This window comes from Sphingobium phenoxybenzoativorans (assembly GCF_018286635.1).
In the GTDB taxonomy this organism is placed as follows: domain Bacteria; phylum Pseudomonadota; class Alphaproteobacteria; order Sphingomonadales; family Sphingomonadaceae; genus Sphingobium; species Sphingobium phenoxybenzoativorans.
Genome location: NZ_CP073910.1, coordinates 2,211,139 through 2,268,809, shown reverse-complemented (window position 1 = coordinate 2,268,809; position 57,671 = coordinate 2,211,139). Strand labels below are relative to the sequence as shown.

The 57,671-nt window shown below is 57.9% G+C and carries 51 protein-coding genes and 1 pseudogene (2 of these 52 only partly in view); 16 read left to right on the top strand and 36 right to left on the bottom strand.

Going from position 1 to position 57,671, the window contains the following annotated elements; genetic code table 11:
* The 8 genes from KFK14_RS10950 to KFK14_RS10915 all read left to right on the top strand — a co-directional run.
* Nucleotides 1-307, top strand: the 3' portion of a protein-coding gene (locus tag KFK14_RS10950; protein ID WP_070154531.1) for a carboxymuconolactone decarboxylase family protein. The gene continues 71 nt to the left of window position 1, outside the view; the window shows 307 of its 378 coding nt (coding positions 72-378); its start codon lies off the left edge, out of view; the stop codon is at nucleotides 305-307.
* 39 nt (nucleotides 308-346) lie between these two features.
* The gene (locus KFK14_RS10945) at nucleotides 347-1,471 is read left to right on the top strand and encodes an LLM class flavin-dependent oxidoreductase (protein ID WP_212610808.1); all 1,125 of its coding nucleotides are present in this window, start codon (nucleotides 347-349) and stop codon (nucleotides 1,469-1,471) included.
* A gap of 92 nt (nucleotides 1,472-1,563) precedes the next feature.
* Nucleotides 1,564-2,475, top strand: coding sequence for an NAD(P)-dependent oxidoreductase (locus tag KFK14_RS10940; RefSeq protein ID WP_070154527.1), 912 nt, complete (start codon nucleotides 1,564-1,566; stop codon nucleotides 2,473-2,475).
* Between the two features lie 17 nt (nucleotides 2,476-2,492).
* Nucleotides 2,493-3,410, top strand: coding sequence for an SMP-30/gluconolactonase/LRE family protein (locus tag KFK14_RS10935; protein ID WP_212610807.1), 918 nt, complete (start codon nucleotides 2,493-2,495; stop codon nucleotides 3,408-3,410).
* Between the two features lie 8 nt (nucleotides 3,411-3,418).
* The gene (locus KFK14_RS10930) at nucleotides 3,419-4,894 is read left to right on the top strand and encodes an aldehyde dehydrogenase (protein WP_246524992.1); all 1,476 of its coding nucleotides are present in this window, start codon (nucleotides 3,419-3,421) and stop codon (nucleotides 4,892-4,894) included.
* Between the two features lie 47 nt (nucleotides 4,895-4,941).
* Complete coding sequence (locus tag KFK14_RS10925; RefSeq protein WP_212610806.1) at nucleotides 4,942-5,802, top strand: fumarylacetoacetate hydrolase family protein; 861 nt, start codon at nucleotides 4,942-4,944, stop codon at nucleotides 5,800-5,802.
* Between the two features lie 61 nt (nucleotides 5,803-5,863).
* Nucleotides 5,864-6,652 carry an SDR family NAD(P)-dependent oxidoreductase gene (locus KFK14_RS10920; protein ID WP_212610805.1) on the top strand — a complete coding sequence of 263 codons (789 nt, stop codon included), beginning with the start codon at nucleotides 5,864-5,866 and terminating at the stop codon, nucleotides 6,650-6,652.
* Nucleotides 6,653-6,716: 64 nt separating this feature from the next.
* Nucleotides 6,717-7,343 carry a chromate resistance protein ChrB domain-containing protein gene (locus tag KFK14_RS10915; RefSeq protein WP_212610804.1) on the top strand — a complete coding sequence of 209 codons (627 nt, stop codon included), beginning with the start codon at nucleotides 6,717-6,719 and terminating at the stop codon, nucleotides 7,341-7,343.
* A gap of 30 nt (nucleotides 7,344-7,373) precedes the next feature.
* Here KFK14_RS10915 and KFK14_RS10910 read toward each other — a convergent pair whose 3' ends face one another.
* The 11 genes from KFK14_RS10910 to KFK14_RS10860 all read right to left on the bottom strand — a co-directional run bounded on the left by KFK14_RS10910 (nucleotide 7,374) and on the right by KFK14_RS10860 (nucleotide 20,504).
* Nucleotides 7,374-8,144 carry a GntR family transcriptional regulator gene (locus tag KFK14_RS10910; protein WP_212610803.1) on the bottom strand — a complete coding sequence of 257 codons (771 nt, stop codon included), beginning with the start codon at nucleotides 8,142-8,144 and terminating at the stop codon, nucleotides 7,374-7,376.
* Between the two features lie 15 nt (nucleotides 8,145-8,159).
* A complete protein-coding gene (locus KFK14_RS10905; RefSeq protein WP_212610802.1) occupies nucleotides 8,160-9,293 on the bottom strand; it encodes an ABC transporter substrate-binding protein in 1,134 nt (377 codons plus the stop codon).
* Between the two features lie 22 nt (nucleotides 9,294-9,315).
* Entirely contained in the window at nucleotides 9,316-9,663 is a 348-nt protein-coding gene (locus KFK14_RS10900; RefSeq protein ID WP_212610801.1) for a nitrilotriacetate monooxygenase, read from the bottom strand.
* A gap of 167 nt (nucleotides 9,664-9,830) precedes the next feature.
* Nucleotides 9,831-10,958 (bottom strand): 3,4-dihydroxy-2-butanone-4-phosphate synthase, encoded by a 1,128-nt coding sequence (locus tag KFK14_RS10895; protein ID WP_212610800.1) that lies wholly within the window; start codon nucleotides 10,956-10,958, stop codon nucleotides 9,831-9,833.
* Between the two features lie 38 nt (nucleotides 10,959-10,996).
* Nucleotides 10,997-12,664: a GMC family oxidoreductase gene (locus KFK14_RS10890; RefSeq protein WP_212610799.1), complete on the bottom strand. Its 1,668-nt coding sequence runs from the start codon at nucleotides 12,662-12,664 to the stop codon at nucleotides 10,997-10,999.
* A 213-nt stretch (nucleotides 12,665-12,877) separates the two neighbouring features.
* Complete coding sequence (locus tag KFK14_RS10885) at nucleotides 12,878-13,720, bottom strand: HpcH/HpaI aldolase/citrate lyase family protein (protein WP_212610798.1); 843 nt, start codon at nucleotides 13,718-13,720, stop codon at nucleotides 12,878-12,880.
* 14 nt (nucleotides 13,721-13,734) lie between these two features.
* The gene (locus tag KFK14_RS10880; protein ID WP_070154501.1) at nucleotides 13,735-14,187 is read right to left on the bottom strand and encodes a MaoC family dehydratase; all 453 of its coding nucleotides are present in this window, start codon (nucleotides 14,185-14,187) and stop codon (nucleotides 13,735-13,737) included.
* On the bottom strand, nucleotides 14,187-16,058 hold the full coding sequence (locus KFK14_RS10875; protein WP_212610797.1) for an acetyl-CoA carboxylase biotin carboxylase subunit: 1,872 nt from the start codon (nucleotides 16,056-16,058) through the stop codon (nucleotides 14,187-14,189). Before KFK14_RS10875 ends, KFK14_RS10880 begins: the two co-directional genes overlap by 1 nt.
* Nucleotides 16,059-16,063: 5 nt before the next feature.
* Nucleotides 16,064-17,665 carry a carboxyl transferase domain-containing protein gene (locus tag KFK14_RS10870; protein WP_212610796.1) on the bottom strand — a complete coding sequence of 534 codons (1,602 nt, stop codon included), beginning with the start codon at nucleotides 17,663-17,665 and terminating at the stop codon, nucleotides 16,064-16,066.
* Nucleotides 17,666-17,772: 107 nt separating this feature from the next.
* Entirely contained in the window at nucleotides 17,773-18,918 is a 1,146-nt protein-coding gene (locus KFK14_RS10865) for an FAS1-like dehydratase domain-containing protein (RefSeq protein ID WP_070154497.1), read from the bottom strand.
* A gap of 20 nt (nucleotides 18,919-18,938) precedes the next feature.
* Nucleotides 18,939-20,504 (bottom strand): acetate--CoA ligase, encoded by a 1,566-nt coding sequence (locus tag KFK14_RS10860; RefSeq protein WP_212610795.1) that lies wholly within the window; start codon nucleotides 20,502-20,504, stop codon nucleotides 18,939-18,941.
* 144 nt (nucleotides 20,505-20,648) lie between these two features.
* Between KFK14_RS10860 and KFK14_RS10855 the strand changes: the two genes are divergently transcribed.
* Nucleotides 20,649-21,473 carry an IclR family transcriptional regulator gene (locus KFK14_RS10855; RefSeq protein WP_212610794.1) on the top strand — a complete coding sequence of 275 codons (825 nt, stop codon included), beginning with the start codon at nucleotides 20,649-20,651 and terminating at the stop codon, nucleotides 21,471-21,473.
* Nucleotides 21,474-21,575: 102 nt separating this feature from the next.
* Nucleotides 21,576-21,869: a putative quinol monooxygenase gene (locus tag KFK14_RS10850; protein ID WP_070154493.1), complete on the top strand. Its 294-nt coding sequence runs from the start codon at nucleotides 21,576-21,578 to the stop codon at nucleotides 21,867-21,869.
* Nucleotides 21,870-21,983: 114 nt separating this feature from the next.
* On the opposite strand, the gene KFK14_RS10845 is transcribed toward KFK14_RS10850, so the two are convergent.
* The 4 genes from KFK14_RS10845 to KFK14_RS10830 form a co-directional block, all read right to left on the bottom strand.
* Nucleotides 21,984-22,751, bottom strand: a complete 768-nt coding sequence (locus KFK14_RS10845; RefSeq protein ID WP_070154491.1) for an SDR family NAD(P)-dependent oxidoreductase — start codon at nucleotides 22,749-22,751, stop codon at nucleotides 21,984-21,986.
* Nucleotides 22,752-22,838: 87 nt separating this feature from the next.
* Nucleotides 22,839-23,756 (bottom strand): SDR family NAD(P)-dependent oxidoreductase, encoded by a 918-nt coding sequence (locus KFK14_RS10840; RefSeq protein WP_070154489.1) that lies wholly within the window; start codon nucleotides 23,754-23,756, stop codon nucleotides 22,839-22,841.
* A gap of 46 nt (nucleotides 23,757-23,802) precedes the next feature.
* On the bottom strand, nucleotides 23,803-24,603 hold the full coding sequence (locus KFK14_RS10835; RefSeq protein WP_212610793.1) for an enoyl-CoA hydratase-related protein: 801 nt from the start codon (nucleotides 24,601-24,603) through the stop codon (nucleotides 23,803-23,805).
* Nucleotides 24,604-24,702: 99 nt separating this feature from the next.
* Nucleotides 24,703-26,223 (bottom strand): aldehyde dehydrogenase family protein, encoded by a 1,521-nt coding sequence (locus KFK14_RS10830; protein ID WP_212610792.1) that lies wholly within the window; start codon nucleotides 26,221-26,223, stop codon nucleotides 24,703-24,705.
* A gap of 583 nt (nucleotides 26,224-26,806) precedes the next feature.
* Between KFK14_RS10830 and KFK14_RS10825 the strand changes: the two genes are divergently transcribed.
* Nucleotides 26,807-27,790: an Ldh family oxidoreductase gene (locus KFK14_RS10825; RefSeq protein ID WP_070154485.1), complete on the top strand. Its 984-nt coding sequence runs from the start codon at nucleotides 26,807-26,809 to the stop codon at nucleotides 27,788-27,790.
* Nucleotides 27,791-27,927: 137 nt separating this feature from the next.
* Here KFK14_RS10825 and KFK14_RS10820 read toward each other — a convergent pair whose 3' ends face one another.
* The 12 genes from KFK14_RS10820 to KFK14_RS10765 all read right to left on the bottom strand — a co-directional run bounded on the left by KFK14_RS10820 (nucleotide 27,928) and on the right by KFK14_RS10765 (nucleotide 42,330).
* Entirely contained in the window at nucleotides 27,928-28,779 is an 852-nt protein-coding gene (locus tag KFK14_RS10820) for a MaoC/PaaZ C-terminal domain-containing protein (RefSeq protein ID WP_246524991.1), read from the bottom strand.
* Nucleotides 28,780-28,866: 87 nt separating this feature from the next.
* Nucleotides 28,867-29,658: an enoyl-CoA hydratase/isomerase family protein gene (locus KFK14_RS10815; RefSeq protein WP_212610791.1), complete on the bottom strand. Its 792-nt coding sequence runs from the start codon at nucleotides 29,656-29,658 to the stop codon at nucleotides 28,867-28,869.
* On the bottom strand, nucleotides 29,659-30,846 hold the full coding sequence (locus tag KFK14_RS10810) for a CaiB/BaiF CoA transferase family protein (protein WP_212610790.1): 1,188 nt from the start codon (nucleotides 30,844-30,846) through the stop codon (nucleotides 29,659-29,661).
* Between the two features lie 23 nt (nucleotides 30,847-30,869).
* Complete coding sequence (locus KFK14_RS10805; protein ID WP_212610789.1) at nucleotides 30,870-31,937, bottom strand: LLM class flavin-dependent oxidoreductase; 1,068 nt, start codon at nucleotides 31,935-31,937, stop codon at nucleotides 30,870-30,872.
* A 288-nt stretch (nucleotides 31,938-32,225) separates the two neighbouring features.
* Nucleotides 32,226-33,047 (bottom strand): SDR family NAD(P)-dependent oxidoreductase, encoded by an 822-nt coding sequence (locus KFK14_RS10800; RefSeq protein ID WP_212610788.1) that lies wholly within the window; start codon nucleotides 33,045-33,047, stop codon nucleotides 32,226-32,228.
* A 111-nt stretch (nucleotides 33,048-33,158) separates the two neighbouring features.
* Nucleotides 33,159-34,052 (bottom strand): LysR family transcriptional regulator, encoded by an 894-nt coding sequence (locus KFK14_RS10795; protein ID WP_212610787.1) that lies wholly within the window; start codon nucleotides 34,050-34,052, stop codon nucleotides 33,159-33,161.
* A gap of 324 nt (nucleotides 34,053-34,376) precedes the next feature.
* Complete coding sequence (locus KFK14_RS10790) at nucleotides 34,377-36,638, bottom strand: TonB-dependent receptor (RefSeq protein ID WP_212610786.1); 2,262 nt, start codon at nucleotides 36,636-36,638, stop codon at nucleotides 34,377-34,379.
* A 496-nt stretch (nucleotides 36,639-37,134) separates the two neighbouring features.
* On the bottom strand, nucleotides 37,135-37,662 hold the full coding sequence (locus KFK14_RS10785) for a cupin domain-containing protein (RefSeq protein ID WP_212610785.1): 528 nt from the start codon (nucleotides 37,660-37,662) through the stop codon (nucleotides 37,135-37,137).
* 124 nt (nucleotides 37,663-37,786) lie between these two features.
* Complete coding sequence (locus KFK14_RS10780) at nucleotides 37,787-38,722, bottom strand: LysR family transcriptional regulator (RefSeq protein WP_070154468.1); 936 nt, start codon at nucleotides 38,720-38,722, stop codon at nucleotides 37,787-37,789.
* Between the two features lie 203 nt (nucleotides 38,723-38,925).
* Nucleotides 38,926-39,849: a hydroxymethylglutaryl-CoA lyase gene (locus KFK14_RS10775; RefSeq protein ID WP_212610784.1), complete on the bottom strand. Its 924-nt coding sequence runs from the start codon at nucleotides 39,847-39,849 to the stop codon at nucleotides 38,926-38,928.
* On the bottom strand, nucleotides 39,846-41,072 hold the full coding sequence (locus KFK14_RS10770; protein ID WP_212610783.1) for a CaiB/BaiF CoA transferase family protein: 1,227 nt from the start codon (nucleotides 41,070-41,072) through the stop codon (nucleotides 39,846-39,848). Before KFK14_RS10770 ends, KFK14_RS10775 begins: the two co-directional genes overlap by 4 nt.
* Nucleotides 41,073-41,271: 199 nt before the next feature.
* Nucleotides 41,272-42,330: an aromatic ring-hydroxylating oxygenase subunit alpha gene (locus tag KFK14_RS10765; protein ID WP_212610782.1), complete on the bottom strand. Its 1,059-nt coding sequence runs from the start codon at nucleotides 42,328-42,330 to the stop codon at nucleotides 41,272-41,274.
* 68 nt (nucleotides 42,331-42,398) lie between these two features.
* On the opposite strand from KFK14_RS10765, the gene KFK14_RS10760 reads away from it, so the two are divergent.
* A complete protein-coding gene (locus KFK14_RS10760; protein ID WP_212610781.1) occupies nucleotides 42,399-42,773 on the top strand; it encodes a hypothetical protein in 375 nt (124 codons plus the stop codon).
* 70 nt (nucleotides 42,774-42,843) lie between these two features.
* Here KFK14_RS10760 and KFK14_RS10755 read toward each other — a convergent pair whose 3' ends face one another.
* From KFK14_RS10755 to KFK14_RS10745, 3 genes are all read right to left on the bottom strand, one after another.
* Entirely contained in the window at nucleotides 42,844-43,467 is a 624-nt protein-coding gene (locus tag KFK14_RS10755) for a VOC family protein (protein WP_212610780.1), read from the bottom strand.
* Between the two features lie 272 nt (nucleotides 43,468-43,739).
* Nucleotides 43,740-44,345, bottom strand: coding sequence for a YceI family protein (locus KFK14_RS10750; RefSeq protein ID WP_070158134.1), 606 nt, complete (start codon nucleotides 44,343-44,345; stop codon nucleotides 43,740-43,742).
* Nucleotides 44,346-44,465: 120 nt separating this feature from the next.
* Nucleotides 44,466-44,840 (bottom strand): glutathione S-transferase N-terminal domain-containing protein, encoded by a 375-nt coding sequence (locus KFK14_RS10745; protein ID WP_070158135.1) that lies wholly within the window; start codon nucleotides 44,838-44,840, stop codon nucleotides 44,466-44,468.
* A 364-nt stretch (nucleotides 44,841-45,204) separates the two neighbouring features.
* Between KFK14_RS10745 and KFK14_RS10740 the strand changes: the two genes are divergently transcribed.
* On the top strand, nucleotides 45,205-46,023 hold the full coding sequence (locus KFK14_RS10740; protein WP_212610779.1) for a thioesterase family protein: 819 nt from the start codon (nucleotides 45,205-45,207) through the stop codon (nucleotides 46,021-46,023).
* A gap of 51 nt (nucleotides 46,024-46,074) precedes the next feature.
* Here the strand turns inward: KFK14_RS10740 and KFK14_RS10735 are convergent, their stop codons facing one another.
* Nucleotides 46,075-47,262 (bottom strand): acetyl-CoA C-acyltransferase, encoded by a 1,188-nt coding sequence (locus KFK14_RS10735; RefSeq protein WP_212610778.1) that lies wholly within the window; start codon nucleotides 47,260-47,262, stop codon nucleotides 46,075-46,077.
* Between the two features lie 355 nt (nucleotides 47,263-47,617).
* On the opposite strand from KFK14_RS10735, the gene KFK14_RS10730 reads away from it, so the two are divergent.
* Nucleotides 47,618-48,913: an MFS transporter gene (locus KFK14_RS10730; protein ID WP_212610777.1), complete on the top strand. Its 1,296-nt coding sequence runs from the start codon at nucleotides 47,618-47,620 to the stop codon at nucleotides 48,911-48,913.
* A 202-nt stretch (nucleotides 48,914-49,115) separates the two neighbouring features.
* Here KFK14_RS10730 and KFK14_RS10725 read toward each other — a convergent pair whose 3' ends face one another.
* From KFK14_RS10725 to KFK14_RS10715, 3 genes are all read right to left on the bottom strand, one after another.
* Nucleotides 49,116-50,249, bottom strand: coding sequence for an alpha/beta fold hydrolase domain-containing protein (locus KFK14_RS10725; protein WP_070158139.1), 1,134 nt, complete (start codon nucleotides 50,247-50,249; stop codon nucleotides 49,116-49,118).
* Nucleotides 50,250-50,825: 576 nt separating this feature from the next.
* Nucleotides 50,826-51,449 carry a VOC family protein gene (locus KFK14_RS10720; RefSeq protein WP_212610776.1) on the bottom strand — a complete coding sequence of 208 codons (624 nt, stop codon included), beginning with the start codon at nucleotides 51,447-51,449 and terminating at the stop codon, nucleotides 50,826-50,828.
* Between the two features lie 553 nt (nucleotides 51,450-52,002).
* Complete coding sequence (locus KFK14_RS10715; protein ID WP_212610775.1) at nucleotides 52,003-52,575, bottom strand: PepSY-associated TM helix domain-containing protein; 573 nt, start codon at nucleotides 52,573-52,575, stop codon at nucleotides 52,003-52,005.
* A gap of 470 nt (nucleotides 52,576-53,045) precedes the next feature.
* Between KFK14_RS10715 and KFK14_RS10710 the strand changes: the two genes are divergently transcribed.
* Together KFK14_RS10710 and KFK14_RS10705 are read left to right on the top strand one after the other, a co-directional pair.
* Nucleotides 53,046-55,304, top strand: a complete 2,259-nt coding sequence (locus KFK14_RS10710) for a TonB-dependent receptor (protein ID WP_212610774.1) — start codon at nucleotides 53,046-53,048, stop codon at nucleotides 55,302-55,304.
* Between the two features lie 216 nt (nucleotides 55,305-55,520).
* Nucleotides 55,521-56,342 (top strand): hypothetical protein, encoded by an 822-nt coding sequence (locus KFK14_RS10705; protein ID WP_212610773.1) that lies wholly within the window; start codon nucleotides 55,521-55,523, stop codon nucleotides 56,340-56,342.
* Here KFK14_RS10705 and KFK14_RS10700 read toward each other — a convergent pair.
* Both KFK14_RS10700 and KFK14_RS10695 read right to left on the bottom strand, forming a co-directional pair.
* Nucleotides 56,308-57,433, bottom strand: a pseudogene (locus tag KFK14_RS10700) (IS3 family transposase). The gene KFK14_RS10705 and the pseudogene KFK14_RS10700 overlap by 35 nt on opposite strands.
* A gap of 32 nt (nucleotides 57,434-57,465) precedes the next feature.
* Nucleotides 57,466-57,671: the final stretch of a tyrosine-type recombinase/integrase gene (locus tag KFK14_RS10695; protein ID WP_212610772.1), read on the bottom strand. It continues 349 nt past the right edge of the window; only the last 206 of its 555 coding nucleotides appear in the window; the start codon falls outside the window, past its right edge — the gene reads right to left on this strand; its stop codon occupies nucleotides 57,466-57,468.

Here is a 57,671-nt window from a genome sequence, read left to right as displayed (position 1 = left end):
CGTCAACTCGACCAACGACTTCAATCGCCCGGTCCGCGAATTTTCGGATGAAATCTGCTTCGGCGATGTTTGGGCCAGGCCAGGTCTTGACCGCAAGACGCGCAGCCTTCTCGTAATCGCCATCCTCACTGCCCTCAATCGCGCGCCAGAACTGAAGCTGCACGTTCAGGGCGGGATCAATAATGGTGCGAGCGTCCAGGAAATCCAGGAAGTCCTGTACCAGTGCATTGTTTACTGCGGACTTCCCGCAGGCGTCGGAGCATTCAAGGTCGCTGAGGAAGCACTTAGCGAGCTCGGCAAAATCTGAATTCATCTTGATATAAAATATTGGACAAAGGAGATAAAAATGCGTTGGGGAATTTTCAGCCTTAGCCAGACTCCCGATCAGGACGTGGTTGTCCAGACGATCGACGAGCATATGGAACAATATAAGCTTGCCGAAGATCTTGGTTATGACTCGATCTGGCTCGCGGAGCATCTGTTCTCGACCTATGGCATCGTCACCTCGACGCAGGTGCTGCTTGCCGCCGTCGCACGGGCAACCAAGAAAATCCGTATCGGCAGCGCGATCTCCGTCCTCCCGTTCAACCATCCTCTTCGCACCGCAGGCGATTTCGGCTTCGTCGATGTTCTGTCGAACGGCCGTCTCGATTTCGGTGTCGGCCGCGCGTATCAGCCGCACGAATTTACTGCGCTTGGCCTCGACATGTCGAAGAGCCGCGAGATGTATACCGAGGCGCTCGACATCATCCTGCGGTCTTGGACCGAGGAGAAGATCGACAATCCCAATGGTGAGTTCTGGAAAATTCCGGTGGAAGTCGAAGTGCTGCCGAAGCCAGTGCAGAAGCCTCATCCGCCAATCTGGTCGGCCACCGTTTCGCCCGAAAGCTTCATCGCTGTCGCGGAATCCGGCTATAATCTGATCATGGGTGCACCCTTTGCCTATCGCATCTATCGCGAGGAATGGGTCGACAAGATGGCGGAGTCGATCGGCACCTATGAAGCCCATTGCGTCGAGATCGGCCGCGATCCGAAGGCCGCCAAGCGCCTGATGCTGGTGCCGTTCTATTGCGACACGGACGCCGAGCGCGCCCGCTCCACCTTCGGCGCCTATGTCACATGGTTCTATCGCAAGGTCAGCGGCCATCAGCTCGGCGCGAAGAAAGAGGAAGTCATCGTCAAGGGCTATGAAACCGCGATGAGCGGCAACCTCAAGTCCATGAAGGAAGGCTATCTCGAATATGACATGCTGCACAAATATGGTGCGATCTGCGCGTCTGACCCGGACGGCTGTGCCGACTTCCTGATCAACCTGCAGAAGAAGCTGGGCATTGACGAATTCGTGTTGTGGACCAGCGTCGGCGGCCTGCCCCACGAAAATTGCGTCAACTCGATGAAGCTGGTGATGGAGCGCGTCGTCCCGAAGGTCGAAGCCGCTTGCGGCATCAAGGCGAGCACCGCTGCCGCCTGATGCCAAACGGGAGGGGCCGCCGCGATGCGAGGCGCGGCGGCCCCGACCATTATTTTGAGCCGGCGAATGAGGCCGGCGTATGGGAGAGATGAATGAAGCTGGGTTATGTCGGTGTCGGCAGCATGGGCGGAGCATTGGCAACGCGCCTGTGCAGCAGCCATCAGGTTGATGTGTTCGATCTGTCCGCAACGGCTGTTGCGAAGCTGGAGGCCGAAGGCGCCAAAGGATTGCCTAGCGCCCGCGACGTTGGCGCGGCCAATGATATCGTGTTCATCTGCCTCCAGACGTCCGATCAGGTTCGCAAGGCAATCTTCGGTGAGAATGGCATTGCCGCCGGTATGAAGCCGGGCGGGATGATCGTCGACCAGACAACCGGCGATGCGTTTCAGACGCGCGCCATGGCTGCAGAACTTGAAGCCATGGGCATCGACCTCATCGACGTGCCGGTCAGCGGCGGCCCCCAATATGCGATCGCGGGCACCATAGCGCTGATGGCCGGCGGGTCCGATGCGCAGTTCGCGCGGATCAAGCCGGTGCTTGAAACAATCAGCCCCAATATCTTCCATTGCGGTCCTGTGGGCAGCGGCCATGTAATGAAAGTCACCAACAACCTGCTGGCTGCAAGCCAGCGGCTGCTGACATTCGAGGTCGTGGCGCTCGCCGTGAAGAACGGGCTCAACCCCAAGACGGTGGTCGAAGCTATGCTGAAGGGGTCGGGCCGCAACTATGTGCTCGACGTCACCTTCCAGCGCCACATTCTGCCGGGCAAGCTGCATCAGGGCTTTACGCTCGGACTGATGCACAAGGATGTGAAGCTCGCCACGAAGCTTGCAGCCGATTCCGAAGTGCCGCTGCTTATCGGCGGCCTGGTCGATGAATATTATGGCGCGATCATCAATGATCTGGGCGCTGACGCGGAAGTCAACATGGCGTTGCGCTATATTGAGGACGCCGCAGGCGCGCATGTCTGCCCGGAGGGCGCAAGCGCCGATCCCGACGCCTGATTGCCGGAGACGCCCGCATGTATCCCCCTCCCCAAATCATCGAAGCGGAAATCTTCACCACCCTGCCCGCCAGTTTCGCGCGATCCGAATCTCCGGCGGAATGGGTCAACGTCAACATGCGCGGGCGGAAGATTTCGAGCTTCCTTGAAGGCCCTTCGTTCGACCGGGATGGCAATCTCTTTGTTGTCGATATTCCGTTCGGCCGCGTATTCAAAATCACGCCGGACAGGGAATGGAGCCTCGTCGCAGAATATGATGGCTGGCCGAATGGGACGGCCATTCATCGCGACGGCACGATCTATATCGCCGATCAGAAAAACGGAATCGTCACGCTGAACCCCGCGACCGGCAAGGTCGAAAAGTTCCTGGCGCATGACCATCTGGAAGGCTTTCGCGGCTGCAATGACCTGGTCTTTGCAACGAATGGCGATCTGTATTTTACGGATCAGGGACAGACGGGACTTCAGGACCCCACTGGCCGCGTATTCCGGCACCGCACGGACGGACGGCTCGAAAAGATCGTTGATTTCGCCCCCAGCCCGAATGGCCTGGGCCTCAGCCCTGATGAGAATGCGCTGTATCTCTGCGTCACCCGCGGCAATTCGATATGGCGGGTGCCGCTGCTGGCGGATGGTCATGTGACCAAGGTCGGCAATTATATCCAGCTTTCGGGCGGTATGGGGCCGGACGGGATGGCCGTGGACCAGGATGGCGGCATAGCGGTTGCGCATTATGGCGGCGGATCGGTCTGGGTGTTCAGCCGCATAGGCGAACCGCTGTACCGGATACAGTCCCCCACCAAGGGGCTGTCCTTCACCAATGTCGCCTTTGGCGGTCCGGAAAACCGGCACCTCTTTATCGTGGATTCAGATAATGCCGCAATCCTGCGTGCCGAATTGCCGACACCGGGCCTTCCCCTTTACTCCCACCAATAGGCAGGCTGATGACCGAGCGATTTGAAAAGCTTTATATTGGCGGCGAATGGATCGACCCGATCGAGGGTGAGATTGTCGATACCATCGACCCGTCGACCGGGCAGCCATGGGCCAAGGTCGCCTATGGCGGTGCAGCCGATGTCGACAAGGCCGTGGCGGCGGCGCGAGCCGCCTTGGAAGGCCCTTGGTCCAAACTCAGCGCATTTGAGCGGGCGGCGATGCTGCGGCGTTTCGCCACCATCTATGACACGCATGTAGAGCAGTTGATCCAGTGGGAATCGCGGGACAATGGCCGCCCTGTCCGTGAGACCGGGCCTGACATCCGCAATCATTGGCAATGGTATAATTATTATGCCGGTTTTGCCGATAAGATAGATGGCCGGACAATCCCGACCGATCCCGGCATGCTCGTCTATACGCAGCGGTTGCCGGTGGGCGTGGTCGGTGCAATCCTGCCATGGAACGCGCCATTGCTGCTGACTGCATGGAAGATGGCTCCTGCACTGGCGGCCGGTTGCACCATTGTCATCAAGCCAGCCGAGACAACTTCGGTCACTGCGCTTCAACTCGGCAAGATCGCCGAGGAAGCGGGCATACCGCCAGGCGTGATCAACATCGTGCCGGGTTATGGCGCTACGGTCGGCGCGCGACTGGTTGAACATCCCGATGTCGACAAGATCAGCTTCACTGGCGAGCACCGCACCGCCCAGCGGATCATGGCGGCGGCGGCAGGTACGCTCAAACGGTTCAGTTGTGAAAATGGCGGCAAGTCCGCACATATCCTGTTCGCCGACGCCGATCTCGACAATGCCCTGAACGCCGCCACCCATGCCGCCTTCATGGCGACCGGACAAAGCTGCGCGCTTGGCTCCCGCCTGTTGGTCGAACGATCCATCTATAAAAAGGTGGTTGAGGAAGTCGCACGGCGTTCGGCCCAGATTCGTGCGGGTTCACCGCTCGACATTGGAACGCAAATTGGTCCGCATGCCAATGCGCAGCAGCTCGAAAAGACGCTGGGTTATGTGGATATCGGCAAGGGCGAAGGCGCACGGCTGGTCGCTGGCGGTCACCGCCTAGCGCCAGACGGAATGAAAGACGGCTATTTTATCGCGCCAACCGTGTTCGCCGATGTCGATCCGGCGATGCGGATTGCTCAGGAAGAAATATTCGGGCCGGTCTGTTCAATAATTCCGTTCGACACGGAGGAAGAAGCAGTCGCCATCGCCAACGGCACCATTTACGGCCTCACTGCCGGCTTATGGACGCAGAATGTCGGCCGCGCTCATCGCGTTGCCAATGCCATACGGGCGGGCACTGTCTGGGTGAACAGCTACCGCTATCTGCGGACCGCCATACCTTATGGCGGTTTCGGAAGAAGCGGACTCGGACGGGAAAATGGGCCGGAAGGACTGGACGCCTTCCTGGAACCGCGGGCCGTTATCATGAACCTGAGCGGCGCCTACCCCAATCCCTATGCAAGCTGATCGCCCTTCAAGGGATATTCTGGATAGCAACCGAATAAGGTGACGTCATGAAGCTGGTCACATTTTCAACCTCCGGTGAACCCATGGTCGGCCTGTCCGATGGGAAAGGCGTCGCTCCGCTGACGGGCCGCCTGTCCGAGCCGGTGACGGACATGATTTCCCTGATGAATGCATGGGACAGGGTACAGCCGGAAATCCGCGCCATCGGAAATTTCGAAATTCCTTTGCAGGATGTCACTCTCCATGCGCCGGTGACGCGGCCTGGCAAGATACTCGCGATCGGGCTGAACTATGCCGACCATGCGGCGGAGGGCGGCAAGGCGCCGCCCGAATATCCGATGTGGTTCTCCAAGGCCGCGACATCAGTCAACGGCCCTTATGAACCGATTGATCGCCCAATCGTGTCGGAACATCTGGATTATGAGGCGGAACTGGTCATCGTGATCGGTAAGCGTTGCCGTCATGTTCCCAAGGATCGCGCGCTGGACATGATCTTCGGCTTCTGCGCGGGCAATGACGTCAGCGTGCGGGACTGGCAGTTGCGCACCACGCAGCATTTCATCGGCAAGTCATTCGACACTCATGCGCCCTACGGCCCCTGGATAGTGACGCCGGACGAAGTGTCCCCCGCCAATCTTGCCATCCGGTCCTATGTGAATGGCGAGTTGCGTCAGAACTCGCGCACCGATCAGTTGATCTTTGATTGTGCGCACCAGATTTCCTACCTGTCGCAGGTAATGACGCTGGAACCTGGCGACATATTATTCTCCGGCACGCCCAGTGGCGTCGGTGCGGCGAAGAGACCGCCGCTATGGCTCAAGGCAGGCGACGTGGTTCGCGTGGAAATAGAAGGCATTGGGGCCATCGAAAACCGGGTGGTCGACGAAAAGGCGCCGCTTCCTGCCTGATGAGGCATGATCCGGGCGATGGAGCCTGAGAAAAAGCATAAATAGCGAGAGGGACAACCACATGCCACCTTCTTCCCAGATGCAGGTCGATTTGACCGGTCAATCGGCGATCGTAACCGGCGCGGGTTCAGGCATCGGCCGCTCGATTGCCGAGACGCTTGCACAGAATGGGGCTAAAGTCGTCGTGCATGACATAGACGGCGCGCGCGCCGAAACCGTGGCCGATACGATCACGCAGCAGGGCGGTATTGCGCATCCCGTAGTCGCGGACATTGCAGACGAAGATGCCGTCACCGCGATGGTTGCGGAAACGATGGCGCGCTGGGGCCGCATCGACATCTGCTGCAACAATGCCGGCATCCTTGATGACCTGTTGCCGGTTCATCGCATGTCCACGGCGCTTTGGGATCGCGTCATCGCGGTGAACCTGACCGGTCCCTTCCTTCTGACGCGCGCCGTCCTTCCCATCATGCAAGCGCAACATCACGGCGTTATCGTGAACACATCGTCGGTTGCTGGATTGCGGGGCGGTATTTCCGGTTCCGCATACAGCACAGCCAAGACGGGCCTGATCGGCCTGACAAAAAGTGTCGCCTGGACATACAGCCCCGATGGCGTCCGGTGCAACGCGATCTGCCCAGGCTTGACGGATACCGACATCGCCAAGGGCAAGGATTTCAAGGAATTTGACCTGGCCGATGTCGGCAGGCTAGTGCCGATCATGTCCCTGCCCCAGCGCAAAGCCGCGCCGCAGGAAATCGCCAATCTTGTGCTATTTTTGGCTTCCGATGCCGCGTCATTCATCAATGGCACTATCATCCCGGTGGATGATGGGCTGTCGGCAGGATAGAAGCATGATCCGATCCGCCGCGCTATTACCCACCGGCAAATCCTCATCTCAAGGAGCATAGACCATGCGTTGGGCGACCCGCGAACATATTCATTTCGACCGGGCTATCTCGGCATGGCTCATCAAGCGCTTCGTTGATCCCGATGCCGAATTTCTGTTCCTGGGTCATAGTGGGGGTGCCGAACTGGACTCAGATGTTATCCAGTTCGGCCTTCCGGGTATCGAATTGTCGAGCCATGACCAGTCGGGATCGACCTTCGAGAAAATCCTGCGAAAATATTCTCTCTCCGATCCTCATCTGAAAACTGTGGGGGATATTGTCGCCTCCGGACTATCCTATCTGTTCAACCGAAACGAACCGGACAGTCATAACTTTCCTGGAGAGGTCGTGGTCGGCCTTCTTGCAATCGTTGAGGGTGTGGTGCTGTCGGCGGCCACAGATGAGGAAGCATTGGAAAAGAGCCTGATGCTTTATGATGCAGTATATGCGCTGGTGCAGGGGCGGTCACTGTCCAAGAATTATGAAGAAGACGCCGGCATCGCGAAAATGGGTGCCGGCATGTGGCGTACGGCGTTCTCCGTCACGCTGGCTAGCGACATCCGGGCGAGCGGCGCGAAACTTGGTCCCAATACTGAATTTGCCGTGTCAGAAGGTTTGGCCCCAGCGCTTCAGCGCCTGCGGGATCGATAATATTCGCGAAGGCGGCGTGCATAAACGACCCTATGACTTCACGCCCCAATTGTTGAAATAACGCGCCGCCTTTGTGTGAACGAGGCGGTTTCGAAGCTCGACGGGGATATTGCCGAACGAATAAGCGATCCGTTCGATGTGCAGCAGAGGTGCATGCGGCTTGATCTGCAACATCTCCGCCACAGAGGCCGTGGCGCCGATCGCCTCGATCCGGTCCTCGACACGTACGACATGACCGGAAGATTGTTTCATCAACAGGTCGAGCACTGTCGTTCCAGCGTCAGCTTCCCGGAAATCCCGCACTGTAAGATGCGGGAAGCGATTTTGCGGAACCTGGATATCATCGAACAGCAGCGGGATATTGTCGACCAGACGGATATTTTTCAGCCGGAATACCTTCTGGCCTGGACCGAGACGGAAAACCTCCGCGGCTTCCTCGCTGGGCGACGTCAGCCGCATTGATACAACGCGGAAAGTCGTATCAATGCGGCGATCCTTGCGATCAACGAAGCTGAATACCGAATCCAGAAATGTCTCGCGCGTTGCCCCCGTGACATAGGTCCCGCTGCCGTGGCGGCGCGTCAGAATGCGTTGCTCAGCTAAAGTATCGACCGCCTTGCGCACTGTCCCGACGCTGACATCGAACATCAACGCCAGTTCGGGTTCGGCGGGAAGCCGTTCGCCGCTTCGCCATTCGCCAGACTGCATCTTGCTCAAGATGCGACTGCGGACAATCTCATACAGCTTGCCCCCAGCGGCTACAGACCGGTCCAGTCGATCCGACACGTCTGATTTCACCATTCCTCCATTTGCCGCTCAGGTAGAGAGGTCAGCCGTTCCCGCGCCAATAAAATCCCCCTTATTGGCCTTCGCCGGCAATGTCAGCCCCGCATCGAGCCGCCGCCTTGCTTCCTCCAGGGGCCGGGGATCAATCCATTCCGCCAGATCGAAATCTCGTTCCAGGAAGCCATGGAGCCATAGCGCCTTCTTCTGCAGGGTAAGAAGTTCGACCCTCTCGGGCGACAATTCGGGCTGCAGAGAATGGTGGAATGCCTCGCCATAGCCATCAATCACCGCGCCGTCGGTTCCGCGTGTCTCCTGTGCGACGATGCGGCGTACGTCATCCGCATTCTCTCTCGCCCAATCCGCGGCGGCCAGCGTCTGCACGAAAAACCGCACCAGATAATCGAAATGCTCGTCGATAAAACGCCGGTGCACGGTAATCGGCCGCGGCGTTCCATTATTCACCCGGAAATGAGGGTGCGGGAGCTTGTCCAGATTGATACCGACAATCAGGCCCGCGGCATATGCGTCATCGAGAGAGGAAGCGCCCTTCACATAAAGCGCGTCGATCTTCCCTTTGGCCAATGCGTCATAGGCCCACATCTGGATCGGCCCATCCCCCAGCCGCGCACCCTGCACATTGCCTATCGTGCCATTCACTTCAACCAATTCGACATCGTCGAAGGTCAAACCCGCAGAAGCCAGCGCGCCCTTATATCCCATCAAGGACATGGCCCGTGTGATGCTCATGCCACGGACATGCTCCGGGATGGGATGCTCGGTAAAAGTGGGAAGGCCAAGCCGCTTTCCGGCCAAGTCGGCGGCTGTGGCGATGCCACTGTCCCGCCTGACCAATATCACCTGGCTGTCTTCTATCCAGGTCAACCCGACCAGCCGTGTATCCTCGCCCTGAGCACGCGCAGCAAGCGCCAGAAGGTTGCCCCCCTCACGGATCAGGGTTGGCATGCGGTGATCATAATGATGGCGCGCTAGCGCCTGCGGCGCGTCCTGAAGCGTTTTGAGCTGTATGCCGTCCCGCGCAAACTCCGCGTCCAGCCAACCGAGCTTATAGGCCAGCCCCGTCGCAGTCGGGACCGGGCACCGTGTGAACCATATTTCGGACAATGCGCCGTCGCGCACGACCGGTGCTTGTGAAATTACAGCCATGTCTTTGAGCTTTTCCTGTCGATCAATCTGCAGTGGCGACAGCGCGTTCCCGCGCAACATCATGTCGTACGACGTGACGGTTATCCGGACGCGGAAGTCCCAGATGCTCACGCAGGGTGCCGCCTTCATATTCGGTACGGAATACCCCCCGGCGCTGCAGTTCGGGCAATACATGCTCGACAAACTGCTCCATGCCGCCCGGCTGATAAGGGAACATGATATTATAACCGTCGGCGGCCTCCGCATGATACCATTCTTCAAGCTGGTCAGCGACGGTCTTGCCGGTGCCGATCAGCATGCGATGGCCGAACGATCCCGACACATGCTTATAGAGTTGCCGATCGCGCGTTACCTGCTGATTGGTCGCCAACCGGCAAAGCGAGCTGCTTCCTCGCAGCACCAATCCAATCCAGGATGCGTCTAACCAATATATGCCGATCAGGCAGCAAAAAGGCCGCCGGATGCCCGGCGGCCTCATATTTTGTCGAATGCAATGGATCTACGACGCAGCTATCTTGATTGGAATCCAGGCCAAGATCACTGCGGAAGGTCGATGGTGTTAACGCCAACAATTTTCAGCCCATATTCGACGAGGGCCATCGACGAAGTATGCCGGTTGGACAGCAGGATGATCTCCTTCAGCCCCAATTCGGCAAGGATTTGCGCACCCCCGCCATAATCGCGAAAATCGGTCGTCTCGATCGGCGCCCCACCCGCGACACGCGCCAGCATGGTATCGGAATAATAGGTGGAGGAATATTTGTTGATAAGGACGATGACGCCCTTGCCAGCCTCGGCAATCTGCACCATCGCCGCTTCCAGCAACCCTGCCCTGTTCCCGATCGCACCCAGCGAGTCCGCAAGGTAACTATGCTGATGCATGCGGACCAATATTGGTTCACTGGATGCTGCGATCGGCCCCTTGACCAGCACCAAGGTTTCACTGCCGCTGGCGCGGTTGCGATAGACCATCAGCCGCCAATGTCCGCCGAACCGGCTTTCAAAATCGGTTTCGGTGACTTTCTCCACGTCATGGTCATATTCCCGGCGGTACGATACGAGGTCGCGTATCGTACCGATTTTCAGCCCATGCTCTTTGGCAAGGTCGTATATGTCGGGCAAGCGCATCACATTGCCCTCAGCATCCAGTATCTCGCAAATCACGCCGGAGGCGTTGAAGCCCGCCAGCTTCGCGATGTCGACCGCAGCTTCCGCTCGCCGCGCTCTTTCCAAAACGCCGCCAGCGCTCGCGATGATCGGAAAGACATGGCCTGGCGTCGTCAGTCCATCACGCCCAGTCGTGAAGTCGATCGCGGCTGCGACCGTGCGCGCGCGGTCATTCGCCGAAATGCCGGTCGTAACGCCCTCCCGCGCCTCGATGGAAACGGTAAACCGTTCCTGCCCCGATGATGATCCCCGAGGATCGATCTGCGACAGCCCGAAAAAGTCGGCATGGGATGGTGTAATGGCCAAAGACACCAACCCTCTGCCTACCGTCGCCATGAAGTTGATCGACGCCGGTGTCGTCATCTGGGCAGGGATCATCAGATTGCCCACGCTGCCGTCATCCTCACTATCGACAAGGATGACCATACGGCCGTTCCGCGCCTCGGAAATGATATCCCTGATCGCAGTGATCGATGAAGCTGTCTTGCTGTCTGTCATGGTTCGGTTGTTCCGTAGAGTGTGATCACATGAAGCATTCAGGAGGATGAGGCAGCGATAGAAGCTGTGCCCCCGCGCCGCCCACTGGCGCCCATATCTTTTGCCGCCTTGTTCTCAGATAATATGATGTCCGCCGCGCGCCACCCGATCGCCATTGCCGGGGCGTTGGTGTTACCCGATGTCAGTTCAGGCATGATCGACGTGTCGGCTATCCGCAACCCGCTTACGCCCCTTACGCGCAGTTTTGGATCAACCACCGACTGATCGTCTGCGCCCATGCGGCAGGTGCAGGACACATGAAACCCGGTGGAGCCGGACCGACGGACGAAATCGAGTATCTGCTGATCATCATTTGCGACGTCTGGACCTGGGACCAGTTCTTCTACCACTAAGCGCCGCAACGCAGGCTGGCTCATCAGTTCGCGATTCAGCTTCAATATGGCGACGGCCGCCACCCGGTCGGCTTCGACATCCAGATAGTTGGGATCGATAGAGGGTGGCGCGTCTACATCGGCCGAGTTGATCCGGACGCTGCCACGGCTCTGCGGATGCATGAGATAGGAGACCAGCGAAATACCCGGCTCCCGCATCACGCCAACGCCATGCTCCGAAGGCAAGAGCGATTGCAGCCCCAGTCCAATCTGTACGTCCGGCCGTGTCAGCCGATCGTCCGTTTTTGCATAAGCCACCACATCCGCAACCGCGCTGGCCATTGGCCCGGAACCCGTCAGGGCATATTTCAGGACATTGACCAGCAGCCGAGCGCCACGGAAATCCTTGTTGAAGCTTCCCTCCGTCACGCGATAGACGTTGGGCAAAAGGAAATGCTCACGCAGATTTTCACCTACTTCTGACCGGTCGGCAATGACTGGAATATCTAAACCGCTGAGCAGTCCGGCAGGCCCCACGCCTGACAGTTGCAGCAGTTTGGGCGTTTCTATCGAACCGCCGGATAAAATGACCTCGCGTCCCGCATCGGCCAGATATTCCCCTTTCGGCCCTTTCAGCCAGACCCCAGTGGCCTTTGTGCCCTCAAAGGCGATGCGCAACGCGACGGTGTTCGTTGCGATATGCAGATTGGACCGCGAACGCACCGGATGTAGGAACGCCTTCGCCGCGCTTTGCCGCCGGCCGCGCCAGATACTTGCGGGCTGATAACCAACACCGCCATCAGACGCCTCATTATTGTTCAGGAAACGCGGCAGACCAATCGACTGCGCCGCCTGAATGAAGCCTTCGCTGAGCGAATTGCCGCTCTCCGCGCGCAACGTGACTTTCAACGGACCATTGCCGCTGCGCCTATCCGCCCGCTCCTCGAAAATACTTTCCATAGCCTCGAACACCGGCCTCATGCTGCTCCAGCCCCAGCCAGTGCAACCCGCCGCCTCCCAGCGATCATAGTCGCTTGGATGTCCCCGTACATAGAGCATTCCGTTGACCGAACTCGACCCACCCAGGGTTTTGCCCTTAAGCCATATCTCGGCTTTTTTATTACCGCTGTGCGCCGCCTCATAGGTCCAGACATGGGCGTTGCCAGGCGTCAGAAGTTTGCCAATTCCACGCGGCATATCGACAAGCCAGCTATTGTCGGACGGGCCGGCCTCGACCAGCAATATTGATAAGGAAGGGTCGGCGCTCAGGCGATTGGCAAGCACGCAGCCGGCAGAGCCGGCGCCGATAATGATATAATCGTAATTTTGGGTCACGTCTGCATTCCTCCGCGCCGTGCCCTTGCATGTGGGCAGCGTCGGGCTGGCAGGATCGCAAGCCTCTTGTGGCGCCGGGTGCAGCTAGGAACGCGCGGTATAGCCCACAAGTCGGCACAACTTTTATACTGAGAAACAACAACGTAACCGAATTTCGCATTCGCTTGGCGCATGATGAACCCGCTGCGGAAAAGTCCGCCGGGTTCGACACCGTCAGGCACGGGCAAGAAGCGCCTTGGCCTGCTTCAGATGCGGTGCATCAATCATCTTTCCGTCAAGCTGAAGCGCGCCGGCGCCGGGGTTGGCGGCAAACGCTTCAACGACTCCCCTGGCATGGGCGATCTGGCATTCCGATGGCGTGAATGCAGCGTTGATAATGGCTATCTGGCTGGGATGGATCGCCATCATGCCCGTAAAGCCATCGCGCGCCGCGCGCGCGGCATAGGCAGTCATTCCCTCGACATTGCGAAAGTCCGGATAAACCGTTTCTATCGCTGCTACGCCCGCGGCATGCGCCCCAAACAAGGTGAGGGAACGCGCCATCTCATAGGGTGGAAGCAATTGCCCCTGCTCATCCCGGCTGGTGGCGGCTCCTATGGCTGCGGGCAAGTCCTCTGCCCCCCAGGTCAGGCCGCAAAGCTGATCAGCGACCTCGCCATAGCTTCCCAGCATGAAAATAGCGGCCGGCGTTTCGGTTGCGATAGGCAGAATAGGAGCCGAACAGCCCTTGCCGGACAGGAGAGTCATCAGCTTTCTCACTGATGCGCCGCCCTCCGCCTTCGGCAATACCAGGGCATCCGGCTTCGCTATGGCAATTGCAGCAATGTCGGCCTCTGCATGGGGACCATCCAGCGGATTCACCCGGACAAGAATGGTGACGCCATGATCGCGGGGCTTGGCAAGAAATGCGCTGACATGATCCCGCGCGGCGCCTTTCGCGGACTCTGCGACGGAATCTTCCAGATCGAGGATCAGCGCATCAGCGCCCAGACCCAGCGCCTTTTCCATTCGCTCTGGACGATCTCCAGGGACGAAAAGCAGCGAGCGAAGTTTCATGAGGTGGGAAATCCTTAAGAGGGCTTTTTCCGCAGGAGGGCGGACCGCAGACACTGACAGACGATCTCATCACGCTGATTGAGCAAAACATGGCGGAAGGTCACGATGCCGGTTTCCGGACGGGATTTGGATTCCCGGATTTCTGCGACTTCCGTTTCTGCACGCATGGTGTCGCCGATAAAAACCGGCTTGGGCATCACCAGCTTGTCATACCCCAGATTGGCCAGGAGCGTGCCAAGAGTAGTGTCACCCACGGAAAGGCCGATCATCAGGGCGAAGGTGAAAGTGCCGTTGACCAGAATCTGGCCAAACTCACTGGCCTTTGCCGCCTCTACATCGATGTGCAATGGCTGTGGATTGTGCGTCATCGTCGAAAACAGCAGATTGTCCGTTTCGGTGACGGTGCGGCGTATCTCGTGGACGATCCTGTCGCCTACCTGCCATTCGTCAAACCAGCGCCCAGCCATCAGCCTTCTTCCTTCTCGATGCGCGCCAGCACAGTGCCTTCCGACACTTGTCCTCCAGCCCAGACCTGCAATTCGGCAACGACGCCATCAAACGGCGCAAGCATTGCCTGCTCCATTTTCATGGCCTCAAGCACCAAAAGTTTCTGCCCCTTGGTAACCTTGTCGCCCTGGGTCACCTCAACAGCGATCACCCTGCCGGGCATAGGCGCAAGTAGCGCACCGTCCGAAACGGCTCCGCCGCCTCCGGCATGATCAGCCTGTGGCGCGTTGATGGGCCATGCCTCACCGTCAATGAACAGCAGGGTTTCGTCCCGAATGTCGCAAATCGCACCGGAAGGTTCCGCACCATCCAGCTCAACCACATGCCCATGTCCGGCGATCTCCACCGCGACCCGGTTTTCCGGCGCGGCATTTGCGCGAAAACCGGCGATCGCTTTCCAGGGATCAAGTGGTTCCGCAGGAAGAAGCGCTTTGGCTGCCGCCTGTTGAACTTTCGCCGAAGGATCGGTCGCGGGGACCAGGCGATCAGCATGCCGCTCAATAAATCCGGTATCGATATGACCCGCGACAAAATCGGGATCGGCCGCCGCCCGCGCCAAAAAGGCCGCATTGGTGCGCACAGGCCATACCTCGACAGTCCCTGCCGCCTCGGTGAGCTTGGCGGCCGCCGTAGCACGGTTCGGCGCGGCAACGATCAGCTTGGCGATCATCGGATCATAATAAGGCGACACTTCACCGCCTTCTTCGACACCGCTGTCGACCCGGATATTTTCCGGAAGGCGCAGCCGGGTCAAAGGCCCGGTCGATGGGAGAAAGCCCGTCGAAGGGTTTTCTGCATAGAGGCGAGCTTCCATCGCCCAGCCATTGATCGAAAGCTGGTCCTGGCGCAGCGGCAACGGTTCGCCCGACGCGACCCGCAACTGCCATTCCACCAGATCCTGCCCGGTGATCGCCTCTGTGACCGGATGCTCAACCTGCAGACGGGTGTTCATCTCCATGAACCATATGCGGTCAGCGCGAAGCCCTTCCGATGCGTCGGCGATAAATTCGATGGTGCCAGCGCCAACATAATCGACCGCTTTCGCTGCCTTGATCGCGGCTTCACAAATGGCGGTACGTGTTGCCGCATCCATGCCCGGAGCCGGGGCTTCCTCGATCACCTTCTGGTGACGGCGCTGGAGCGAACAATCCCGTTCGAACAGGTGGACGACATTGCCAAGGCGATCGCCAAAGACCTGCACTTCGATATGCCGCGGACCGAGGATATATTTTTCGATCAATACGCGGTCGTCGCCGAAGGACGCGGAAGCCTCGCGCTGACAGGATAGCAGGGCGTCCGCGAACTGGTCGCTATCATCGACCTTGCGCATGCCTTTGCCGCCGCCGCCCGCGACCGCCTTGATCAGAACGGGATATCCGATCCGATCCGCTTCGGCCTTCAGATGGGCAGGGTCCTGGTTTTCGCCCATATAGCCGGGCGTGACCGGCACACCGGCCTCCACCATAAGCTTCTTCGCAGCATCCTTCAGACCCATTGCACGGATCGAATGAGCAGGCGCGCCAACCCAGATAATTCCGGCAGCCTCGACCGCTTCGGCGAACTCCGCATTTTCGGACAGGAAGCCATAACCAGGATGAATAGCCTCTGCCCCGGTTGCTTTCGCGGCGTCGAGTATCTTCGCCTGCACAAGATAGGATTCCCGCGCCAGTGCGGGGCCAATGCAAACCGCATCGTCCGCTTCGCGCACGAAGGGCATGTCAGCATCGACATCCGAATGCACTGCAATGGTCCGGATGCCCATATCTCGCGCGGTGCGGATGATACGGCGGGCGATCTCGCCACGATTGGCGATGAGGAGCGATTTGATCATGACCATTACATCCTGAACAGGCCGAACTGCGGCCGTTCGGGGATTGGGGCATTCAAAGAGGCGGCAAAAGCCAGCCCCAACACATCGCGCGTCTGGGCGGGATCGATAATACCATCATCCCACAACCGCGCAGTGGCGTAGTAGGGATTGCCTTCATCTTCATATTTCTGGCGGATCGGAGCTTTGAAAGCTTCCGTTTCGTCAGCACTCCATTTGTCGGCGTCGCGATGAACGGTGGCAAGGACGCTCGCCGCCTGCTCACCGCCCATCACGCTGATCCGCGCATTGGGCCAGGTGAACAGGAAGCGGGGCTGATAGGCGCGGCCGCACATGCCGTAATTGCCCGCGCCGAAGCTGCCGCCGATCAGTACGGTGATCTTAGGCACGCTGGCGGTGGCGACGGCGGTGACGAGCTTCGCGCCGTTCTTGGCGATGCCTTCCGCCTCATATTTGCCGCCGACCATGAAGCCGGAGATATTCTGCAGGAACAGCAGCGGAATACGGCGCTGACAGGCGAGTTCAATGAAGTGCGCGCCCTTGAGAGCGGACTCGCTGAACAGCACGCCATTATTCGCCAGGATCGCCACCGGCATGCCCCAGATATGCGCGAAGCCGCAAACAAGGGTCGTGCCGTACAGCGCCTTGAACTCATGAAATTCGCTGCCATCGACGATGCGCGAAATGACCTCATGGACATCATAAGGCGCACGGACGTCGGACGGCACAATGCCGTATAGCTCAGCCGGATCATATTTCGGCGCGCGCGGCTTGGCGGTGTTCACCGAGGCAGGAGACAGCGGTTGCAAGGTCGCCACGATGTCACGAACGATCAGCAGAGCATGCTCGTCATTTTCCGCGACATGATCGACGACGCCGGACCTGCGGCCATGCGTTTCCGCACCGCCCAATTCCTCGGCCGAGATCACCTCCCCGGTCGCCGCCTTCACCAGAGGTGGACCGGCCAGGAAAATCGTGCCCTGATTGCGGACGATCACCGTCTCATCCGACATGGCGGGAACATAGGCGCCACCAGCCGTACAGCTTCCCATCACGCAGGCGATCTGCGGAATGCCCTCAGCCGACATCTGCGCCTGATTGTAGAAGATGCGGCCAAAATGTTCGCGATCAGGAAACACCTCGGCCTGGTGCGGCAGGTTCGCGCCGCCACTGTCGACCAGGTAAATGCAGGGCAGCTTGTTTTCGCGCGCAATTTCCTGCGCACGAAGATGCTTCTTCACCGTCATCGGGAAATAGGCGCCACCCTTCACCGTCGGGTCGTTGGCCAGGATCATGCAATGACGGTCGCGTACCATGCCGATGCCAGCTATCACGCCAGCGCCTGGAGGACCGCCCTCCTCATCATACATGCCATTGGCGGCAAGCTGACCAATCTCCAGAAACGGAGAACCGGGATCAAGCAGGCGATGAATTCTGTCCCGCGGCAACAGCTTGCCACGTGCGACATGCCGGGCGCGATGCGCTTCCGACCCGCCTAGCGCCGCTGTCGCAACACGAGCCTGCAACTCATCGGCGAGCGCTCGATTGTGCGCAGCACGCGCCGCGCTCTCGTCTGAAGCCCCGTCAAAGAGGCTCTGCAAAACTGTCATCGCAAAAGAGGCCGTTCTTATTCTTATGGCACTGGAAGCCGCGTATCAGGCACCGCAGCATTGGCTGAGCGCCGCGCGGCCAAAGATTGGCCGCGCGGCTATCTCATTTAGCTGCGCGAGGGCAGCTCGACGATTGCAGAACCAATCGCGGATGTTTCGCCGCGATGGGTCGTCGCCAACTGGCTGAGTTCAACCAGGTTGCGTCCGTCCTGCTGGAACTTGCGGGTCACGGAGCCGTCGATAAACACCGCATCGCCGTCCGGATTGTGGCGCCGGATCTGGCACTTGCTCTGGCGCAGGAAGCCCTTGTCGCCAATCCAGTTGGTGAGGTGATGCGTCAGCCAGGAGCAACGCTCAGGGCCGTAATCGTACGCGCCGGGCGCGCCCACTTCGAGAGCGAACGGCTCATCCCAGTGCACGCGCTCAGGGCAATCGGGAACATTGAAACGGTTCCTGATGCCCAGGCCCGGATGCTTGGCGAACATCTTGTACGCGATCTTGTTGGTGCGGATGTAAAGGCCGCCCCAACCCTGCGCATAACCGATGAAGCCGGTGACCGTCATCGGCCCCTTCATCATGCGGGGCAGTGCCTCGCCTTCCTTGACGTCTTCCCAATAGCGCGGGGTAGAGCCGCGGATTTCTTCAGCTTCATACAGCTTATAGAATTCCTGGAGCTGCTCCTCAGTGAACGGCTCAACACGGCCGCGCGCCTCGGTATATTTGGTGCCGCGTTCGCGCGCTTCGTCACGATCGGTGCGGAACACCCAGCTATCGCACTCCGCAACCTTGTCGCCATGCTGGTTGAAGAAGTCGGTGTGATAGATCTGCTGGAAAGACCGTCCCGCGAAACGGGTCTGATGCTCGATTAGATCTTTCAGATACGCCTGAGTCGAGATGGTGTCGCCACGCAGAACCGGCTTATGCCAGGTCCAGTCAGCGCCCGCCCACATGGCGTGCACGCCAGCAAGGCCGCCGCAATATCCGGACACGATACGGCTGGTCGAGAACAGGAAGCTCGGCAGAGCAACGATTTCGCCATAAGGCGATTTCGCCGCATAGGCCGGGTCGCACCACAGGGGGTTATCATCGCCAATGCCGTGCGCATAATGGCGGATACCATCGCGGGTCGCTTCGTAGTTCCAGGGCTCGACCGTATCCGTGATCGCAATACCGATGCGCTTACGGAGATCGTCCAAGCCCGCCTCGGTGATCTTTGGAAACTTATTCGTGGATTCAGCAGCTATCGTTGCCATGTCGGCACTCCTTTTCGTTTTTAGTTTGCAGCAGCGGCCAGCTTTTCCTGTTCCTGGTCGCGAAGGATTTTGCGATTGACCTTGCCAGCCGGCGTCTTGGGCAGTTCTTCGACAATTTCCACATGACGCGGAAATTCGTGCTGGCTCAGCCTTTCGCGGGTAAAGACTTGCAGTTCCTTGACATATTCGTCGTCGCCCGGACGCGGCGTGACGATGAAGGCTTTGACCACCTGACCGCGCGTCGCGTCTGGCACGCCAATGACGGCCGCTTCCTTGACGTCGGGATGCTTGAGCAGCGTATTTTCGATTTCGACGGCGCTCATCGTCCAGCCCGCCGAGATGATCACGTCATCCGCGCGGCCCGCATGATAGAAATAGCCCTCGTCGTCGATCTTCGCCAAATCCTTGGTGGTTTCCCAACCCTCACGGCGCCAAAGCATCAGCTCGCCGATAACATCCGGGTCGGAAGGCGTACCGTCCGGCTTTTGCACTTCCAGCTTTTGGCCGGGAATGGGCTTCCCCAGTGAACCCGGCTTGACCTGAAAGTCAGGAGCGCCCGGATAGTTGACCAGCACCACGCCGATTTCCGTGGTGCCATACATGCTGCACGCCGGAACGTGGAATGTGGCATCGATGAAGTCGAGCGTCGCGGAATCGATCGGTTCGCCGGTATAAGACAGCTTCTTTATGGCGAATGTGAACTGGTCTGCCGTCCCCGCATTGCGCATCATGCGATAATGGGTCGATGCCGCGGACATGTTGGTGATGCCATAATCCTGCATGGCCTTCATCAGCCGGGTTGCGTCGAAACGTCCGGCAAATGTTCCCGTGGTCACGCCCAGCCCCAGCGGCGCAAGGGTGCCATGCCAGAGACCATGGCCCCAGGCCGGCGAGGACGGACAGAAGAACTGGTCTTCCGGCCGAATGCCCGTGCCATAGAGCGCGGCGAACATCAGCACGACAAGCGCACGGTGCGTGTGCTTGACGGCGGCCGGCAACAGGCGCGTCGTTCCCGAAGTATATTGGAAGATAGCAAGGTCATTGGCCTTGCTGGTCACTTCATAGGAATCGGGATACTGGGTCAGTTCGGCCAGCAGCGCGTCATCCGCAACGATGACCCGCACGCCCTCGACCTGCGAAGCCATCTCAAACTTTTCCGCATTGGTGATCAAGAGCTTCGGCTTGCAGTCGTCAACGCGAAGACGAAGCCCGTCGAGGCCGAACAGCGTGAACAGAGGAACGCTGATTGCGCCACGCTTGATCGCGCCGAACAGGCACAGATAGAATGGCAGCGACGGCTCCAGCATGAAGGCGACGCGCTCACCCGGCTCGATGCCGTTTTCCTGCAGCCAGTGCGCGAAACGCGAGGAACCACTCGATATCTGATCGAAGCTCAACGCTTCATCGCGGCCGTCGGAGTGGGCAATGCGCACGGCGATCCGGCCACTGCCATCCGCATGACGATCGATGCATTCATGGGCGATGTTCAGGCGGTCGAGATTTCCGTCGAACAGGTCCCAAAGCGCCGTTGATGAGGCGTACTGCTGCGCATCGGCATAACTCGTGTAGTCAGTCAGCTTGGCCATGTATGCGATCCATTTGTCCAGCGCCCGCGAGGGCATTGCGCATCGCCCCGCATGGGCGATCGCTCTCGGCTCGGAGCTATACCCGTACGAATGTTGTTGTAAATATAGAATGTTGTTGTATATATTGAACGATAGGATTTGCCCATGAAGACAAACACGCCATCCAACCCACCCCCGCCGCGGATAGATCGCGAACTCGCGCGCGCGGTTGAAAACAGTAAAGCTCCGGCAATTTCACGGGCTGCGGCGGTTTTGCGCCTGCTTGGCAAACATGATGCGCCGATTGGCGTTCATGCGATCGCCCGCGAACTTGGACTGGTGCCGAGCACCTGCCTGCACGTACTCAGGGCTCTGGTTGCAGAGGAGCTTGTCGCATTCGACGACAATACGAAACGCTATTCCCTTGATGCCGGCGTGCTGACCCTTGCCCGTCAGTGGTTGCGGCAGAATCATTTCACGGAAATGGCGCAGCCCCATCTCGACAGGATCGCCAACAACTTTGGCGTAACCCTGCTGGGTGTCAGAATTGTCGGGACCGAGCATATCATTGCAGTGGCGCTTTCACGATCCAGCTCCAATTTCCAGATCAGCACGCAGATCGGCAGCCGTTTCCCCGCTCTGGTTAGTGCCACAGGCCGATGCATTGCGGCCTTTGGCGGTCACGCACGCGAAGACCTGGAGGCAGGCTTCCGTTCTTTGCGCTGGGACGACGCGCCATCACTGGAACAATGGTGGGAGGAAGTCGACCGGACTCGCGAGCTTGGCTTTGCGGTAGATAGCGGAAATTACATGAGCGGCGTTACGGTAATGAGCGCGCCCGTCTGGGGAAATGGACGGCGACTCAACCATGCGCTGGTTGCCATCGGGATCAGCAGCACCATTCGCGACGAAAAGATGGAACGGTTGCAAGACGAAGTGCTTGCATCAGCGCAAGCGCTGTCAAAACAACTGTCTGGCGAAGAAATATGATGAGTGCGCAGGCCCATTTTCCTGAACGCGCAGTTTTGCGCTTCGCAGCCAAATTCCCGCATCAATGAAAACGCATTAAACGATTATAATCAGGAGTAAATTATGGCTATCAAGCGCTATTATATTCTTACGGCTTCCGAAGGGAACGAGGCTGCGCTGCAAACCGCATTGGTTTCCCTGTCCGAAATCGTTCGCCCGTTGAACGGGTGCGAGGGTATTGAATTGTTAAGCGACCTGGGAAACAGCAAGCGCTTCATCTTCATTGAAACATGGTCCAGCGCCGACGCGCAGAAGGAAAGCGGAGCGTCGATTCCCAAGAGCGCTTTCGGGCCAATCATGGCCGCACTCGACGGTCCGCCCGATGCAAGCTTCTTCGAAACGCTGATCGAAAATTGAGGCCGGACAAAATCTGAAAGTTGAACCGAATAAGGCCGCCCAACATGGAAGATCGCGATTGCGATCGCCTACTGGGCAGCCCCTATCCGGATATTCAATCGGCTTGCGCCGCGCTTAAATTGCCAACGCGCCACCATCGACGCAAATTGCCGCGCCGTGAATGTAGGACGCTGCATCGGACAGCAGCCACAATGCGGTTTCGGCAACCTCCTCAGGCTTGCCAAGCCGTCCCATCGGATGGCGGGCGCGATAACTGTCGAAGATTGGCAGAAACGCCGGATCATTCACGAGCCGGCTAACCATCGGCGTTTCAATAATGCCGGGCAGGATCGCATTGACCCGCACGCCCTGCTTTCCATAATCCACCGCTGCGGCGCGCGTGAGACCGATTACGCCATGCTTGGCGGCGACATATTCGGAGGCTTTGGGAATAGCGACTTGCCCCAATCCTGAGGCGGTATTGACGATAGAACCGCCGCCAGCCTTCAGCATGGGCGGAATCTGATATTTCATGCAGATAAATACGCCGGTCAGATCAACCCCGACCACCTTCTGCCATTCTTTCAGGGATATTTCGTGGAGCAGCTTGTCTGCCTGTTCCAATCCAGCGTTGTTGAACGCGCCGTCGATGCGACCGAAATGGCTCAGCGTACGATTGACCAGCGCCTCGACATCTTCCTCAGCCGTGATGTCGGTGCGAACGACGATCACGTTTCCGCCGTCCTTGGTGATCATCTGCGCCGTTTCTTCACTGCCTTCGACCATCAGGTCGGCAATGGCGATTTGCGCACCTGCACGCGCAAAGCGAATGGCCGCTTCCCGGCCAATCCCGCCAGCCGCACCCGTTACGATGATGACCTTATCTGCCAATTCTCCAGACATAGCCGCTTCTCCTTTCTACGATTGTTGCATTACGGATCAGAAGAATGAGGGGATTGCTCCCCGATCATTCTTCTTTGAGGTGACCGGTCAGATCGGATCCCAGGTAAAAACATCGCTGCTCCGGTCGAGCGGAACGGCGCTTCCCATCAACGCCTTGATGCCATGTTCCGCGATGCTTTCGGGAGTCCAGTTTTCGCGATGGACGCTCCGCACCGGCCGCACGCCACTCATCAGGAATATCTCGTTGTTGCGGGTGGCGAAAACCTGGCCCGTTATATCCTTGGCTTGGTCCGAACCGAGATAGGCCACCAGCGGCGCATTTTTCTCCGGTGTCATCTGCTTGAGCACAGCGACCCGCGCCTGCTGGTCGGGCGTCTCATTCGGCACGGCGTTTGTCATCCGGCTCCAGGCAAAGGGTGCAACGCAATTGGAACGTACATTATAGCGCTTCATGTCGAGCGCGATCGATTTGGACAGGGCAACGATACCGAGCTTCGCGGCGGAGTAGTTGGCTTGGCCGAAATTGCCGATCAGCCCGGACGTGCTCGTCATATGGATATATGCGCCGCTTTCCTGCGCCCGGAAATATTCCGCCGCGGCGCGGCTGACGAAGAAGCTGCCATTGAGATGGACATTGATGACGTCCACCCAGTCTTTCGGACTCATCTTGTGAAAGATGGTGTCACGGAGAATGCCTGCATTGTTGACGACAATGTCGATCCGTCCGAAGGTATCGACTGTATTCTTCACCATTTGCTGCGCAGCGTCGGGTTCTGCCACACTATTGGTGTCAATCGCCGCAGCGCCGCCACGCTGCTCAATCAGGCTGCGCGTTTCCTGAGCGGGCGTGTTCGATTGGCCATCACCGGACAGACTGGCGCCGACATCGTTGATCATCACCTTCGCACCAGCGGCAGCCATCGCAATTGCGATCTCGCGGCCGATGCCGCCACCCGCTCCCGTGACCAGCGCAACCTTGCCAGCCAAAATTCCATTCTGATCCATGATCAGTCTCCATTCGCAGTGCCGAACTGAGCCGGCGATTTCTGAATTAGTTTTCTTTTGGACGCCGCTTCTTCGCCTGCAGGGCGGCCAGGGCCGCCTCCACCGCCTGCTTGTGCTCATCGGATGAAGCGGCGATCGCCTGCGCCGTGGCCGTAAAGTTCAGCAGATCCTCAAGGCTCATCGCGCCGCTTTTGTGCAAAAGCTGCTTGGTCATCCTGACCGCAAATCCCGGATTGCTGGCGATCCGAGAAGCCATCGCCATGGCCACGTCCATAAGCTGTTCGTCGGGAACCACCTTTGTCACCAGGCCCCAGGTAAGCGCCTCATCCACATCTATCATGTCGCCGGTCAGGCTCATTTCCAGCGCCTTGGGAAGGCCAACGACCCGCGGAAGCAGCCAGGCGCCGCCGTCGCCGGGGACATATCCAATCTTGACGAAGCTCTCCGCAAATTTGGCGCTTTGCGCGGCTATACGGATGTCGCACATGCAGGCAAGATCAAGCCCCACGCCTACGGCCGGTCCGTTTACCGCTGCTATTACCGGCAATTCCAACCGCGACATGGCAAGCGGAATGCGTTGTATGCCGTTGATATAGTGCGAGCGAGAAACTGGCGGCGATGTCTTTCCAGCCGTTTCGGCAATCTTCTTTATGTCTCCGCCAGCCGAAAAGGCCGCGCCCGCGCCGGTCAGGATAGCAACCTTCACCACATGATCATTTGCCAGCCGCTCGATCGCCCCAAGTAACGCCGCCTGCATCTCATCAGATGACAGGATATTACGCTGCTCAGGGCGATTGAGCGTGATGATCGCTACAGCACCTTCCTGACGATAGAGGACATGGTCCAAATGGCATCTCCGGAATGACTGTTGTTACGGGCGGCGCTCAAGCGATGTGAGGAAAATCGCCGGGATCAGAGGCCTAGGAGGAAGGTATGACGCAGACCGTTAAGACCCGATCTTGATCTGCACACTCTTGGTCTGCTGGAATTCCTCCAGTCCCTTCTGACCCAGTTCGCGCCCGATTCCGCTTTCCTTGTATCCGCCGTGCGGAAGGTCATCCAAACCGGAATTATTGTAGCAGTTCACGAACATCTTGCCCGTGCGAATGGCCTTTGCCACACGAAGCGCCCGCCCAATGGAATTGGTCCAGACACCGCCTGCAAGCCCGTAGCGGCTATCATTGGCAATCCGTATCGCGTCCTCCTCGTCAGAGAACGGTATGACGGAAAGGACCGGCCCGAAAATTTCGTCCTGCGCTATGCGGGCGCTGTTATCGACACCATCAAAAATGGTCGGGGCGATGAAGAAACTATTGTCGAATGCGGCACCTTGCGGTGCGCCACCGCCAGCAACCAGTTTCCCTTCCGACCGGCCAGTGGCGATATGTCCGCTAACACGGCTGAACTGATCCGCGCTCACCAGTGGACCCATCATGGTCGCGCCATCATTGGGATCACCGATCACCTGTTTGCTGGTATTTTTCACCAGCGCTTCCACAAACCGGTCATGAATGCCTTTTTGCACCAGCAGGCGGGTGGCGGCCGAACATTGCTGACCGCTGTTGAAGCAGAACGCGTTGACGGAAACCGCTGCAGCTTCATCGAACGGCGCATCATCAAAAATGATATTTGCGGATTTGCCGCCAAGCTCGAGTGAAACCGGCTTGAAGGTGGATGCCGCCGAACGCATCACGATCCGGCCGGTCATATTCGATCCGGTGAACGCGACCTTGTCGACCATCTCCGATTCAGAGATCAACTGCCCCACGACAGCGCCGCCGCCAAGATCGCTTGTAACGACGTTGATTACACCGTCCGGCAGACCGGCTTCGGTAAGATACTGCGCAAGAAGCAAAGTAGGACCGGCGCACAGATGCGAGGGCTTGATAATGATCGTGCACCCCGCCGCGATCGCCGGCGCGATCTTCACCACGGGATTAAGCAGTGGAAAATTCCACGGAGTGATCAATCCGGCCACGCCGATCGGCTCATGCAGGATCATGCCCATCGCATCAGGGGCGCGATCACTGATCGCCGAACCATGCAGATCCAGCGCAAGGCCAGCATAATATTCGAACGTACGAATGGACGTCGCAAGTTCGCCAAGCGCAACAGACCTGGGCTTACCGGACTCAGCGATCATGCGCTCGACGACTGCCTCGCTGCGCTCACCCAAAATACGGGCCACGCGCGTAAGCACCTCGAAACGCGTCCGCGCCCTGCTGCTCGGCCACAGACCAGAATCGAATGCAGCGCGCGACGCCTTGAGCGCCAGCATGCCATCCTCAAAGTCGCCATTGGCGTAAACGCCCGCTATGGAACCGTCGAACGGATTGCTCCGCTCAAAAGTCGCTCCGGAGAGGGCCGGGAGGCTCTTGCCGTTGATCCATAGGCCGAATGTCGGTGGAGCGGCTGTCTCGGCGATGGTCAATTTTGATGCTACCGCCTGCGTGGACTCGGAACTCACCTATCTCTCCTTCGGCGCTGTCGCCCATGTGATAAACTCACCCGCTTTTTCGAAACGGGTTAGGATACGCCATGCAGCGCGCAGGACCATTTGGGACGATCCGCCGCCTCTCATGAAGCTCATCCACGGGGAAACTTACATCCGATGCGGCATTCCGCCTCGTGCTTTATCCGGAAAGCATCCTTCTCCGATCCGCAACAATCCTTTCAAGCCGTTTAGGCAGAGAAAGGAGGGGAAACGGAGCAAGTCGCGGCGATTATGCATGCCCCCGATGCTCAAACCGTGATCGGCATTTAACGCACATGCTGCAAAGGTCTTTGCCGATATTGCATATTTGGAACAATCATCATCCCCCTATAGTGCAGCGCTGGTGACATCCTGACAGAGGGTGATCGATCCCTTGCGTCGATTTCTTTGTCATGAGGCTGCAAGCCGAAATTGAGGGCGGGCTATGGCGTTATACGTGGCCTCCTCCTTTCAGCAATTGTGGACGCGATAGTCGGAATCTGCCGGACTTTGGAGGACAAATTCCGGCTCCTCCCGCAAATCGCGAATAGAAATGACCGACGTAGAGGATAACTGGATGGAAATCAGCGCAGACGAGATCAAGGAACTCGGCACTCGCGTTCTTACCCGGCATGGAATGAAGCCCGAACATGCGGACATGGTGCTCGATCATTTGATCGATGCCGCCATGAGCGGACACGCATTTGCCGGGCCTCCGCGCATCTTTTCGATCGTTGAAATGCTGCGCAAGGTTGGACCGGGCGAACCCATCAGGACGATCCGCGAGAGCGCGTCCTGCGCAGTCATCGATGGCGGCGGCGTTACTGGATATGTCACGTCTCTGATGGCGATAGACAAGGCGGTTGCCCTGGCGAAGGAAACCGGTGTCGGCATCGTCGGCGTTCATAATAGCTGGTTCAGTGGCCGCCTGTCCTACTATGTCGATCGCGCAGCGCGAGCGGGAATGGTCGCCATTCATACGGCCAGTTCGCGCGCGGTCGTCGCACCACATGGGAGCATCGACAAACTTCTGGGCACCAATCCTGTTTCGCTCAGCTTCCCGGCCGATGGCGACCCCCTGGTCATAGACTTCGGGACCAGCGCAGTCGCTTTGGGTGAGGTCCTGCTGCGGCAGAGATCGGGAAGGGAATTGCCGGAGGACACGGCGGTTGACGAAGAAGGCCTTCCGACCACGGATCCTTCCGGCGCCCTTGCGGGAGCCATGCTGGCCTGGGGCGGTCCTCGCGGTTCCGCTCTGTCCATAGCGGTCCAGATTTTCGGAGCATTGGCGGGCGGCGCTGCCCCCGCTGCGGATTTTCAGGATTCCGGCTTCTTCTTCCTCGTGTTCGACCCGGCCATGCTGATGCCAGCCGACAAGTTTAAAACTCAGGTTTCATCCTTCATCAACGACATCAAGACCTCGCGGCCAGCCCCTGGTCAGCCGCCCGTCCGGATTCCTGGCGAACATGGCCATAAGAACCGGCGTGAAGGCCGGGTCCGGGGTAAGATCGATCTCGATGATAAAGTCTATGCGGGGTTGTTGGCGCTGTTGGACGACTGAACGCCACCACCAACATTTCCCGTTCGATGAGCGACGCGTTCCGGATGCCGCCCTCTCTGCACATCCGGCAGTGATCTTTAGCGTCCGGAAAATGCCGGGACTGATCAGTCGGCCCCGCCTAACCCGTTAAATCCCGTCTAATTAAATACGGAGCGGCCGTTGCTAACTACGATGGCGTCGCGTTCCACAACACGCGCCTGGAATGATCCATCATTCCACATCTCAACGCTGATGGTTTCCCCCGGCAGTACCGGCGCAGAGAAACGCAGCTCCATTTCGCGCAATCTTTCCGGCTGAGAGTTGCCGAGCACCTTCACCAGCGCATGACAAACTATTCCGAACGTACACAGGCCATGCAATATCGGCCTGTCAAAACCAGCGGCAATGGCCGCAGCCGGATCGGAATGGAGAGGATTATAGTCGCCGTTCAACCGGTAAAGAAGCGCCTGCTCCGGCCGGGTCTCCAGCTTTAAATAGGTATCAGGCGCCCTTTCGGGGAGGCGATGCGCCGGCTTGACGGGGCCAGATGGCCCTCCGAAACCGCCGTCGCCACGTAGGAATATTGTGCTGGGTGCAGATGCCAGCAGTTCCCCTGTCGCAAAGTCGCGCAGTTCCTTATCTACGTAGAGCAACGCGCCCCTGCCCTCGCCCTTGTCGACGATCGCGGCCACTCTCGTCCTGCCGACGATCTTGCCCTCAACGGGCAGAGGCTTGTGGATGATTATCCCTTGTTCGCCATGAACTCGTTTCGCAGCATCCACGCCAGTCTCTGGGTCAAGAAGCCAGGCCCCCGGATACCCAAGCACGGTCGCTATGGATGGAAGCGCCTGCAGAGGTCCATGTTCCGTCACGAAACGCAGTTCATCGGCGTCCGTCGGATTCTGGCCAAGACCCACGGAAAGCGCGTACAAAATAGTATCTCGTTGAGTCAGATCCTGTTCGACATCGGGGATCTCAAAATTCATCAACTTGTCATAGTCGATCGCCATCGGAATCCTCGCCTAACTCAATTGCCGCGCCTGTCGCACGGGATCTTTGGTCAACTTTTCTAACGGAAAGCCACTTAGCGCCGTGCTTTACGACGATCCAGGCAACACCCACGCAGGCGGCCTTTTCTCCTGTCGCGCCTTGCGGCCTTCGGCAGCGCCTTCGCTTCGGACCGATTTTACCGCCCATTCCATGGCAGCATCCAGCGCTTGCGGAAGTGTCGCTGTATCAACCGCCTGCACCAGTTTTTTCAGGTGAGCGCAGGCTTCAGGACCTGCAAGGAGCAATCCGTCAATTAATGCGCCAACCGTGGAGTCAAACTCCTCTGGCGCGACGGCTCTGGAAACCAGACCGATCCGCTCCGCTTCCTGTCCGTCAAATCTCGAACCGGTCAACAACGCATATAGGGCCTTCTTCGGCCCAACATTACGCAACAGCATCGCTGCCGAGAGGGTTGGCGCTATACCAAAGCGCACTTCGGGGAAACTAAATGCCGCATCGGTTGCGGCAATCACCACATCAGATCCTGCCGCAATCGCCACGCCCAGGCCAATGGCATGCCCCTGAATAATGCTGACCAGAGGCTTGGGAAACGCTTCTATCGCCAGCATCAGCCGGCAGAGTATCGCATAGTCAGCGCGGACGGCATCATCATCGAGCACGTCCGCGCCCTGAAAGTCACTCAAATCGCGGCCGCTGCAGAAATTCCCATCGGCACCCCGGATGATTATCATCCGGCAGTCACTATCCAGCGCGAGATCCACGAAATGCTTTTCGAGCGACTCGATCATTGAGAGATTCATCGCATTGCGGCGATGCGGATTATCAATGATCAGGTGACAGTCGCCGCGAACGCCCCGTTCGATGGATATGCGTCCCACTCAGGCCTGCTCCCGCAGACCCGTCAGCCGTTCAATCTGCTCGTCGCTCAACTGCATATGCGCTCTCAAAATCTCGTCATTGTCGGCCCCAAGATGCGGCACAAGACGCTGCGAGAATAGCGTTTCCTTATTCAGCGTGAAAGGCGCGCCGATGAAGGACTTTGGCTCCTGGCCGCTTTCCGCGAGCGAAAGGAGAATATCATTCTCCTTGAGCTGGTCATGCGTAAGAACCTGATCAAGCGTATTGAGCGGGGAGATTGCGACACGGTTCTCTTCGAACTTTTCTACCCAATAAGCGGCATCGTTCGTCTCGAAAATCGCACTGACCAGAGCGATCAGTTCCGCTCTATTCTGCAACCGGTCATCATTGGTCGCGAAGCGCGGATCGACCCCCAGTTCCGGTCTGCCCAGAGCCGTGCTGAAACGCCGCCATGCAAGGTCATTCGTTGCCCCGGACAATATATAGCCGTCACGGCATTTGAACGCCTGATAGGGGACGAGATGCATCACCCCGGACCCTTGACGCTGCGGCAAACGCCCGGTCTGCAGCCAGTTCACGGCCTGATATCCAAGGATAGAAATGGCAGTGCGCAGGAGCGACACTTCCACATGGCACCCGCCATTGACGCCGCGGCTGTGCAAAGCCGTGAGAATGCCGCCATAGGCGATCAAGCCCGTCGACATGTCAATGAAGGAAACGCCGCACCTTACCGGCTCACCGTCTTCCGTACCGGTTCCCAGCATGACACTGGAAAAAGCCTGCATCATCAGATCATAGCCCGGCTTGTCCCGCATCGGACCGCGCGAGCCATACCCCGTAATAGAACAGAGGATGACGTCCGGCTTGATCTCTTTCAACGCTTCGAACGTGATGCCGAGGCGCTTGGATGATTCCGGGAGGAAGCTCTCGATAACAACATCGGATTCCCGGACAAGCTGCGCCAGCGCTTCCTTGGCCCCGGGAGCCTTGAAGTTCATGACAACGCTGCGCTTGCCGCGGTTCACGCTGCTGAAGTTGCAACTGAGGCCATCGGCTGTCCGATCGCCCCAGCCCCGGTTTTCATCGCCTTCAGGACTTTCGACCTTCAGAACGTCGGCGCCCATATCGGCAAGCAACTGGCCACAATATGGCCCGGCGAGAACCCTGCTCAGGTCCAGGACCTTTACGCCCTGCAATGGATACTGCATGTCTTTTAAGAACCTTCAGAGAGTTAAGCGGCTTCCTGCTCGAACTTCTTGAGTTCTTTCTGCACCGCCGGAACGACGTCCGTGATGAAGCGCTCCATGGATTTCGTGACGCTCTTATGCTCCATGTCGCCGACCTGCATGAGCAGTGCGACATGATGAGGCTGCAGACCACGCAGCAACGCCACCATCTTCTCGACGACCGTATCCACATCGCCGACCGGCAGATTGTGGCGGATGCGATCCATGTCCGGCTCGCCTTCAAACGGCACTTCGCCGATGATGTAATCTTCGCTCACATTCTCGCGACGGTTCTTGAAGCTCAACGCAAGCCGCTGTTGGTAGCGGGCGCAATCAAGGAAGTGATCCGCCTCCGCCTTGCTGTCGGTGACGAATACCATGCGGCTGCAGGCAACCTTGGCGTCAGCGGGATTGCGGCCTTCCGCAGCAACCAGCTTCTCATATTCCTTGCGTATGCCGATCAGTCGCGTCAGGCCACCAAGCGCGCCAGACATGAATACCGGATAGTCGTTACGGGCGCAGCGCCTCAGATGCGCCACCTCACCACCGGCATACCAGATTGGCGGCGTGGGCTTCTGCAGCGGCTTGCAGCTAATCGTGGAACGCGGAAGGTTGAAGTGCTTACCGTTATAATCGAAAGTCTTTTCAGACAGACCCATCTCGATCAGGTCAAACATCTCAGTGGTGATATCGGCAGAATCTTCCAGAGTGACGCCGAAACGCTCAAACTCATAACCCTGGTAACCCTTGCCGACACCCAGTTCGAGGCGACCTTCGGTGAGAATATCGGCCAGCCCGATTTCCGCCAACAACCTTGAGGGGTGATAGAGAGGCGCAATGACAACGCCGCTGCCAAGCTTGATGCGCTTCGTCTTTGCGGCTGTATGCGCCACCATCATCAGAGGAGAAGGGCACAGGCCGTAGTTGGAGAAGTGATGCTCGGCGAACCAAACATTGTCAAAGCCAAGCTCATCAGCGAGGACGACCTGTTCCACAGACTCCTTGAAGATTTGTTCGCGCGGCTTCACGGCGTCGCGCTGCTGCATCAAATTCAAAGTACCGAATGTGGTCATGTTTCGCCCTCTCGAATTTCCATGCCCCGCCGCGTTCGCGATGGTTGATCACCATCTGCTTGGAGCTGTTTGTTGCGATACGGGTGATTGTATCGGAGCGAGCATTATTGAGAACCATCGCAAATTGGCGAACACCGTCGCGATTCAAGCAACAATCCAATGCTTTTTTGGCTAGGCAAAAACAGCGTTCGCCCAGCAGTTCTTGGATTTATACCCGCCAAAGGCTCAGCGGAGACAGCCTCGCCTTTCAACAATATGCATCAATAGGGGTGACCAACCCGGAACATCTCAGTGCGCCGTATATCCGCCCTTTGTGGACCAGCCGCCATCTACGGCAAGGTTTGCACCGGTGATGAAGGACGCCTCGTCTGAAGCCAGGAACAGTCCCGCATAGGCGATATCCAGCGGTCGTCCGGTGCGCGACATCATTGGCCAGCCGTTGAAGTTTTTTGCAAACTCCTCGCTTTGCGCCAGCATCGCTTCCGTTGGCGGCGCGACAATCGGGCCAGGCGATATCGAATTGGCGCGGATCCAATGCGGAGCGCCTTCAAGCGCAAGCTGGCGCGTAAAGCCGATGACCCCGCTTTTGCCAGTGGCATGTGCGGCCGCCCCAATAAACTCCGTCGCGCGCATGCCAGAAACTGACGCAATGTTGATAATCGCCCCTCCGCCACGCGCCACAAGATGCCGCCAGATCGCCCTGGACGGAATAAACACAATATCCAGTTCGAGCCGCATCGTTTCGCGCCATTGATGCAGAGTCATTTCACCGAAGGGCGCAAAATGGGTGTTCGCCGCGTTATTGTAGAGAATGTCCAGGCCGCCATGCGCCTTTGCCGCATCATCGATCCATGGCCCCACGGAAGCTTCATCGGCAGCGTCGACGGCGCTCATGTAAATCTGCAACCCCCTCTCGCGCGCAATCCGCGTGGTCGCCTCCACGCCTGCCTGGTTCAAATCGCTTGCCACGACGATTGCGCCCGCTTGCGCAAAGAGAATAGCCGCGGCCTGCCCCTGCCCCCCGCCCGCCCCAGTCACGACGGCGATCTTGCCGGCAAGCCTTCCGGCTACCGGACCATTACTCGTACGATCACGGGATGATCCGGTCATTATAATACTCCTTGATTTCTCATTGGCAGACAGATGCACGCGCCGCCGCGGCGCTCAGCAATCAGGATATTTCCGGAAGGGCCGCAAAGGAGCCAGCCGGACAATGCCATGCTAAAAAAGCGAGACCAGAAAATCGATGAAGGCGCGCGCCTTTGGCGAGAGCTTTTTCGTCGGCGGCCATACGACATGGAGTGCCGTGTCATTGTCGTTCGACGGATTGATGATGTAATCGGTCAGCACGGGGCGCAACCGTCCGTCCCGCACGGGGCCGCGGAGCATCCATTCCTGCGCCACAAACAACCCTACGCCATTTATGCAACTGGTAAGCAGGATCGATCCATTTTCGGATTCCAGATTACCGGCGACATGCACTTCCAGCTTCTCGTCGCCCTTCTCAAAGCGCCACAGATTTCCGTAATTCACTGCGCGGTACAAAAGACAATTATGCTGTTGAAGATCCGAGGGATGCTTCGGCTCGCCATAGCGTTCAAAATAGGCGGGACTTCCGCAAAGTATCCGCTTGTTAGCGCTAAGGCGCCGCGCAATGAGGCCGGAGTCGTTGAGATGCCCCAGCCAGACGGCAACATCGAGGCCATTGGCGACGAGATCGACCTGCTCATCCGCAAGGACGAGATTGAGCTTGATATCCGGATATTGCTCCAAAAACCGGGGCAGTTCCGGCGCAATGATGGACAGAGCCGCAGAGGCGCGGATCTGGGCGCGCAAGACGCCCTTCAGCTCGCTCTGGTAGGCCGACACATCGCGCTGGAGATTGTCCAGGCTGGATAGAACTTTTATCGCGCCCTCATAGAAGGCGGCACCGCCGTCCGTCAGCCCTTGCTGTCGCGTCGTTCTGTGCAGAAGGCTGATCCCCAGCCGATCTTCAAGGGCGCTCACCTGGCGGGCGATTGAACTGGTGGATCTTCCAGTCTGCCTTGCCGTTTTTGAAAAACTGCCATTTTCCACAACGGCGACAAAGGTCCGCAGCTCGGCAAGTTCATTCATGTTACGCCCCCCCTACTCAACAGGCCATTGCGAAAACTGACCGGCATCCCCGAATTGTCCATGCTCTGGATCTATGCGGAAATTCTGTTTTCTTGATCGAGACCCGCGGCATTCTTGACGCCGTAAAAAACCGGGAATCATCATGGAACGAGGCCGCCCCGGAAGAACGGGGGCAAGCAAGCCCCTGGCCGCGGAATCTCACATCCAGCCGTTTCACACAGTTGCAGGTCTTGCAGGGAAATAAAGACGTAACCGCTATTCCTTCGCCGATTTAACCACTGCCGCCCGCCATGTCAGACCGGCGGCAGTGGTCATTTTCAAGAGTTAGAAGTGCTTCGTTACAGAAAGCCCATATGTCGCCGGAGCCGCCGGCATGCCGAGGATCGGCGCACCGGAGAAGGGCGCGGCAACCACCTGGGAAACATAATACAGCTTGTTGGTGACGTTGCGGCCATAGGCGCTGATCGTCCAATCGCCCTTGCGGACAACATCCAGATACAGGTTCAGCTCCCAGCGTGAGGGCTGCGACACGAAGTCAAAATTGAACTGGGAAAATTGCAGCTTGCTCGTCCAGCTCAGCTCCGCGCGAGGCGTAATGTCGGCGAAGTCCGGATGGAAGGTATAACCGATCTCGCTGACGACCTTATATTTAGGCGCGGATGTCAACTGGTTGCCGGCCAGATTGGTCAACTGTCCCGTGAACAGGTTCGTATCGAAAAGCTCGCGATATTCGCTTTTCAGCCAAGCAAGGTTGAACGACATCCGCAGATCATCGACGGGAACCGCCGTGATTTCCGCTTCCGCACCATAGAGCCGGGCCTTCGCCGCGTTGAGCGTTACAGGGCCGGGCGTTGGCGGCTGCAGGTTGAGGATGGTGATCTGCAGGTTGCTATAGTCATAATAGAAGCCGGACAGATTGACGCGAACGCTCCGGTCGAAAAGATCGGCCTTGATGCCCGCCTCATAATTGGTGAGCTTCTCAGGGTTATAGGCCGGGCTCAACTGAGTGAAGTCGAAACCGCCGCTCTTGAAACCGCGTGAATAGGTCGCATAGGCCATGACGCCGTCAGCCACCTGATAATGAACAGTAGCCTTCGGATCGAAGGACGACCAGGACGCGCTGCTCGGACCAGTCGCGCTGCAGCTCGTGGTTCCGGGGATGAAACCGGTAATCGGCGGAGCAACGCACCCAACGACCAAAGGCGTTGTGGGCTGATAGATATTGACGAAATCGAGCTGATTATAGCGATCGATGGCCCGCTTTTCATAGCTGTACCGCGCGCCGATATCGATGCCCAAAGCGTCAGTAACGTGAAGAGTAGCCTGGGCGAAAGCGGCATAGGCATTCGTCTTTTGCGTGCCGCCCTGGCCAAAGCCCTGATAGATGGGCTGCAGATTTCCGCCGAACAGAAGACCGGACGCGCCGAGATTCAGCCGGAAGCTATTCTTCTCATGGAAATAGAAGCCGCCGACGACCAGATCGACCGGCCCGCGCTTCAGCGACAAACGCAATTCCTGCGAAAACTGGTCCGCCTTGTTGGCGACATCAAGCGTGGTGGTCGAAGGATCGGCGTCATCACCGGTGCTGGTGCCTGCCTGGTTGACGTGGCGATAGCCGGTAACCGAAGTGAGATCGACATGGTCCGCAATTTCAAGCGTGGCGTTTGCCGACAGACCATAATTTTCCATGTAGAAGCGCTGATCAATACCGGCGCGATCACGCCGGCTCGCCGGATGCGCAAAGCCATTCACAGTGGCCACATCAGGGAAGAACGGATTATTGCGAACAAAGGCGTAGCCGCCTGCATTGTCCTTCTCCCAGCGATAGTCGCCGGTCAGGGTCAGATGGAACGTCTCTGACGGCTCGAAACGCAGCTTAGCGCGCGCCGCGCGGCTCCGCTCGCTGTCAACATCGTTGCCCGTGGTGATATTCTTTCCGAAGCCGTCACGATCATTGGTCTGGAAAGCGAAACGCGCAGAAACCGTGTCGGACAAAGGACCGCTGATCGCGCCTTCCGTGCGGATCAGGTTATAATTGCCAGCGGTGATCGCAGCATAACCATCCAAGGTATCCGTCGGGTCATTGGAGATGATGTTAACAGCGCCAGCCGTTGCGTTGCGGCCGTAAAGCGTACCCTGCGGCCCGCGAAGCACCTCGATGCGATTGATGTCAAAGAGCGACGTCAGCGCAGCCTGCGGGCGAGCGTTAACAACATCATCGGTGTAGACGGCGACGCGGCCGTCGGCGCCTGCGTCAACGCCCTCAAGACCGATACCGCGAATGAATATCCGCGCGTCTCCCCCAAGACGCGAGAAGTTCACATTCGGGATTGAGCGCGTCAACGCATCGAGATCGGCAATGCCGCGATCCTTCAGCATGTCGCCCCCGACAGCCGTGATCGCCAGAGGCGTCTGCTGAACGCTCGAAGTCTGCCGCTGTGCGGTTACGACGATGTCCTCGATCTTTGAGCCTTGGTCCGCTGCAGCATCCTGTGGAGCCGAACCTGTTTGCTGCGCATTGACTGCGGTCGCGCCAAGCATCGACACAGTCAAAATTGCAGATGAAGTCAGGAATTTGCGAAGCATTATTACCCCCTCCCAGAGTATCAGGCAAAGATATGCGCCCACATCCCCTGTTTCCGGAGAGTGGTGCGGTTGAAACTCGAAGCGGCATTTTCCCAAAGAAGGGGAGGCAACTCCATTCCCGGTTGGGCAAGTGAGCCTTTCCGAGATTGCGGAATTCATCACTTTTTGGGGGAAAGGAATAAGCGGGCACGACAGCCAGCGCTGAGCCATATCGAAAAATTATCTTTTAAATTCAAATATTTAAAAGACATACCTCGGACTAGCGAAGCTATTAATGCAATTTGCCGAGCGCCGCTGATTTCACACATTTTATCAAAAATCGCGATCATGCTTTGCGTTAGATGATTAGCTGATCAGCAAGTCAGTCCCTTTAACGCGGGTCTCAGCAACTGGGCCGCTCAGCTTAGAACAGAAAAAGGGCCAAGCCATTCTGTGGCTCGACCCTTCCTTCTAACGGTATGACGCCGCCTAGTGACGCCGCACATTGTTTGACGAATTAATGACCTTCAACAAGCGCATGCTTGGCACCAACGCTGACCGCAAATATGTGGCACGGTTCGTCAAAGGGATTGCTCCATGCATGGATGGTGCCGCCCTGAATAAATGTATCGCCCGCATGAAGCGTCATGGTCTCGCCATCGTCAAGCTCACATACCACGCTGCCGCTCACAATATATCCAGCATCAACGGTTGCGGACCGATGCATCCCAGGCTTGTCGGTCATTTCAGAGAGCGCGCTGGGCTTTCCATCATCCTCCCCAGGCTGCAGCTCCTCATGATTAGCCTCCGTATTGGCGTCCAGCACCAAATGCGTGCAGCGAAAACCGCCGACCGGAGGAAAGAACCACGGATATTCGCGCAACTCGCCATCATCAGGAAGTTGGATATCCGCAGCAGCCCACATGTCGCATATTGTGAAGCCTTTTACTCCCGGAATGGTTTCCATGGGAAGCTCGACATCGCTCGCAACGATCGCGCGGTTATTCTTATGTGCAGTAACCACACGTCTGCGTGTGACAAGCATGATCCATCTCCTAATTCTACGTCGATGCCGCCATGCGCGGCCGCGCGGACTTATTCCCTTGTCGTGGCCCGGCGAGTCTATTTCGCGTTTGGCAAAGGTGCGTTCGCGATTTGACGAAATGCGGTCACGCGCGCGCCATCAGGCGAGGAGCCTCACCTGTCAGATGCTGTACGAGCAATCGCGTCGCCGCGAGAAGTTGCGCCGGGTCGCGCACGCACAGCATCAAGGGGCGATGCGCCCAGGTTTCTTTCAACGGCCGGACATTGATGCCCAATTCCTCGACAAAGGGATGCGCAGCGACCGCAGGCAATATTGCTACGCCGAGGCCCACGGACACCATCTTGCGCACACTCTCAAAGCTGGTCGCATGCGCGCGCTCTTTGAGCGTCTTACCAAGAACCATCGCCTGATGCCGGTACAAACTCAGCAGCGCGCTGTCTCGCTGCATACCAACGAAATATTCGCCCAGCATGTCGGAAAGCTGGAGCGAACTGCGCTCCGCAAGCGCGTGGCCCGGCGGCAGGATCGCAACCAGTTCATCGATTTCCCAAGGTATCAGGTGGAGATCGCCGCCATCCACAGTGCCTGACACCAATCCGATATCGGCCGTGCCAGTGCGCACGGAGTGGATCACTTCGATGCTGGTAAATTCATCGAGCTCGACATCAACACCAGGATTGGCGGCGACAAATTCGGCAATTTTTCCCGGCAGCAGACCGGAAGTCGCCGACATGTGCGCATGAACGCGAATATGCCCGCGCGTCCCGCCCCGTATCGCCTCCATGTCCAGCACCATGCGCTGAAGCAGATCGAGGAGATCGCGGATCTGGTTTACCAGTATCTGGCCGGCCGCACTCGGAACGACGCCCCGGTCTCGCCTTTCCAGCAGCGTGACGCCGCAACGCCATTCCAAGTCAGAAATGCGCCGGCTGATTGCGGATATCGCGATATGCTCACGCTCCGCCGCGCGGGCCAGCGTGCCTTCCTCTACCGTCGCGGCAAACAACCTCAGCGAAGTGAGATCAATCTCTTTGATGGACCAGCTATGATTAGCCACCATGACAATTTGACCGCACGATCACCCCCAGAACAAACAAACGCAATGAGGTGCCCGCTCCTCCATGATGCCGAGCAAGCTGACTCAGCAATGATCACCCAATAGCAAAAAAGACCATCCTTTTGTTGATCATTTGAACAGTAAGTGTCAAGTGCGATCACAAACTCGTAAAATCCGGATTTTACAGAGAGCCGTTTTCCAGCCTGTCACGCTGCTCTGGCTCGATCAGCACGCTCGCGCGCTGCGACCGCATCGCGCACCCGTCCACCGATCAAGGCGCCAGGAATCTTCGCAAACGCATCTGCCGCTTCGACAAGGCGGGTGATATCGATTCCGGTTTTGATCCCGGCATTGTTGAACATCCAGGCGACGTCTTCGGTCGCGACATTTCCGGTGGCTCCGGGGGCGAATGGGCAGCCGCCCAGCCCGGCGATCGAGGAGTCGATAACATCGATCCCTGCATTCCATGCCGCCCAGACATTGGCTGCGCCCATTCCATAGGTGTCATGGCCATGGAACGCCCAACGAACCGAAGGCGCACATTCTTTCCGCACCAGTTCAAAGAGAGAGGAAATACGGTCCGGGCTTACGCGCCCCGTGGTATCACACAATGCGATTTCAGCTTCGGGGGCGATCTCCGCAAGCCTGCTGGCGATTGCCAACGTCTCCGACTGATCGAGTTCGCCAAGAAAGGGGCAATCAAATGCGGTGGCGACATTGACGCGCAGCTTGGTGCCCGCCGGCAGAAGATTTACGATATCCCGGCACTCGTCCACGGACTGCGCCGGAGACCGCCGCACATTATTCTGATTATGCGCTTCGGACACGGACAGAACAAAGGCGAGATGATTTGCGCCAGCGGCAAGCGCGCGTTCGGCCTGCCGGACGGTCGGAACAAGCACCTGCGCATCCAGATCAGGAAAATCCTTAGCCGCATCGAGTATTTGCGCTGCATCGGCAAGTTGCGGCACCGCCGTCGGGTTGACGAAAGATGTCACTTCCATCCGCCGGATACCGGCTTCGTACAGCTTATCCATCAGGGCGATTTTGGTTTCCGTCGGGATAAACGGCGCTATCGGCTGAAAGCCATCCCGCGTGCCAACCTCAACCAGCGTTACGTCGCGCATCATATCACTCCCTCGGCCCTGAGCTTCGCGACCTCCGTCGGATGCATGCCTAGCATTCCGACAAGAATTTCTTCGGTGTGAGCGCCAAGCGGCGGCCCCGGCCAGCGGATCGAACCCGCGGAACTGCCGACACGCGGCACAATGCCCGCTTGCAAAACGGGGTCGGCAAATTGCGGATCATCAACCGCGCGCACCATATCCCGATAGCGAAATTGGGGATCCGCCGCACAATCCGCCGCAGTATAGGCCTTACACGCGGGAATGTCAGCGGCGACGAGCTTATCCGCCAAATCCTCGGAATTAAAACCGCTGCTCCAGTCGCTGATGACGGCGTCAAGCTGCGCCGCATTCTCAACCCTGGTCTGGTTGGAGACATAGCGCGGATCGCCGATCAGTTCGGGCTTACCCATCAGCATGGCGAGCTTGGCAAATAGTGGTTCCGAATTTGCCGCAATCAGCATCCAGTTGCCGTCTGCGGTCGGATAAGCATTGGATGGCGCAGCCGTTGCGATGCCGCCGCCTGTCGGCTGCTTCACTTTCCCAAGCGCCCCATATTCGGGGAGCATGCCCTCCATCATACTGAAAACAGCCTCCGACAGCGCCACGTCAAGGCTGTGCGGCGAAGCCGCCCCGCTATCGCTGGGCCGGCCAGACCGGTCACGCTCCCAAAGCGCCGCCATAACGCCAAAAGCGGCATAGAGGCCGGCGAGCGAGTCCCCGATGCTGACGCCAACCCGCACAGGCGGAAGATCGCTCTCGCCCGGCCGATGATTGGTCAGATAACGAAGCCCTCCGACAGCTTCGCCCACGACGCCGAACGCCGCGCGGTCGCGATATGGGCCATCCTGCCCAAATCCCGAAATGTGCGCCATCACCAGATCGGGCCGCACGCCACGCAGCACGTCCGGTCCCAGCCCAAGCTTGGCAAGCTGACCCGGCCTGAAATTTTCGACAACAGCATCGCATGACGCAACCAGACCAAGGATAATCTCGCGCGCTTCGGGCTTCTTCAAATTGAGCGTAATGCTGCGCTTGTTCCGCCCATGCATCGACCACCACAGCGATTTGCCGTCGATTTGCGCGCCCCACTGACGCACCGGATCACCATCGAGCGGCTCTATCTTGATTATGTCCGCACCCAGATCGCCCAATAGGCGCGTGCAGAACGGCGCTGCTACGAAATGCCCAATCTCCAAAATCCGCAGTCCGTTTAACAAGGCCGCCATATATTATTCCGTCATTGTTGGAGTGACCGCGAGGTCATCGATCCCCTGCTATTGCCATGGCCCCGCAAGTCCATTTCGCGTTCGGCAAAGGCGGGTTCGCGGTTTGATATGATTGACAGGCATCCAGTGGTTTGCTGCGGCAAGGCCGAACCCATTGGGCTTCGGATTTTGGTCAATTCGACTGACCATTCGAACAATTTTACAGTTGAGCCATAACCTGTTTCGGCTCACCTTTCCTGTTCTGCTCAGCCCGAAGCAGTTTGCCGACTATCCTGCGTGCGCGGATCGCCGCCTGATCGGTTGGAAGAATTACCGGCCGCATGGCAATCAAATCGGTCTCGTCACCCATGTTCGCCTGCACCTCGGCGATCATGGCGCCATCCTCAAACCTAAAGACGTTGGCGATCGCATCGCCAAGCTGCTGACCGAACACGTCATCGTCCAGGCGAAAGTTGCGCGATGCAGACCAGAAATAGTGGCAACTGGTCTCAGTCTCCGGCGTCACAAGCTCCGCTCCCCAAATGCGCAATTCCCTGTCATCGCCTGGATCACGGGAGACGAAATGCAGCTTTAGAAGCATATTGGCGGGCGCGTCCCACCGGACGCCGCTCAGGCCGTCCAGCCTCTCCGGGGCATCTGGCCAGATCAATCCGGTGAAACCAAAGGGCCTGGTATTTCGCTGATTATATATGGTGGTGATCGTGTCGCCATCCTGCAGGATATCATGCTCAACCCTGGTTTCCGGGTCGTCCGGGACCACGAGTATCGGATGCAGAAATTGGGTATGGGAAAGGTCGAGCAGATTGTCGGCGACAAGCTGGTAGCTCCCCTTGACCGGAATCATGCCGCCGACGGTTTTATATCCGCCATCATCGTGTGCCGGAAATTCTGGGATAAGCGCCGGATCGGCTTCATCGGCCTCGCCCATCCATATCCAGACCATGGCGTATCTATCGATCACTGGATAGGATTTGAGGCGCAATCCCGGCGGGATCATCGAACCATGAGGATTGAGCGCACATGCGCCATCTGGAGAGAAACGAAGTCCATGATAGGGACATTCGATATCGTCCCCACGCAACCTGCCTTGATGCATTGGCGCGAAGCGATGAGGGCAGACATTGCTGAGAGCGACCGGATGCCCCTGCTCCGTTCGATATAAAACGACTTTTTCGTTCAGCAATGTGCGCGTGAAAGGATCTCGAACCACTTCATGGCCCCAGGCGGCGCAATACCAGCGGTTTTTTATGTAGCTCACCAAAACCTCTCCTAGTGATTTTGGACCGATCAATAGCCAGCGTATTTTTCCGCTTTGCGATCGACGGTATGTTCGCTCTCACCGGCTGGACGGATGATCTACAGCGCGCCGAGTGCCGACCTTATAAAGGCAAATCCAACACCGGCATCATCCCGAACCCTACCGCCAGCGAAACGGCTTACCCTTTGGAAGTTTTGCCTCGCGCAAACGCCTTACCGATAATGCGCGCGAGGTCAGGCGGCGTCCGTCTGCCTGATATTTCTGCGCCAACCGCCTGCCTGAAAATATATAAGGCATTACCAGCGCGATTTTTTTCCAAGCGCTTAGGTAAATTGCCGCGGCTGATCACCAAGAAGGTCCAACGAAACGCCTTCACGAAATTTCGCGGGCAATCGCCCAGGTTTCCGTTCCTGAAACAGCCCGTACTGGCCGCACCATTTTAACGTCGTGAAAGATGCTTGGCTCGTCCGCATCAGCACACGATCAAAGTGAACTGATGCGGCCGATCGGCTGTCAGGCGGTTACGGTCTCGCGTTCGCTGGTCCAGCTCGACGCATCATCGGCGGTCGCAGGCTCATAGGCGATGTCCGTCTCGTTGAACAGCCGCGTCCAGCCCGCAAACTCCACCTGAATGCCATCGGGATCCAGGAAATAGACCGAGCTGACCCAATTGCTCTCATGCACGTCCTTCAGCGCATTGGGACCCGTGCTTGGCGCCACATCATTATGATGCACGATCTGCGAGCAATTTACGCCCGCCGCCAGCAGCTTTTCCCGATATTCAGGCAGCGCGTCCGCATCCACGTCCAGCGCAATATGGTTCATCGAACCAATCGCGGTCAGCGACAGACCGCCCTGCCCCATCGGATTGGACACCACCGTCACGCCAGGCTGCGCCGGGCCAGCTTCGGGGAACCAGAAGAAAGCAAGCGAGGAACCGCCCATGTCGAAGAAGAAATGCTGGCCATATTTGCCGTTCGGACCCAGCATGCAGGTCTTGATCAGCGGCATGCCCAATATGCCTTCATAAAAGGCCACCGTCCGCTGCATGTCCGAACTCACAAGCGCAATATGGTTGATGCCACGGATATTGAACTTGCTGTTGACCTTGCCCGTCGTCGTCAGTCTGCGGTCCATCTCGCTCTCCATTCACCTCTACAAGCCAGAAAACCCATGCCTGACGCCCAGACAACGCTGCAGACAAAACCACCACGCCACCTTCAACACAAACGCCATCATCACTCTGGTCTAAGGCCGTAAATTACCAGCCGCCCGCCAGACGGCCAATTCGCCTTTCAGCAACTCAGTATTCCATTGCCGGCACAAAGACTGTCACAAGATCCGCCTCTTAGCGCCATGGACGGCGGCGCTCCGCTCAGGCCGGAGCGCCGCCATATAGCCAGGACCGATCAGTCAGCCTTTTCAAAAGCCGCCGTAATTGTAAGCGCCACATTGTCCCCCACCAGCGGCGCATATTTGCTCACGCCGAAATCCGTACGCTTGATCTGGGCCTTTGCATGAAAACCGATGGTGTTCGCCTTCGTCAGCGGATTTACACCCGCACCGCCGAACGTGGCGGCCAGCACAACCGGCTTCGTCACGCCATGCAGCGTCAAATTGCCGCTAATATCCGCCGTAGTCGCGCCAGTCTTGGTCACCCCAGTCGATACGAACCGGATCGTTGGATATTTTGCGGCATCAAACCATTCCGCACCCTTCAGTTCTGCATCTAGGATCGCGTTTGTGGTCGAAAGCGCGCTTACAGGCACGGACACATCCAATTTGGTCGCAGCCAACGACGCTGGATTGATTGCCATCGTGCCCGTCGCATTCGGGAACGTCCCGAAATAGTCATTGAAGCCCAGATGGTCCAAGGTGAACAGAACAAGCGTGTGATGGCTGTCCAGCTTGTAATTGCCCGCCTGAACCTTGCTGACGTCAGGCACCCCCTGGGCGGACAGAGGCGCAGAAGCGCCTGCGGCAAACAACAGGGCGGCAAGATAGATATTTTTCATGCGAAACTCCTGGATAACAGATATTTTCAGGGAAATTTTTGTTGGGTGAGGACGGCTTCTGGATCGCCATATGCGCCGGCTCAGATCCTGCCTGACCGGGCGCCTTGGGGGAGCGGCGAGTTAACCCAGCCTTGCCTTAAGCTCGATATTCTCCCGGTACAGCCGCACCAGATGCTCGAACACGCCTTCCGTATAATCCTGGAGAGTGCCGAACGTCCCCACATCAAGGCCCTGCCGCTTGGCGAAAAGGGCAATAATGTCGTCCGATCCGTTGATATATTCCCCTTCGGACAGCTTCACGGACGGATAGGTGATTTTCTCGAAATGCGGCGCCAGCTCCTCGCTGACAGAGCGCTCATCCGGCGTGTCCGGGTCAAAAGCTTTTATATCAACCTCAGGAAGAAGGCCCGCCTCCAGCAGAAAAAGGCGAACCTTCATACAGAATGGGCAGCCCCGTTTAAGATAGACGATAGGAGTTGGAGCGGATTCTTGCACAAAACTCTCCCAATATACGAAGCGTTGACCAAAACATGACCAAACATCCGCAAGAAAATTTACAACTTATCGGGATTGGTACCTAAATACCCTCTTGAAATGCGCAAGTCGGCACAATTTGAATACCAGGAAACATCTTTGTTACTCGGCGGAAAAGCGCCTTGCCCTTTCCATGGGAGTCAAATCTCTTTGCGGCCTGAACCCGTTTCTCGACAACGAGGCCCGCGCTTGAGCAAATCACCTTTCCAGAAATGACGCGATTTTCCCGTATCAACGGGCGAGTTAAATCGGCAATAGCTGACAACGCGCCAGCCAAAGCGCGTAGCGCGCCGCGATATATGCTAAGGATAGGATAATAAGAGCGATGCCTGAACCGGGGTTCGAAACGGAAACGCCTGCGATCAGCTTGAATGCGTTTTTAGCAGGGATTCAAGAGCATGATGGTTCTTATCAAGCGCAATCGATCCGCCAATGGTCACAGGGCCGCACCCTGTATGGCGGACTGACCACGACCACTTGCGTTGCAGTGGCGATGCGCGCTTTCCCTGATCTGCCTCCCCTGCGATCGGCGCAGATTGCCTTTTCCGGGCCAACCGCCGGATTGCTGGATTTGAAAGCCGTCTCGCTGCGTAGAGGCCGCAATAGTGCAGTCATCCGCGTGGACATGGTGGCTGACGACGTGATCGCAGCCTCCGCGCTTCTCACTTTTGCCGCAGCAAAGCCCTCCCATATCGCGCATTCCACGCTGGCGATGCCAGCCGTGCCTTCCCCGGACCAATGCGAACCATTTTTTGGCGCAAATGCCCGCGCACCCCGTTTCGCGTCCAATTTCGACATGCGATTGGCCGCCGGCCACCGGCCCATCAGCAGTTCGTCGGAAACGCGATGCGCGGCATGGATCAAATATATCGATTATCCAGCCGGGAATGATACTCAGGCGCTTGTTGCGCTCGCTGATGCGTTGCCGCCAGCGGTAATTGCGCAATATACCGGCCCATCGCGCATCAGCTCGATGACTTGGGGCCTGGATGTGCTGGCGACCTCCAGCAACAACGGATGGAAACTCCTGCAATCGACCAGCGAATGGGCGGCCGACGGCTATTCCAGCCAAGCCATGACATTATGGGACAGCGAAGGAACCGCGCTGGCGGTGGGCAGGCAGCTTATCGCATTGTTCGAATGATGCGCACCTCATGATGTCGATTGCTTTGCGCAATCGACATCATGAGGCCAACTAAGGCAAAATCTCGAAAAGGCCGGCGGCCCCCTGCCCACCGCCTATACACATCGTCACGACAGCGAATTTTCCACCCCGCCGGCGTCCCTCGATCAGCGCATGCCCCATCATCCGGGCACCGGACATGCCGTAAGGATGCCCGACGGAAATCGCGCCGCCACTGACATTCAGACGGTCCGCGGGAATGCCCAGCTTATCCTGGCAATACAGAACCTGCGAGGCGAAAGCTTCGTTAAGCTCCCACAGATCGATATCGCCAATCGACATCCCGGTTCTTTCCAGCAGGCGCGGCACTGCAAAGATAGGACCGATGCCCATCTCATCTGCGTCGCAGCCAGCCGTTGCGAAACCCCGGAATACACCTAAGGGCTTGATCCCGCGCCGCGCGGCTTCAGCGCCCGACATCATGACGCACGCGCTGGCGCCATCCGACAATTGCGATGCATTGCCAGCGGTTACCGTAAACCCATCCCCTCGGACCGGTTTCAGACCGCTCAACCCCTCCAGCGTGGTGGACGGGCGGTTCCCCTCATCAGCCTCCAGCAATACATCGGTCAGTGACGTTTCTTTCGTCACCTTGTCCGTCACTTTCTTGGTCGATGGGAGCGGTACAATCTCGGCATCGAAACGCCCCGCCTGCTGTGCTGCAGCGGTCCGGCGCTGGCTTTCCAGAGCATAGGCGTCCTGACGATCGCGCCCTACTCCATAGCGTGATGCGACGTTTTCCGCGGTGTCGATCATTGCGGCATATTGACCCGGAACATGTTCCTCGATCCACGGATCCCGGTTGAAAAAGACATTTGTATGGTCGTTTTGCACAAGGCTGATCGATTCACACCCGCCGGCCACCACCACGGGCACTTTGTCCACGATGATACGATGCGCCGCCGTAGCAATGGCCTGCAGCCCCGAACCGCATTGGCGGCTGACTGTCGCGCCTGATACTGACGAGGGCAGCCCTGCGCGGATCGCCGCATTGCGGGCAAGATTATTGCCCTGAGTTCCTTCCGGCCTGGCACTGCCGATGATCACTTCCTCGATTTCCGCAAGATCAACGCCAGCACGCGCGATCGCGTGGCTGATGGCATGGCCGGCAAGCGTCGGCGCCGGCGTCTGATTGAATGCGCCGGTATAGGCCTTGCCGATAGGCGTGCGGGCAGTCGAGACGATGACAACGTCAGTCATAAGAAATTTTCCCGTAAATGCGGCGATGTTCGCCGGCGGCGAGGTCCTCGGCCTTTTTCAATTATATTGTCAATATAAGAGGATGTTTCTTATATCGAACGATCTCGATTGTGCTTGTTGCATATGTTCGGGAATAGCGATTTCCCGCGAATTACATCTCTATCGGGCAATATGACTGCATTCATCTTTGCAAATATCGCAAAGTTGTTTGCCAACTTGCTCATATGGTGTGAACCCGACCCCGGCTTATGCTCCCGCGTCAGGCAAGGCATGTTGATGCAACTTCGCTAGAGGAGCAAAGCATCTTGCTGCACCCAAAGAGGTGAAACGGTCGAACGGACCAGGAGGGGAGTGGATGGCTAAGCTTAAAGATTGGGCCGTCGTATTTCTGTTGACGGGGGCCGTCATCCTGTCGTTCGTTGATCGCTATGCTTTCGCGGTCCTGCTGGATCCGATCAAACACACCATGCACCTTAGCGACGGGCAGATCGGCCTGCTTAACGGCATTGCGTTCGGCCTCTTCTATGCATGCATGGGCCTGCCGCTTGGATGGTTGGCCGACAAATGGAGCCGTAAAGGCACCATCATGGCTTGCATCGCGGCATGGAGCGCCGCCACCGCTTGCTGCGGTCTCGCCCGCAATTACACGCAACTTCTGGCCGCGCGGATTGGCGTGGGGGCTGGAGAGGCAGGGCTGGTGCCGAGCGCTTATGCGATCATGCACGACCGCTTCGACAAGGCATCGCTGGCCAAGCCTTTCAGCGTCTTCACCCTGGGCGGTCATGTTGGCGCTGGAGCATCCCTTTTGATCACAGGGTTCCTGTTCGGCTTCTTCAGCAGAGATGGCGGCGCTGGGTTCATGAGCGGCCTGCTGGCGTGGCAAAAGACATTCGTCGTCATTGCCTTGCCCGGCATCATTTTTGTCCTGCTGGTCGCCTTCATTAGAGAGGCCCCTAGGACGGCCGCTGCCGACACTCGCGTCGAGAAGGGATTTTTCCGCCTCGTGAAGGCGCAGATCGGTACTTACACCTTGCTCTACGCCGGAATGGCCGGAATGTTATGCTGCACCATGGGTTTGCTGAGCTGGATGCCAGCAGTTTTCATAAGGGAATTTGGCTTTACTCCAGGCGAGGTCGGCGCATCCTATGGCGCAATCGTTCTGATCGTTGCGCCCTTCGGCGTATTCGCTGGCGGTTTTGTGGCGGACGCGCTTCAGAAGCGTGGATATGAGGCGGCGCATCCCGTCGTGCTTCTCAGTGGGCCGGTACTGACATTTCCACTGATCTGCCTCCTGCCATTTGTTGGCGCTGCTACGCCAATGCTTGTCCTTGTCGGAGCCTTGCATTTCTGCGTCGCCATTCCGCAGGGCGTTGCCGCCGCTTATATCCAGATCATCACCGCGCAACCCATCAGGAGCCGCATGTCAGCCGTCTATGTCATGGTTGGCAATGTGACCGGACTGGGGCTGGTGCCCGTCTCCATCGGCTATCTGTCTGATCTTTACGCAGGCACCGAAGGCGGGTTGAGAATGGCGATATTCTATGTGTTGGCAACTTCGTTGGCGACAGCGCTTGTCACATTGGGAATGCTGTTCGTGCGTCAGCGAAAACCCGTCCCTGCGGGCAATAGCGGCGGTGCCGTGAGCGCCTGAAATGTAAATCTTCGGCTTCTCCTGCAATCGAACCGACAACTAAATGGCCGCTGCATCATCCGATGCAGCGGCCCATTTAGTTGATACCCGCAATGAGCGGCAGCCATAACGGCAAACCGGCGCGTAGCACTTCGCTACGCGCCGACCTGACCGATATTCTGTTCGGCCCAATCAACCGAACAGCGATGCATATCCGCGACTATCAGACGCGCGGCTTGATCCAGTCGGCGATGGACTGCGCCACTTCCTCAATATAGTTGGGGCCATCGTCGAAATAGTGACCGCCTGGACGGATCTCCAGGCTCTTGTCGGTCGATCCGAGCAAGTCATAGATCTTCTTCGTATCGCTGAGGAAGCATGAAACGTCATGGGTTCCCTGGATAACGAAGGATGGCACCGTGATGTTGGGAAGGTGAAGCTCGCTGTGCACCTTCGACGTTTCAAGGCTCCACATGGAAAGCCATGTCTTGAACGAGCTGACCCGGCCGAGCGGGGGCGAAAGCCGATTGGACATTTCGGGATCGCCGGTTGCGCAACGCGGAACCGGCCGATCGGAAGGATCGATCGTTCCGTCAATGAACCGCAGATCCGCCATGCCACGGTGCAACAGGAATAGGCCATCCGGGATTCCGGCGGCATTCAACCGAGCAAGCTCCGACTTTGCGAAATCGGTGATCCGCTGGTTCCGTGCCCGCTGGGCGGCGCGGTACCGCGTGATGAACTCCTCGGAGAATGGAGGGCCATTTTTGGGGTTGTAGGGATTGAGGGACTCATCAGTCGCGATGGGATCCTGCTCGTCAATGACCGAGCCATCCATCCAGTTCGTCATCACCTCAGGGCGACCTGAATGTCCGTTAAGGGCAATATAGAGATCTCCCAGAGGCAGATCTTTCAGAGCTTCGCGAATGTCCGGCTTGGCATCCTCGAAAAGCGCGCCCTTGTCCTGCGCTATCGACTGATATGCAGCCATCAGCGAACAACCGCCGGAATTGCCAAGGAGGACGACCGTTTTTACGCCTGCGACTTCGCGGAGCCATTTCACGCCCTGACCGATGTCGACCATTGCGGTCTCAAGCAGGAACTGATCCTCTGCGCCGCGGAAACGCGTGTTCCAGCCGAGGAAGCCAAAGCCGTGGCGCGCAAGCGCATGGCCAAGATAATGTTCGCTATAGTCGGTGCAATAATGGGTCGCGATAAGGGCGACTTCAGGAAGTTTGCCCGCTGGCTTGCGATAGATGCCCTGGCCCGCGTGCGAACCATTCCGGTAACGCGGCGCGCCCACCGAGGGCAAACCGACAAAGATTGAGTCAACGTCCGGATCTGTAAGTTCGGTCATGCCGTGCCTCCATATAGTTATTCAATTGTGTTGCCCGCCTGAAAACCCCGCGCCTTTGGAAGGCGCGGTTTGCGGATGAACCTTCTGCCGCGCCGGAAATGGCGCGATCAGGATTGCGGATGAGGATGGGAGTTTGCGATGTGTCATTACCCCTCCCAGAGTGTGAGCCTGTCACATGCCTGCCCATTCTGTTTCTACAGAAGAAGCGCCCGAAATTCGTTGGGCGGCTAGTCACAGAGATAGGAGGGCGACTCCATCGCCCTTTGGGCAAATGAGCCTTGCCAGGTTATGGCATGACCTGCCGGCTGCAAATAACAGCGAACTATCCTGCCTATCACCTGAAGGCGTTGAGCCTGACGCGCTCTGGTGGACTCCTGTCGGGCACATCGAAGCTCCAAACCAGTTTGAGGAACAGGTGGAAGCCATCGCCTATCAGCCGAAGCTGACATTTCAGGCCTCCACCGCGCCCCGCCCCACCCACTCTGAAAATCCGACGGCGAAGATGCAAGCCGCCCTTAAGACCCTTCAATCCGAACACCCCGACGCACCGATTGAACTGATGCGGGCGATCGGTTGTCAGGCGTTTACGGTCTCGCGTTCACTGGTCCAGCTCGACGCATCATCGGCGGTTGCGGGTTCGTAAGCGGTGTCCGTCTCGTTGAACAGCCGCGTCCAGCCCGCAAACTCCACCTGAATGCCATCGGGATCCAGGAAATAGACCGAGCTGACCCAATTGCTCTCATGCACTTCCTTCAGCGCATTCGGACCCGTGCTCGGCGCCACATCATTATGATGCACGATCTGCGAGCAATTCACGCCCGCCGCCAGCAGCTTCTCCCGATATTCGGGCAGCGCGTCCGCATCCACGTCCAGCGCAATATGGTTCATCGAACCAATCGCGGTCAGCGACAGACCGCCCTGCCCCATCGGATTGGACACCACCGTCACGCCAGGCTGCGCCGGGCCAGCTTCGGGGAACCAGAAGAAAGCAAGCGAAGAACCGCCCATGTCGAAGAAGAAATGCTGGCCATATTTGCCGTTCGGACCCAGCATGCAGGTCTTGATCAGCGGCATGCCCAATATGCCTTCATAAAAGGCCACCGTCCGCTGCATGTCCGAACTCACAAGCGCAATATGGTTGATGCCACGGATATTGAACTTGCTGTTGACCTTGCCCGTCGTCGTCAGTCTGCGGTCCATCTCGCTCTCCATTCACCTCTACAAGCCAGAAAACCCATGCCTGACGCCCAGACAACGCTGCAGACAAAACCACCACGCCACCTTCAACACAAACGCCATCATCACTCTGGTCTACCGCTTCAGGGTATCATTGCATGGCCGGGCGGCGCCATTCACCTTTCGGCAATGGGTTGCGAGTTCGGTAGGCGAACTCGCACTTGAACCAGAGCACCCAAATGGGGGTGGAGGGTGATATTAAGTTATTGATTTTAAAGGAGAATATTTAGTTTTCCGCACGTCTCCGTCTCGGTGCGTATAAACGAGCGGATAAACGGCTTTTGTGACGGCGAAATGTCCCGTCTTCACAAGCACTTCCCGCAACCACTCGATTGGTGCCGGGCCCACCATTTTTCCGGCGTTTAGGCAGAAAAGCAGCGCGAATGTTGCGCTATCTTGTGCGTCACCTCGCGCCCGATATGGCGAAGGTCCCTTTTTGGGTGCTGCCAGGTGCCGGAAGGAGGCGTGTGAGCTTTCCTCCTTCCTTCCAGCCAGCCTTCTAGCGTGCAAAGCCCTGTCATCGATCCCAGAACAGGTTGCGCCTGTTGGCTTTCAGGCGTTTGCGATACATTTCAATGTAAAGCCACAGCCCCGTTCCCGACAGGAACAAGAGGCTTACGCCGCTCAGAATGCTGATTATCGTGCCCAGCCAGCCAAACTGACGGCCGGCATGAATTTCCTGGAGGATCAGATGCCAGCGGCCACCCAATTCTGGCGGCCCCGGCAGTTGCGCGCCCGTCGCCAGATCGATCCGCTTGGGCGTGACTTCTTTGGCGGAGAGATCGGCAAGCACGGCAAAGCCCTTGGTCTCACTACCACCGTAATTAACATGGACTTCAAGCACATGGCGCCCGCTTTGCTGCAATTTTATTCTCTGCAGACCTTCTGTGATGAAAGTGCCGGCGGCTGTTGGATCGGGAAGTTCAGCAGGCTGACGAACCGGCTTTGGCGGCAGTTTGGGACCGCGCCCCAATTCGCCCATCGCCACGGTTTGGTCAATGTGAAGTCCAAGCCCGGTAAGCGCTATAATGATGAGGATGATGCTGGCGACCAGGCCGATCCATCTATGATATTTGCGCAAAGCATTCAAAATTTCTCTCCCCACATTAATATTATTGGATCAACGGAAATTATGTATTTGGATTTTGGTATAAGTTTCAGATAATTTCTAAATATTGCTGGAATTTATCTGGAAAATTCGTAAATTGTCTTGGCGATTGATCGTTTCTCAACGAAATCAGAAAGGAAATCGCTAGAGGCTATCAGTCGGCGGTTGATGGGCCAATTCGCCGTTCGGCAAGGCAGTATTCCGCCATCGGTCTTCGTGGACTGAGCGTTATTGAGATTGCCGGTCCTTTGCCGTTTTTTCAAAGATCGCCAGGCGCCTGCTGATGGTGGGCGAGGCGGCCTAGTGCATTGGCAAGGCTCGTTTGCTCAAAGGGCGATGGCGTTCCCAATTTATCTCTGTGACTAACCTCACGTGCCAAATTTAGGCGCACTTCTCGCAATAATATGACGAGGAGGCGTTTGATCTGGCGGATACTCTGGGAGGGGATAATCATGCTTCGCAAATTCCTATCGACGTCCGCAATCCTTACTGTGTCGGTGTTCGGCGCGGCGGCTGCCTATGCGCAGGAGGCGGCTCCTGCGGAACAGGCGTCGGCCGATAAAGGCGCGAAAATCGAGGATATCGTCGTAACGGCGCAGCGTCAGGCGCAGAGCGTGCAGCAAACGCCGCTCGCCATCACCGCGGTCGGCGGCGACACGCTCAAGGACAGGGGCATTGTCGATATCGACGCGCTCACCCGGTCCATTCCGAACTTCAATTTCTCCCGCGTTGGCAGCGATGCGCGCGTATTCATTCGCGGCGTTGGGCTTGTGGGCAACAGCGCTGCAGGCTTTGACGGCCGCGTCGCAATCTACACCGATGATGTCGTCAATGGGCGCACGCAAGCCGCTCTCGGCTCCCTTTTCGACCTCAACCGTATCGAGGTGTTGCGCGGTCCGCAGGGAACTCTCTACGGCCGCAATGCGACAGCGGGTGCGGTCAACATCATCTCCAATGATCCAACCAACACATTGGATGGATATGCATCGCTCACGGTGGGCAATTATAATCTGATCCGCGCCGAAGGCGCGATCAGCGGTCCGCTTTCCGACACGGTTTCGGCAAGATTGGCCTTTCAGACCAATGATCGCGATGGTTTCGGCAAGAATGTCATGACCGGAAACCCCGTGGACAGCGAGCGCAGCAGGGCGGTTCGCGCCAAGCTGCGCTTTGAACCATCGGAGACCTTCCACTTTACCCTGACCGGCGAATATCGCTGGGAGGATGACAATGCGGGCGGTTACGCTTTCGTCCGGCCGAACCCGTTCCGCGCGGACGTGAATGTCGCCAGGGGCTATGTCCACCCGTCCAACCCGCGCGACCGGGCAGGCGTGGATCAGCAGTTTTTCATGGAGAATTTCGGGCTGACCGGGAACGCTGTTCTCAAGCTCTCCGACAGCCTGGAGCTGACATCCGTTACCGGCTATCGCTATCTGGATCAGGCGAGCATCAGTTCTACCGACAATTCCAATTCACTGGGTACGGCGGTCGACCTCGCCACCGGATCGCGGCAATTGTCGCAGGAATTGCGGCTGGCGCTAAAGAGCGATCTCATCGATCTGGTTGTGGGTGGATTTTATTTCCACGAAAAGAACGACTTCGTTCTGGATGCGGCTGTTTCACCACTCTATTTTGGAGGGGGTCAGTTCCCCCTATATGTGGGTTTCCGTTCCGGTGGCGCGCAGAAAACGAATGCCTATGCGGCCTTCGCCCAGGGGACGCTTCACGTCACCGATAAGCTCGGCATCGATATCGGCGCGCGATACAGCTATGAGAAGCGCAGCATCGATCAATTTAACCTGATCGATTTCGTCAATGTCTTTACGCGCAACCCGGCGCCAGTCGTTGGTTGTCCGGCGCCTGCAGTGGGCGGTTTTGTTCCCGGACGCACTCTTTGCTATCGCACGAGCACGAACAGTGCCTCCTGGTCATCCTTCGACCCGAAGGTCGCGATCCATTACCAGATCAGCGATACCGTCATGGCCTATGCCTCTTATTCCCGCGGTTTCAAAAGCGGCGGATTTGACTTTGGCCAGCTAAGGCCGGCTTTCGATCCTGAGAAGCTGGTCGATTATGAGGGTGGCATCAAGGCCGACCTGTTCGACCGCAGGCTGCGATTGAACCTTGCTGGCTTCTATTATGACTACACCAATCTTCAGTTCAACGTCGTCCGGTTCCTCCCGACGCCTGGAAATATCACCATCAACGCAGCGAAGGCGCGGCTTTACGGCGCAGAAGCCGAGATCACGGTGCTTCCCGTTGATGACCTGAGGCTCGCGTTCAATCTTGCATGGTTGCACAATGAATATCGCGAGTTGACGGACTCTCATCCGGTGACAAATGTGGTGACCAACCTTGCCGGCAATCAGCTTATCTCTGCGCCGAAATATAAGTTGGTCGGTGAGGTCGGTTACACCTTCCATCCAAGCTTTGCTGACATAACGCCGCGCGCGGAGCTTAGCTGGACCAGCAAGCAGCAATTCTCGCATTTCAATCTGGACTATATGTCGCAGCCGTCCTTCTGGGAGTTGAACCTCTATCTGGACGTTGTCCGCCGTGGCGACTGGAAGGTCAGCGCATACGGCCGCAATGTGACCAACAAGCTCTATTATGTCGCCAACTCCATGGCGTCGGCGGTCTACGGATCGTTCATCGTCGGTCAGCCCGCTGCCCCCGCGACATATGGGCTTGCTGTCACCAAATATTTCTAGGGAAAAAGACACATATCCGCCGCCGTTTGTGGCGGCGGATACTCGTCTGATCCCAGCGGTACGCGGCAGGGCACGGCTGCGAGCGCCAGCCAGGCCATCTTCTTCGCGCTGCAAGCTCAGGATGAGATCGCAAATCGGCGGCTCCTGTTTCATCGTCAAGGCGAGGACGGGATTACGAAGGCGATCAAGGACACCCTGCCATATTTCCTGGGAGCAATGGAGGAAGACTATTATCTGAAGCAGCGGCGCTATGATGGTGCCCGCGCGCGGCTGCGTCGGCTGGAACGCGAATTCAGCGAAATCAAGGCGCTCACAACCGAGGCGACCACCGGCGCCGAGCGGCTATTTCGCGATGCCAAGCGCGTCGGACTGATAGCGAGCGAGGTGGTCAGTCAGGATACGCAGCATTTGCGCGAGCTCTTGGCTTCGGCCGCCGCCCCGCGTCCGCGTGACTATGCGGAAACCGACAGCGGAGTCGACATGTCGGATCTCGAGGAGAAGCGCCGTGATCTTCGAGCAAGCCTCCAGGAAGTTCGCGATGAGCTCAATGATTATAATCGTCTAGAGCGCGAAGCAGATGATTTTAGCAGAGAGGCCAATGAACAGTCCGCTCGGCTTGCGTCTATCGGCCTCCTGCGATCGACGGATGCCCAAACCCATGCCTGTCCTCTGTGTGACAGCGAGCTCCCGGTGGCCGTACCGAAAGTCGATGCCATAGCTGCATCGCTTGCGAGAATTGGCAATCAGCTCTCCACGGCACGGCGCGATGCACCGCGGATTCAAGCGCATGTACTGAAATTGGAGGAAAGACGCGGCGCCATTGATAGCCAACTCAAGGCCGTCCAGCAGGAAATTGGGGATCGGATAGCGGCTAATGAGCGACTGCGAGTTGAGCAGGACCTCTTTACGGAGCAGGCGCATATTGCCGGGCGGATCAGCTATTATCTCGAAAATGCACAAGCTGTCTGGACTTGTAACGGTTTTGTGCCGGTCACCTATCTCATTATGCCACCTTGGCTTCGAACGCGAGCGGGCTGATGCCGCCTAGATATGAATGGCGGCGACGGGTGTTGTAGAAGCCATTGATGTACTGAAAGATGGCGGCTTCTGCCTGACGCCGCGTCGGCCAGCTCTGCCGCCAGATGAGTTCCGCCTTCAGGGATTTGAAGAAGGTCTCGACGGACGCATTGTCGTAGCAATTTCCCTTGCCGCTCATTGATGGACGCAGGCCATAGGCCTGCAGCTTTTTCTGATAGTCGTAGGAGCAATATTGGCTACCGCGATCCGAATGGAAAAGGCAGCCCTCGGGAGGCTGGCGCAGGCGCACCGCCATATCCAGCGCCCTGATCGCCAGGTCTTTCTTCATCCTGTCGCTGACTGCCCAGCCTACGACGCGACGGCTATGCAGATCGAGAATGACGGCAAGGTAGAGCCAGCCTTCGGACGTCCAGATATAGGTGATGTCGCCGGCCCATTTACGGTTGGGCGCATCTGCGGCAAATCGCCGTCCAGCCAGTTCGCTGCGACACCCAGGCGATGGTGGCTGTCAGTCGTAACCTTGTGCTTGCGCGTGCGGACTGGCTTGATCCCGTTGATCTTCATCAGCCGCCCGACCCGGCGCTCGCCAACATCGAGCCCTACCTCCTTCAACTCCATCGTCATGCGAGGACGGCCGTAGCTGCCAAGGCTCAGCCTGTACTGTTCCCGGATATGGGCCAGCACTTTCATATCTGTCCGCTCCCGCCTGCTGATCGGGCGCGAGCGCCAGGAACGATAGCCGCGTTCACTGACATCCATGACACGGCAGAGCAGTTCAACGGGCCACCGGTGCCGCCAGCTATGCACAAATGCGAACTTCACGGCCTTTGGCTCGCGAAGAACTGCGTGGCCTTTTTTAGCACTTCCCTCTCCTCCCGCAGCACACGGTTCTCAAGGCGAAGGCGTTCATTCTCACGCGCCAGATCTGCCTGCGGCGCTGAAACCAGATCACTGGGCCGATACTGCGATACCCACTTGCCCAGCGTCGACTTCCCTATCCCCAAATCCGATGCAACCCGATCGCGCGGCAACCCGCTGGTCAGCGCGATCCGTACCGCCTCTTGCTTGAACTCTTCTGTATGCTTGATCATCTCGTCGGTCTCCTGTTGCGAGCTCTAATCGCTCAGGTGACCGGCGCAAAACCGTTACAAGTCCAGACCGCCCGGATGTAGTTGCGAACGCGCTTGGCCGTCTCGATCGAACCGCGCGCTTCGATTTTCCGGAGGACACGCAGGACGTCCGTGGCTTCGATTTCAGCGATGGGGACATTCCCGAAGGCCGGATAGACATCTCGTTCGAATCGATTGCGCACGCGTTTCGCGTTGGACT

Bases quoted from the DNA above. Each gene is read 5' to 3' on its own strand.
- KFK14_RS10935 (WP_212610807.1), top strand. From the start codon at position 2,493: ATGTATCCCCCTCCCCAAATCATCGAAGCGGAAATCTTCACCACCCTG.
- KFK14_RS10780 (WP_070154468.1), bottom strand. From the start codon at position 38,722: ATGGTGGCTAATCATAGCTGGTCCATCAAAGAGATTGATCTCACTTCG.
- KFK14_RS10800 (WP_212610788.1), bottom strand. From the start codon at position 33,047: ATGACCGGATCATCCCGTGATCGTACGAGTAATGGTCCGGTAGCCGGA.
- KFK14_RS10725 (WP_070158139.1), bottom strand. From the start codon at position 50,249: ATGACCGAACTTACAGATCCGGACGTTGACTCAATCTTTGTCGGTTTG.
- KFK14_RS10940 (WP_070154527.1), top strand. From the start codon at position 1,564: ATGAAGCTGGGTTATGTCGGTGTCGGCAGCATGGGCGGAGCATTGGCA.
- KFK14_RS10860 (WP_212610795.1), bottom strand. From the start codon at position 20,504: ATGGCCAAGCTGACTGACTACACGAGTTATGCCGATGCGCAGCAGTAC.
- KFK14_RS10735 (WP_212610778.1), bottom strand. From the start codon at position 47,262: ATGACTGACGTTGTCATCGTCTCGACTGCCCGCACGCCTATCGGCAAG.
- KFK14_RS10795 (WP_212610787.1), bottom strand. From the start codon at position 34,052: ATGAATGAACTTGCCGAGCTGCGGACCTTTGTCGCCGTTGTGGAAAAT.
- KFK14_RS10920 (WP_212610805.1), top strand. From the start codon at position 5,864: ATGCCACCTTCTTCCCAGATGCAGGTCGATTTGACCGGTCAATCGGCG.
- KFK14_RS10740 (WP_212610779.1), top strand. From the start codon at position 45,205: ATGCCTGAACCGGGGTTCGAAACGGAAACGCCTGCGATCAGCTTGAAT.
- KFK14_RS10925 (WP_212610806.1), top strand. From the start codon at position 4,942: ATGAAGCTGGTCACATTTTCAACCTCCGGTGAACCCATGGTCGGCCTG.
- KFK14_RS10905 (WP_212610802.1), bottom strand. From the start codon at position 9,293: ATGGCTGTAATTTCACAAGCACCGGTCGTGCGCGACGGCGCATTGTCC.
- KFK14_RS10825 (WP_070154485.1), top strand. From the start codon at position 26,807: ATGGAAATCAGCGCAGACGAGATCAAGGAACTCGGCACTCGCGTTCTT.
- KFK14_RS10865 (WP_070154497.1), bottom strand. From the start codon at position 18,918: ATGGCAACGATAGCTGCTGAATCCACGAATAAGTTTCCAAAGATCACC.
- KFK14_RS10790 (WP_212610786.1), bottom strand. From the start codon at position 36,638: ATGCTTCGCAAATTCCTGACTTCATCTGCAATTTTGACTGTGTCGATG.
- KFK14_RS10870 (WP_212610796.1), bottom strand. From the start codon at position 17,665: ATGACAGTTTTGCAGAGCCTCTTTGACGGGGCTTCAGACGAGAGCGCG.
- KFK14_RS10810 (WP_212610790.1), bottom strand. From the start codon at position 30,846: ATGCAGTATCCATTGCAGGGCGTAAAGGTCCTGGACCTGAGCAGGGTT.
- KFK14_RS10775 (WP_212610784.1), bottom strand. From the start codon at position 39,849: ATGATGCGCGACGTAACGCTGGTTGAGGTTGGCACGCGGGATGGCTTT.
- KFK14_RS10855 (WP_212610794.1), top strand. From the start codon at position 20,649: ATGAAGACAAACACGCCATCCAACCCACCCCCGCCGCGGATAGATCGC.
- KFK14_RS10930 (WP_246524992.1), top strand. From the start codon at position 3,419: ATGACCGAGCGATTTGAAAAGCTTTATATTGGCGGCGAATGGATCGAC.
- KFK14_RS10710 (WP_212610774.1), top strand. From the start codon at position 53,046: ATGCTTCGCAAATTCCTATCGACGTCCGCAATCCTTACTGTGTCGGTG.
- KFK14_RS10910 (WP_212610803.1), bottom strand. From the start codon at position 8,144: ATGGTGAAATCAGACGTGTCGGATCGACTGGACCGGTCTGTAGCCGCT.
- KFK14_RS10840 (WP_070154489.1), bottom strand. From the start codon at position 23,756: ATGGATCAGAATGGAATTTTGGCTGGCAAGGTTGCGCTGGTCACGGGA.
- KFK14_RS10760 (WP_212610781.1), top strand. From the start codon at position 42,399: ATGTTCGCTCTCACCGGCTGGACGGATGATCTACAGCGCGCCGAGTGC.
- KFK14_RS10820 (WP_246524991.1), bottom strand. From the start codon at position 28,779: ATGGCGATCGACTATGACAAGTTGATGAATTTTGAGATCCCCGATGTC.
- KFK14_RS10885 (WP_212610798.1), bottom strand. From the start codon at position 13,720: ATGAAACTTCGCTCGCTGCTTTTCGTCCCTGGAGATCGTCCAGAGCGA.
- KFK14_RS10850 (WP_070154493.1), top strand. From the start codon at position 21,576: ATGGCTATCAAGCGCTATTATATTCTTACGGCTTCCGAAGGGAACGAG.
- KFK14_RS10720 (WP_212610776.1), bottom strand. From the start codon at position 51,449: ATGGACCGCAGACTGACGACGACGGGCAAGGTCAACAGCAAGTTCAAT.
- KFK14_RS10755 (WP_212610780.1), bottom strand. From the start codon at position 43,467: ATGGACCGCAGACTGACGACGACGGGCAAGGTCAACAGCAAGTTCAAT.
- KFK14_RS10945 (WP_212610808.1), top strand. From the start codon at position 347: ATGCGTTGGGGAATTTTCAGCCTTAGCCAGACTCCCGATCAGGACGTG.
- KFK14_RS10915 (WP_212610804.1), top strand. From the start codon at position 6,717: ATGCGTTGGGCGACCCGCGAACATATTCATTTCGACCGGGCTATCTCG.
- KFK14_RS10750 (WP_070158134.1), bottom strand. From the start codon at position 44,345: ATGAAAAATATCTATCTTGCCGCCCTGTTGTTTGCCGCAGGCGCTTCT.
- KFK14_RS10730 (WP_212610777.1), top strand. From the start codon at position 47,618: ATGGCTAAGCTTAAAGATTGGGCCGTCGTATTTCTGTTGACGGGGGCC.
- KFK14_RS10880 (WP_070154501.1), bottom strand. From the start codon at position 14,187: ATGGCTGGGCGCTGGTTTGACGAATGGCAGGTAGGCGACAGGATCGTC.
- KFK14_RS10805 (WP_212610789.1), bottom strand. From the start codon at position 31,937: ATGACCACATTCGGTACTTTGAATTTGATGCAGCAGCGCGACGCCGTG.
- KFK14_RS10845 (WP_070154491.1), bottom strand. From the start codon at position 22,751: ATGTCTGGAGAATTGGCAGATAAGGTCATCATCGTAACGGGTGCGGCT.
- KFK14_RS10705 (WP_212610773.1), top strand. From the start codon at position 55,521: ATGGAGGAAGACTATTATCTGAAGCAGCGGCGCTATGATGGTGCCCGC.
- KFK14_RS10895 (WP_212610800.1), bottom strand. From the start codon at position 10,958: ATGACAGACAGCAAGACAGCTTCATCGATCACTGCGATCAGGGATATC.
- KFK14_RS10785 (WP_212610785.1), bottom strand. From the start codon at position 37,662: ATGCTTGTCACACGCAGACGTGTGGTTACTGCACATAAGAATAACCGC.
- KFK14_RS10875 (WP_212610797.1), bottom strand. From the start codon at position 16,058: ATGATCAAATCGCTCCTCATCGCCAATCGTGGCGAGATCGCCCGCCGT.
- KFK14_RS10770 (WP_212610783.1), bottom strand. From the start codon at position 41,072: ATGGCGGCCTTGTTAAACGGACTGCGGATTTTGGAGATTGGGCATTTC.